The organism is Limnohabitans sp. 2KL-17 (genome assembly GCF_003063415.1).
Lineage (GTDB): Bacteria > Pseudomonadota > Gammaproteobacteria > Burkholderiales > Burkholderiaceae_C > Limnohabitans_A.
The window spans coordinates 1-54,273 of sequence record NZ_NESK01000022.1; the positions used below are offsets into that span (position 1 = coordinate 1).

General features: G+C 58.6%; 59 protein-coding genes, 1 tRNA gene and 1 pseudogene. 47 read left to right on the forward strand and 14 right to left on the reverse strand.

The features are described 5' to 3' along the window. The 26 genes from B9Z45_RS11895 to tatC form a co-directional block, all read left to right on the forward strand. Nucleotides 1–271: transposase (locus B9Z45_RS11895; RefSeq protein ID WP_146180911.1), on the forward strand; the 271-nt coding region annotated here is incomplete at its 5' end. Nucleotides 272–526: 255 nt separating this feature from the next. Further along, on the forward strand, nt 527–1,342 hold the full coding sequence (locus B9Z45_RS11900; RefSeq protein WP_108407442.1) for an ABC transporter ATP-binding protein: 816 nt from the start codon (nt 527–529) through the stop codon (nt 1,340–1,342). Beyond that, entirely contained in the window at nt 1,339–2,127 is a 789-nt protein-coding gene (mlaE, locus tag B9Z45_RS11905; RefSeq protein WP_108407443.1) for a lipid asymmetry maintenance ABC transporter permease subunit MlaE, read from the forward strand. The genes B9Z45_RS11900 and mlaE overlap by 4 nt, the downstream gene beginning before the upstream one ends. 10 nt (nt 2,128–2,137) lie before the next feature. After that, nucleotides 2,138–2,617: an outer membrane lipid asymmetry maintenance protein MlaD gene (mlaD, locus tag B9Z45_RS11910; protein WP_108407444.1), complete on the forward strand. Its 480-nt coding sequence runs from the start codon at nt 2,138–2,140 to the stop codon at nt 2,615–2,617. After that, a complete protein-coding gene (locus tag B9Z45_RS11915) occupies nt 2,614–3,345 on the forward strand; it encodes a VacJ family lipoprotein (protein WP_233252185.1) in 732 nt (243 codons plus the stop codon). The genes mlaD and B9Z45_RS11915 overlap by 4 nt, the downstream gene beginning before the upstream one ends. Nucleotides 3,346–3,423: 78 nt before the next feature. Then, nucleotides 3,424–4,077, forward strand: a complete 654-nt coding sequence (locus tag B9Z45_RS11920) for a phospholipid-binding protein MlaC (protein ID WP_108407445.1) — start codon at nt 3,424–3,426, stop codon at nt 4,075–4,077. A gap of 13 nt (nt 4,078–4,090) precedes the next feature. After that, the gene (locus B9Z45_RS11925) at nt 4,091–4,366 is read left to right on the forward strand and encodes an STAS domain-containing protein (protein ID WP_108407446.1); all 276 of its coding nucleotides are present in this window, start codon (nt 4,091–4,093) and stop codon (nt 4,364–4,366) included. Between the two features lie 84 nt (nt 4,367–4,450). After that, nucleotides 4,451–5,374 carry an ABC transporter ATP-binding protein gene (locus B9Z45_RS11930; RefSeq protein WP_108407447.1) on the forward strand — a complete coding sequence of 308 codons (924 nt, stop codon included), beginning with the start codon at nt 4,451–4,453 and terminating at the stop codon, nt 5,372–5,374. 80 nt (nt 5,375–5,454) lie between these two features. After that, a complete protein-coding gene (locus tag B9Z45_RS11935) occupies nt 5,455–6,210 on the forward strand; it encodes an ABC transporter permease (RefSeq protein WP_108407517.1) in 756 nt (251 codons plus the stop codon). Nucleotides 6,211–6,216: 6 nt separating this feature from the next. After that, nucleotides 6,217–6,459 (forward strand): BolA family protein, encoded by a 243-nt coding sequence (locus tag B9Z45_RS11940; RefSeq protein ID WP_108407448.1) that lies wholly within the window; start codon nt 6,217–6,219, stop codon nt 6,457–6,459. Nucleotides 6,460–6,477: 18 nt separating this feature from the next. Continuing rightward, nucleotides 6,478–7,743: a UDP-N-acetylglucosamine 1-carboxyvinyltransferase gene (murA, locus tag B9Z45_RS11945; protein ID WP_108407449.1), complete on the forward strand. Its 1,266-nt coding sequence runs from the start codon at nt 6,478–6,480 to the stop codon at nt 7,741–7,743. Then, complete coding sequence (gene hisG, locus B9Z45_RS11950) at nt 7,740–8,381, forward strand: ATP phosphoribosyltransferase (RefSeq protein ID WP_108407450.1); 642 nt, start codon at nt 7,740–7,742, stop codon at nt 8,379–8,381. The genes murA and hisG overlap by 4 nt, the downstream gene beginning before the upstream one ends. Before the next feature lie 4 nt (nt 8,382–8,385). After that, nucleotides 8,386–9,729, forward strand: coding sequence for a histidinol dehydrogenase (gene hisD, locus B9Z45_RS11955; protein WP_108407451.1), 1,344 nt, complete (start codon nt 8,386–8,388; stop codon nt 9,727–9,729). Further along, entirely contained in the window at nt 9,726–10,808 is a 1,083-nt protein-coding gene (hisC, locus tag B9Z45_RS11960) for a histidinol-phosphate transaminase (protein ID WP_108407452.1), read from the forward strand. Before hisD ends, hisC begins: the two co-directional genes overlap by 4 nt. Further along, entirely contained in the window at nt 10,805–11,407 is a 603-nt protein-coding gene (gene hisB / locus B9Z45_RS11965) for an imidazoleglycerol-phosphate dehydratase HisB (protein WP_108407453.1), read from the forward strand. Before hisC ends, hisB begins: the two co-directional genes overlap by 4 nt. A gap of 49 nt (nt 11,408–11,456) precedes the next feature. Continuing rightward, a complete protein-coding gene (gene hisH / locus B9Z45_RS11970; RefSeq protein ID WP_108407454.1) occupies nt 11,457–12,113 on the forward strand; it encodes an imidazole glycerol phosphate synthase subunit HisH in 657 nt (218 codons plus the stop codon). Between the two features lie 42 nt (nt 12,114–12,155). Next, complete coding sequence (hisA, locus tag B9Z45_RS11975) at nt 12,156–12,896, forward strand: 1-(5-phosphoribosyl)-5-[(5-phosphoribosylamino)methylideneamino]imidazole-4-carboxamide isomerase (protein WP_108407455.1); 741 nt, start codon at nt 12,156–12,158, stop codon at nt 12,894–12,896. 2 nt (nt 12,897–12,898) lie between these two features. Beyond that, a complete protein-coding gene (locus B9Z45_RS11980; RefSeq protein ID WP_108407456.1) occupies nt 12,899–13,747 on the forward strand; it encodes a D-hexose-6-phosphate mutarotase in 849 nt (282 codons plus the stop codon). Between the two features lie 67 nt (nt 13,748–13,814). Continuing rightward, a complete protein-coding gene (gene hisF, locus B9Z45_RS11985; RefSeq protein WP_108407457.1) occupies nt 13,815–14,615 on the forward strand; it encodes an imidazole glycerol phosphate synthase subunit HisF in 801 nt (266 codons plus the stop codon). Beyond that, a complete protein-coding gene (gene hisI, locus B9Z45_RS11990; protein ID WP_108407458.1) occupies nt 14,609–15,007 on the forward strand; it encodes a phosphoribosyl-AMP cyclohydrolase in 399 nt (132 codons plus the stop codon). Before hisF ends, hisI begins: the two co-directional genes overlap by 7 nt. 5 nt (nt 15,008–15,012) lie before the next feature. Next, nucleotides 15,013–15,405, forward strand: coding sequence for a phosphoribosyl-ATP diphosphatase (locus tag B9Z45_RS11995; protein WP_108407459.1), 393 nt, complete (start codon nt 15,013–15,015; stop codon nt 15,403–15,405). A 3-nt stretch (nt 15,406–15,408) separates the two neighbouring features. Next, nucleotides 15,409–15,786 carry a hypothetical protein gene (locus B9Z45_RS12000; RefSeq protein WP_108407460.1) on the forward strand — a complete coding sequence of 126 codons (378 nt, stop codon included), beginning with the start codon at nt 15,409–15,411 and terminating at the stop codon, nt 15,784–15,786. Between the two features lie 30 nt (nt 15,787–15,816). Continuing rightward, complete coding sequence (locus B9Z45_RS12005; RefSeq protein ID WP_108407461.1) at nt 15,817–16,173, forward strand: histidine triad nucleotide-binding protein; 357 nt, start codon at nt 15,817–15,819, stop codon at nt 16,171–16,173. A gap of 109 nt (nt 16,174–16,282) precedes the next feature. Further along, the gene (gene tatA, locus B9Z45_RS12010; RefSeq protein ID WP_108407462.1) at nt 16,283–16,522 is read left to right on the forward strand and encodes a Sec-independent protein translocase subunit TatA; all 240 of its coding nucleotides are present in this window, start codon (nt 16,283–16,285) and stop codon (nt 16,520–16,522) included. Between the two features lie 25 nt (nt 16,523–16,547). Then, nucleotides 16,548–17,015 (forward strand): Sec-independent protein translocase protein TatB, encoded by a 468-nt coding sequence (gene tatB / locus B9Z45_RS12015; protein ID WP_108407463.1) that lies wholly within the window; start codon nt 16,548–16,550, stop codon nt 17,013–17,015. Nucleotides 17,016–17,056: 41 nt separating this feature from the next. After that, the gene (tatC, locus tag B9Z45_RS12020) at nt 17,057–17,845 is read left to right on the forward strand and encodes a twin-arginine translocase subunit TatC (RefSeq protein WP_108407518.1); all 789 of its coding nucleotides are present in this window, start codon (nt 17,057–17,059) and stop codon (nt 17,843–17,845) included. Between the two features lie 12 nt (nt 17,846–17,857). On the opposite strand, the gene B9Z45_RS12025 is transcribed toward tatC, so the two are convergent. Then, complete coding sequence (locus tag B9Z45_RS12025; protein ID WP_108407464.1) at nt 17,858–19,015, reverse strand: S1C family serine protease; 1,158 nt, start codon at nt 19,013–19,015, stop codon at nt 17,858–17,860. An 81-nt stretch (nt 19,016–19,096) separates the two neighbouring features. On the opposite strand from B9Z45_RS12025, the gene B9Z45_RS12030 reads away from it, so the two are divergent. Together B9Z45_RS12030 and pdxA are read left to right on the forward strand one after the other, a co-directional pair. Continuing rightward, entirely contained in the window at nt 19,097–19,849 is a 753-nt protein-coding gene (locus tag B9Z45_RS12030) for a Nif3-like dinuclear metal center hexameric protein (protein WP_108407465.1), read from the forward strand. 11 nt (nt 19,850–19,860) lie between these two features. Next, nucleotides 19,861–20,937 carry a 4-hydroxythreonine-4-phosphate dehydrogenase PdxA gene (gene pdxA, locus B9Z45_RS12035; protein ID WP_233252186.1) on the forward strand — a complete coding sequence of 359 codons (1,077 nt, stop codon included), beginning with the start codon at nt 19,861–19,863 and terminating at the stop codon, nt 20,935–20,937. A gap of 14 nt (nt 20,938–20,951) precedes the next feature. On the opposite strand, the gene mscL is transcribed toward pdxA, so the two are convergent. Continuing rightward, on the reverse strand, nt 20,952–21,383 hold the full coding sequence (mscL, locus tag B9Z45_RS12040; protein ID WP_108407467.1) for a large conductance mechanosensitive channel protein MscL: 432 nt from the start codon (nt 21,381–21,383) through the stop codon (nt 20,952–20,954). A 139-nt stretch (nt 21,384–21,522) separates the two neighbouring features. Between mscL and petA the strand changes: the two genes are divergently transcribed. The 6 genes from petA (at nt 21,523) to B9Z45_RS12070 (ending at nt 25,632) form a co-directional block, all read left to right on the forward strand. Continuing rightward, entirely contained in the window at nt 21,523–22,119 is a 597-nt protein-coding gene (gene petA / locus B9Z45_RS12045) for a ubiquinol-cytochrome c reductase iron-sulfur subunit (protein WP_108407468.1), read from the forward strand. 11 nt (nt 22,120–22,130) lie between these two features. Next, complete coding sequence (locus tag B9Z45_RS12050) at nt 22,131–23,540, forward strand: cytochrome bc complex cytochrome b subunit (RefSeq protein WP_108407519.1); 1,410 nt, start codon at nt 22,131–22,133, stop codon at nt 23,538–23,540. Nucleotides 23,541–23,560: 20 nt separating this feature from the next. Further along, a complete protein-coding gene (locus B9Z45_RS12055) occupies nt 23,561–24,325 on the forward strand; it encodes a cytochrome c1 (protein ID WP_108407469.1) in 765 nt (254 codons plus the stop codon). 92 nt (nt 24,326–24,417) lie between these two features. Beyond that, complete coding sequence (locus tag B9Z45_RS12060) at nt 24,418–25,029, forward strand: glutathione S-transferase N-terminal domain-containing protein (protein WP_108407470.1); 612 nt, start codon at nt 24,418–24,420, stop codon at nt 25,027–25,029. Between the two features lie 18 nt (nt 25,030–25,047). Beyond that, nucleotides 25,048–25,497, forward strand: coding sequence for a ClpXP protease specificity-enhancing factor (locus tag B9Z45_RS12065; protein ID WP_108407520.1), 450 nt, complete (start codon nt 25,048–25,050; stop codon nt 25,495–25,497). A gap of 59 nt (nt 25,498–25,556) precedes the next feature. Continuing rightward, a tRNA-Thr gene (locus tag B9Z45_RS12070) sits at nt 25,557–25,632 on the forward strand. 78 nt (nt 25,633–25,710) lie between these two features. On the opposite strand, the gene B9Z45_RS12075 is transcribed toward B9Z45_RS12070, so the two are convergent. Continuing rightward, nucleotides 25,711–26,019: a DciA family protein gene (locus B9Z45_RS12075; protein ID WP_108407471.1), complete on the reverse strand. Its 309-nt coding sequence runs from the start codon at nt 26,017–26,019 to the stop codon at nt 25,711–25,713. Between the two features lie 225 nt (nt 26,020–26,244). Between B9Z45_RS12075 and secA the strand changes: the two genes are divergently transcribed. The 4 genes from secA to B9Z45_RS12095 all read left to right on the forward strand — a co-directional run bounded on the left by secA (nt 26,245) and on the right by B9Z45_RS12095 (nt 31,672). Continuing rightward, entirely contained in the window at nt 26,245–28,992 is a 2,748-nt protein-coding gene (secA, locus tag B9Z45_RS12080; RefSeq protein ID WP_108407521.1) for a preprotein translocase subunit SecA, read from the forward strand. A gap of 84 nt (nt 28,993–29,076) precedes the next feature. Next, the gene (gene argJ / locus B9Z45_RS12085; RefSeq protein WP_108407472.1) at nt 29,077–30,306 is read left to right on the forward strand and encodes a bifunctional glutamate N-acetyltransferase/amino-acid acetyltransferase ArgJ; all 1,230 of its coding nucleotides are present in this window, start codon (nt 29,077–29,079) and stop codon (nt 30,304–30,306) included. Continuing rightward, nucleotides 30,303–31,193: an ATP-binding protein gene (locus B9Z45_RS12090; RefSeq protein WP_108407473.1), complete on the forward strand. Its 891-nt coding sequence runs from the start codon at nt 30,303–30,305 to the stop codon at nt 31,191–31,193. Before argJ ends, B9Z45_RS12090 begins: the two co-directional genes overlap by 4 nt. After that, the gene (locus tag B9Z45_RS12095) at nt 31,190–31,672 is read left to right on the forward strand and encodes an NUDIX domain-containing protein (protein ID WP_108407474.1); all 483 of its coding nucleotides are present in this window, start codon (nt 31,190–31,192) and stop codon (nt 31,670–31,672) included. The genes B9Z45_RS12090 and B9Z45_RS12095 overlap by 4 nt, the downstream gene beginning before the upstream one ends. Nucleotides 31,673–31,716: 44 nt before the next feature. On the opposite strand, the gene B9Z45_RS12100 is transcribed toward B9Z45_RS12095, so the two are convergent. The 7 genes and pseudogenes from B9Z45_RS12100 to B9Z45_RS12130 all read right to left on the reverse strand — a co-directional run bounded on the left by B9Z45_RS12100 (nt 31,717) and on the right by B9Z45_RS12130 (nt 37,909). Continuing rightward, on the reverse strand, nt 31,717–31,932 hold the full coding sequence (locus B9Z45_RS12100; RefSeq protein ID WP_108407475.1) for a DNA gyrase inhibitor YacG: 216 nt from the start codon (nt 31,930–31,932) through the stop codon (nt 31,717–31,719). Then, complete coding sequence (zapD, locus tag B9Z45_RS12105) at nt 31,929–32,684, reverse strand: cell division protein ZapD (RefSeq protein ID WP_108407476.1); 756 nt, start codon at nt 32,682–32,684, stop codon at nt 31,929–31,931. The genes B9Z45_RS12100 and zapD overlap by 4 nt, the downstream gene beginning before the upstream one ends. Nucleotides 32,685–32,706: 22 nt before the next feature. Continuing rightward, entirely contained in the window at nt 32,707–33,324 is a 618-nt protein-coding gene (gene coaE / locus B9Z45_RS12110) for a dephospho-CoA kinase (RefSeq protein WP_108407477.1), read from the reverse strand. 2 nt (nt 33,325–33,326) lie between these two features. Continuing rightward, nucleotides 33,327–34,148 carry an A24 family peptidase gene (locus B9Z45_RS12115; RefSeq protein WP_108407478.1) on the reverse strand — a complete coding sequence of 274 codons (822 nt, stop codon included), beginning with the start codon at nt 34,146–34,148 and terminating at the stop codon, nt 33,327–33,329. 1 nt (nt 34,149) lies between these two features. Continuing rightward, entirely contained in the window at nt 34,150–35,364 is a 1,215-nt protein-coding gene (locus B9Z45_RS12120) for a type II secretion system F family protein (RefSeq protein WP_108407479.1), read from the reverse strand. Continuing rightward, nucleotides 35,361–36,539, reverse strand: a pseudogene (locus B9Z45_RS12125) (GspE/PulE family protein); the annotation flags it as partial. The gene B9Z45_RS12120 and the pseudogene B9Z45_RS12125, both read right to left, overlap by 4 nt. A 209-nt stretch (nt 36,540–36,748) precedes the next feature. After that, on the reverse strand, nt 36,749–37,909 hold the full coding sequence (locus tag B9Z45_RS12130) for an ABC transporter ATP-binding protein (RefSeq protein WP_108407481.1): 1,161 nt from the start codon (nt 37,907–37,909) through the stop codon (nt 36,749–36,751). Between the two features lie 154 nt (nt 37,910–38,063). On the opposite strand from B9Z45_RS12130, the gene B9Z45_RS12135 reads away from it, so the two are divergent. Next, nucleotides 38,064–39,698: an iron ABC transporter permease gene (locus B9Z45_RS12135; RefSeq protein WP_108407482.1), complete on the forward strand. Its 1,635-nt coding sequence runs from the start codon at nt 38,064–38,066 to the stop codon at nt 39,696–39,698. A gap of 46 nt (nt 39,699–39,744) precedes the next feature. Here the strand turns inward: B9Z45_RS12135 and B9Z45_RS12140 are convergent, their stop codons facing one another. Further along, nucleotides 39,745–40,683, reverse strand: coding sequence for an ion transporter (locus tag B9Z45_RS12140; protein ID WP_108407483.1), 939 nt, complete (start codon nt 40,681–40,683; stop codon nt 39,745–39,747). Between the two features lie 33 nt (nt 40,684–40,716). Next, the gene (locus tag B9Z45_RS12145; protein ID WP_108407484.1) at nt 40,717–42,231 is read right to left on the reverse strand and encodes an acetyl-CoA hydrolase/transferase family protein; all 1,515 of its coding nucleotides are present in this window, start codon (nt 42,229–42,231) and stop codon (nt 40,717–40,719) included. 167 nt (nt 42,232–42,398) lie between these two features. On the opposite strand from B9Z45_RS12145, the gene B9Z45_RS12150 reads away from it, so the two are divergent. Further along, nucleotides 42,399–43,283: an MBL fold metallo-hydrolase gene (locus B9Z45_RS12150; RefSeq protein ID WP_108407485.1), complete on the forward strand. Its 885-nt coding sequence runs from the start codon at nt 42,399–42,401 to the stop codon at nt 43,281–43,283. A 106-nt stretch (nt 43,284–43,389) separates the two neighbouring features. On the opposite strand, the gene B9Z45_RS12155 is transcribed toward B9Z45_RS12150, so the two are convergent. After that, on the reverse strand, nt 43,390–43,728 hold the full coding sequence (locus tag B9Z45_RS12155) for a metalloregulator ArsR/SmtB family transcription factor (protein WP_108407486.1): 339 nt from the start codon (nt 43,726–43,728) through the stop codon (nt 43,390–43,392). Between the two features lie 102 nt (nt 43,729–43,830). Here B9Z45_RS12155 and B9Z45_RS12160 point away from each other — a divergent pair, with 102 nt between their 5' ends. The 6 genes from B9Z45_RS12160 (at nt 43,831) to B9Z45_RS12185 (ending at nt 52,220) form a co-directional block, all read left to right on the forward strand. Beyond that, nucleotides 43,831–44,886: an efflux RND transporter periplasmic adaptor subunit gene (locus B9Z45_RS12160; protein WP_108407487.1), complete on the forward strand. Its 1,056-nt coding sequence runs from the start codon at nt 43,831–43,833 to the stop codon at nt 44,884–44,886. An 11-nt stretch (nt 44,887–44,897) separates the two neighbouring features. Further along, nucleotides 44,898–48,122 (forward strand): efflux RND transporter permease subunit, encoded by a 3,225-nt coding sequence (locus B9Z45_RS12165; RefSeq protein ID WP_108407488.1) that lies wholly within the window; start codon nt 44,898–44,900, stop codon nt 48,120–48,122. 27 nt (nt 48,123–48,149) lie between these two features. Further along, nucleotides 48,150–48,359, forward strand: a complete 210-nt coding sequence (locus B9Z45_RS12170; protein WP_108407489.1) for a DUF2892 domain-containing protein — start codon at nt 48,150–48,152, stop codon at nt 48,357–48,359. A 20-nt stretch (nt 48,360–48,379) separates the two neighbouring features. Then, on the forward strand, nt 48,380–49,759 hold the full coding sequence (locus B9Z45_RS12175; protein ID WP_233252187.1) for a TolC family outer membrane protein: 1,380 nt from the start codon (nt 48,380–48,382) through the stop codon (nt 49,757–49,759). A gap of 151 nt (nt 49,760–49,910) precedes the next feature. Continuing rightward, nucleotides 49,911–50,864: a cyanophycinase gene (locus tag B9Z45_RS12180; RefSeq protein ID WP_108407490.1), complete on the forward strand. Its 954-nt coding sequence runs from the start codon at nt 49,911–49,913 to the stop codon at nt 50,862–50,864. Nucleotides 50,865–51,005: 141 nt separating this feature from the next. Continuing rightward, entirely contained in the window at nt 51,006–52,220 is a 1,215-nt protein-coding gene (locus B9Z45_RS12185; RefSeq protein WP_108407491.1) for an integrase arm-type DNA-binding domain-containing protein, read from the forward strand. 730 nt (nt 52,221–52,950) lie between these two features. Here the strand turns inward: B9Z45_RS12185 and B9Z45_RS12195 are convergent. Further along, nucleotides 52,951–53,421, reverse strand: coding sequence for a hypothetical protein (locus B9Z45_RS12195; RefSeq protein WP_146180914.1), 471 nt, complete (start codon nt 53,419–53,421; stop codon nt 52,951–52,953). A 158-nt stretch (nt 53,422–53,579) separates the two neighbouring features. Here B9Z45_RS12195 and B9Z45_RS12200 point away from each other — a divergent pair, with 158 nt between their 5' ends. Beyond that, a complete protein-coding gene (locus B9Z45_RS12200; RefSeq protein ID WP_108407494.1) occupies nt 53,580–53,831 on the forward strand; it encodes a hypothetical protein in 252 nt (83 codons plus the stop codon). Nucleotides 53,832–54,273 lie beyond the last annotated feature (442 nt).

Here is a 54,273-nt window from a genome sequence, read left to right on the forward strand (position 1 = left end):
GAAGGCACTGATCGCATCCAAGGCACCACATGCGAACGACTTCACCAACCAGCGGGTGCGCAAGGGAGGTGAGGTTGACCCGGCCCTGCGCTCGAAGAATCGCAACAAGTCCAAGGTACGCGCCCGGGTGGAGCACGTCTTCGCAGTGGTCAAGCGGCTGTGGGGCTTCACCAAGGTGCGCTATCGCGGCCTGGCCAAGAACGCCACGCGCTCGTTCGTGGCCTTGGGTCTGGCCAACATCTACTTAGCGCGTGGACGCCGCATGGCATGAGTGCGTCTTCAGAGCGCGCAATGCGCGTGTCTGGCGTGAAAAGGCCAGAAATACGGGCCGAAATTGGGCCGCTTCGCCCATCACATCTCGCATCATGCAATCAACTAGCAACATATCGCTGAATTCGGTGGCTTGTTCAGCGTAGCCCTAATATGATGCACTTCTAGGTAAAATCCCTAGAAGGACCGGACTGACAGACTGTTGAGCCGGGCGACATAACCACACAAGAGCCGGTCCATCCGGCTTTTGTTTTTCATGAACACCACATCCACGCCACCCCTTGTTGAGCTGCGCGACCTGACTTTCGGGTACGGCGACCGTGTCATCTTGAAGAACCTGAGCTTCAATGTGCCGAGGGGAAAAGTCACGGCCCTGATGGGTGTGTCGGGCGGTGGCAAGACCACGGTGTTGCGGCTCATCGGTGGGCAGATTCGCGCCAGTCAGGGCCAGTTGCTGTTTGATGGCGATGACATCACCACGATGCCCCAGTCCGAGTTGTATGCTGCACGTCGCCGCATGGGCATGCTCTTTCAGTTTGGCGCCTTGTTCACCGACATGAGTGTGTCCGACAATGTGGCCTTTCCCTTGCGGGAGCACACCCGTTTGTCAGAAGACCTGATTCGCGACATCGTGCTGATGAAGCTCGATGCGGTCGGACTGCGCGGTGCGCGAGACCTGCGACCTTCAGAGATATCTGGTGGCATGAGCCGTCGTGTGGCCTTGGCCCGCGCCATTGCCCTAGACCCTGACCTCATCATGTACGACGAGCCCTTTGCCGGCCTTGATCCGATTTCCCTGGGCACGGCAGCGCGCCTGATCCGTCGGCTGAACGACAGTTTGGGCATCACCAGCGTGGTGGTGTCGCACGATGTGACCGAGACTTTCGAGATCGCCGACCATGTGGTCATTTTGGCCAATGGCGGCGTAGCGCAGCAGGGCTCGCCTGCCGAGTTGCGTGCCAGCACCGATCCGTTGATCCACCAGTTTGTGCACGCCCTTAGCGACGGGCCTGTGCCGTTTCATTACCCGGCCCCTTCGGTGGCTGAGGACTATGACTGGAGATCGGCATGAACAAAGCGTTGAATTTATTGGCCGTCTTGGGTGCAACCACCCGGCAGATGATGGCCGACTGGGGCTTTGGCGCGCGCTTGTTCTTGAAGTTGTTGACCCTGTCGGGCGTTGCGCTAAAGCGCTTTGGACTGGTGCGCGATCAGGTGCATTTTTTGGGCAATTACTCGCTGGCCATCATCACTGTCTCGGGTTTGTTTGTGGGCTTTGTGTTGGGCTTGCAGGGCTATTACACACTGCAGCGCTACGGCTCGGCCGAGGCGCTGGGCCTGCTGGTAGCCCTCAGTCTGGTGCGCGAATTGGGGCCTGTGGTGGCGGCTTTGTTGTATGCAGGCCGCGCAGGGGCATCGCTCACGGCAGAGATTGGCCTGATGCGCGCTGGAGAGCAGCTCACGGCTTTGGAAATGATGGCGGTTGATCCGGTTCAGCGCATTTTGGCGCCCCGCTTTTTGGGCGGCATCATTGCTTTGCCCTTGCTGGCGGCGGTCTTCAGTGCGGTGGGTATTTTGGGCGGCTACGTGGTGGGCGTGTTGCTCATCGGTGTGGATTCAGGCTCTTTCTGGAGCCAGATGCAGGGCGGCGTGGATGTGTTCAAGGATGTGGGCAACGGCATCGTCAAAAGCGTGGTGTTTGCCGTCGCTGTGACCTTCATCGCCTTGCTTCAAGGGTATGTGGCCAAACCCACGCCCGAAGGTGTGGCCAATGCCACCACACGCAGTGTGGTGGTTTCTTCATTGTCGGTGTTGGGACTGGATTTCATCCTGACTGCGATGATGTTCAGCATTTGAGGAAGACGGTATGCAACGTTCAAAAAATGATGTTTGGGTCGGCTTTTTCGTTTTGATCGGCGCCATTGCGGTGCTTTTCCTGGCGCTCAAGTCGGCTAATTTATTGACCCTGAATTTCAATTCAGTTTACGAAGTCAGTGCAAAATTTGACAATATCGGCGGCCTCAAGCCTGGCGCCGCCGTCAAGAGCGCAGGTGTGGTGGTCGGACGCGTCAAGAAAATCGAATTTGATGGCGAATCGTTCCAAGCCAAAGTCACCCTGGCCTTGCAGTCGGGCGTGGGGTTTCCACAAGACAGTTCCCTGAAAATCCTGACCAGCGGATTATTGGGTGAGCAATATCTGGACGTTTCGCCAGGTGCGGACGAAAAAAATCTGGTGGCAGGTGACCGCATTGGCTCGACCCAGTCGGCTGTGATCCTTGAAAACCTGATCAGCCAGTTTCTTTACAGCCAAGCCGAGAAGCCCGCGGCAGAAGTTCGGAAACCATGAACCACTTTATGCGAAGAATTTGTGCATTACTGGCCCCCTGCATTGTGCTGGCCTTGCAAGCTTGTGCCAGTGTGCCCAATGCCGACGCGCGTGACCCCTGGGAGTCAATGAATCGGCGCATCTACAGTTTCAACGATGTGTTGGACAACGTGGCCATCAAGCCAGCGGCAGAGGCTTACGTCAACGTCGTGCCGAGCCCGGTTCGCAAAGGCATTCACAACTTTCTGGGAAACCTGGGCGATGTGTGGTCGATGGTGAACAGTGCCCTGCAATTGAAAGGCCAAGCCACAGTGGAAACTTTGATGCGCATCCAGGTCAACACTTTTTTAGGTTTAGGTGGCGTACTCGATGTGGCCACTGAAATGCGACTTGATAAACGCAAAGAAGATTTTGGCCAGACCCTGGGTTATTGGGGTGTCAAGCCGGGCCCTTATGTGGTGTTGCCAGTTTTTGGCCCCTCCACTTTGCGTGACACCTTGGCCATCCCGGTCAATATCAAGGGCGACTTGGTTCAACAGTTCAACGATCCGTCGAGCCGCAATGCCTTGTCCGCGACGCGCGTGATGGATGCTCGCTCAGGCTTGCTTCAGACCTTGGATGTCATCAAGGCGGCGGCCTTGGACCCCTACACTTTTGTGCGTGATGGGTATTTGCAAAAACGTGAAAGCGACGTTTACGATGGCAATCCCCCTGCAATCTTTGACTACACCGAGTCAGAGACGCCCTGATGCATGCCAAATGAATTCAGGCAAGCCTTGGTTATAATTTTTCGTATAAATATTGTCTCCTGACCCTCCATTTCGCCCATGAATCCCACTGCCGCATTGCCCTTTAACCGCCGCGACCTTTTGACCACAGCTGGCGCCTTGGCCTTGTGCACAGCCGCGTCACCCGTGTGGGCGGCAGACGAAGCGCCCGAAGCATTCATTCAGCGCATCACCCAAGAAACGCTGGAAACGATCAAGGCGGATAAATCGCTGCGCAATGGGGACATGGGCAAAATTATCCAGTTGGTTGACGCCAAACTGATGCCGCACGTGAACTTCCGCCGCATGACCGCACTGGCGACCGGTCCCGCCTGGCGAAAGGCCACCCCTGAACAGCAAAAGCGCTTGCAAGATGAATTCAAAATCTTGTTGGTGCGAACTTACTCGGGTGCGCTCAGTCAGGTCAGTGACCAGATGGTGGTGGTCAAACCCTTGCGTGCAGGGCAGGAAGACAAAAACCTGGTGGTCAACACCGAGGTGCGAGGCAAGGGTGACCCGATCCAACTGGATTACCGCCTTGAAAGAACACCCGGTGAAGGGGCTGGCTGGATGATTTTTGACCTGAACGTGCTGGGCGTCTGGTTGATCGAAAATTACCGCACGCAGTTCACCAAGGAAATCAACACTGGCGGCATCGATGCGCTGGTCGCCAGTTTGGCTGCACGCAACAAAACCAACGCCAAAGCGCCCTGATTACCCCTTTGACATGAGTACCTTGAAGTTGCCCAACACCTTGCTGCACGATCAGGCAGATGCCTGTCTGGCCCGGTGGGTGGCGCAATTGCAGCCGGACCCGAAGCCATCCGTGCAGGTCGATGCGTCGGCGCTGCTTGAGTTTGATTCTTCCGCTTTGGCGGTCTTGTTGGGTTTGCGCCGGCTAGTCCTGTCACAAGGCGGTTCAGTGCAAATCACAGGCATGCCCCCGCGTTTGAGTGAATTGGCCAGCCTGTATGGCGTGCTTGACCTGCTCCAGCAGGCCTGAACACCTCGTTTGAAGGTCTTTTTAGCAAGATCACCCTGCATCGTCTCGGGGTGAGCAGGCCAGCACTTAAAATAAGTCCCTCCCATGCCTGCGATTTCATTCCAATCCGTTTCCAAAATTTACCTGGCCAAACAGGCAGGAGCAACTGCGTTCAAAGCGCTCGACCAGGTCAGTTTTGATGTGGAAGAAGGTGAATTCTTTGGCTTGCTGGGTCCCAATGGCGCAGGCAAGACCACCTTGATCAGCACCCTCGCTGGCCTGAGTCGTCCCTCAGAGGGTCGTGTGCTGGTCCACGGCCGCGATGTTCAGACCGATTACGCCATCACCCGCCGCTTGCTGGGTGTCGTGCCTCAAGAACTGGTTTTTGACCCGTTTTTCACCGTGCGCGAATCCTTGCTCATCCAGTCCGGCTATTTTGGCGTCAAGAAAAACGATGCCTGGATCGATGAATTGCTGGACAGCCTGGGCTTGGCCGACAAGGCGGGCTCCAACATGCGTCAGTTGTCAGGCGGCATGAAGCGAAGGGTGTTGGTGGCGCAGGCCCTTGTGCACAAACCGCGTGTGATTGTGCTCGATGAGCCCACGGCGGGTGTCGATGTCGAATTGCGCCAGACGATTTGGCAGTTCATCGCCAAGCTCAACAAGCAAGGCCACACGGTCTTGCTGACCACCCACTACCTCGAAGAAGCCGAAGCCCTTTGCGGGCGCATCGCCATGCTCAAACGCGGCCAGGTGGTGGCTTTGGAACGCACCTCGGATTTGTTGCGCGCAGCCACCAGTCAGGTCTTGCGATTCAAGCTGGACGGCGAGTTGCCACCCAATGTGGCTGCCATCGCCCGCGTCACGGGCCGAATTGTCCAATTGCCAGTGCACAACGCCCTGGAAATCGAAAACCACCTTGCCACAATCCGTTCGGCCGGCTTGGTGGCTGAAGATGTTGAAATTCGCCAAGCCGATCTGGAAGACGTGTTCCTGGAAGTCATGAATCGAAAAGGGCTTGCCGCATGAGCAACACAGAGTCTCCTCCTGTCACCAAGCCCTCTGGATTGGACCGTGAGCCACTTGCCGTGATGGCGCGAAGCGGGTTCTTGTTGGGTTGGCAAACCCTGCTCTACAAGGAAGTGCTGCGCTTTTGGAAAGTGGCGTTCCAGACGGTGGCCGCGCCTGTGTTGACATCGGTGCTGTACATGCTCATCTTTGGCCATGTGTTGGCAGACCACGTCAAGGTCTACGACCAGGTGCCCTACACCTCTTTTCTGCTTCCCGGTCTGATCATGATGGGTGTGTTGCAAAACGCTTTTGCCAACAGCTCATCGAGCTTGGTGCAAAGCAAGATCATGGGCAGCTTGGTCTTTTTGTTGCTGACGCCTCTTTCACATCGCAGCTGGTTTGTCGCCTACGTGGGCTCCTCGGTGGTGCGTGGACTGGCTGTGGGCTTGGGCGTCTTTGTCATCACTGGCTGGATGGTGAACATCAGTTTTGTTTACCCGCTGTGGATTTTGGCCTTCGCCTTCATGGGCGCCGCGATGATGGGGGCACTGGGTGTGATCGCCGGGTTGTGGGCCGAAAAGTTTGACCAGATGGCCGCGTTTCAGAACTTCATCATCATGCCCATGACGTTTTTGTCAGGGGTTTTTTACTCCATCCATTCACTGCCGCCATTCTGGCAAAAGTTCAGCCATCTGAACCCGTTCTTCTACATGATCGATGGTTTTCGTTACGGCTTTTTTGGCCAAAGCGATGTCTCGCCCTGGATCAGCTTGGCCGTGGTCGCCACGGCATTGGCCTTGGTCGGCAGCCTCACCCTTTACCTTTTGCGCACCGGCTACAAAATCCGGAGCTGATACACCATGAACTCAGAACAACTTCAAGCCATCATTGCCGCAGGGCTGGTCTGCACCCACCTCGAAGTGGATGGCGATGGCCGCCACTGGAGCGCCGTGGTCGTGTCCGAAGCCTTTGCCGGCATGCGCCCCATCGCACGCCACCAACGTGTCTATGCCACCTTGGGCCAAAAAATGCACACCGACGAAGTGCACGCCTTGTCAATGAAAACCTACACGCCTGCCGAGTGGGCAGCCCAAGCGCACTGAACGCATAAGAACGTACACATGGACAAACTGATCATTCGCGGCGGCAAGCGCCTGCAAGGCGCGCTGGAAGTGGCTGGCGCCAAAAACGCGGCCTTGCCGGAGTTGTGCGCGGCATTGCTGAGCGCCGAGCCTGTCACGCTGGCCAATGTGCCACGCCTGCTGGATGTGTCGACCATGCTCAAGCTGATCCGCAACATGGGCGTGAGCGCTGAGCACCATGAAGATGGCCGCGTTACCCTCGATGCGGGCGGTTTGAACAAGCCTGAAGCGCCCTACGAGTTGGTCAAAACCATGCGTGCTTCGGTGCTGGCGCTGGGGCCCTTGTTGGCGCGTTTTGGTCACGCCAAAGTGTCCTTGCCGGGTGGCTGCGCCATCGGCTCGCGCCCGGTGGACCAGCACATCAAGGGCCTGCAGGCGATGGGCGCAGAGATCACGGTGGACCACGGCTACATGCTCGCCAGCCTGGCTGCTGGCCGCACCCGATTGAAGGGCGCGCACATTACCACCGACATGGTCACCGTGACCGGCACCGAAAATTTCATGATGGCAGCGGCATTGGCCGAAGGCGAGACCATTCTTGAAAATGCGGCTCAGGAACCTGAAATACCTGACTTGGCCGAGATGCTCATCAAGATGGGCGCAAAGATCGAAGGCCATGGTACACGCCGCATTCGCATCCAAGGGGTGGAGCGCTTGCAGGGCTGCGAGCATCAGGTGGTGGCAGACCGCATTGAAGCGGGCACCTTTTTGTGCGCTGTGGCCGCGACCGGTGGCGATGTGGTCTTGCGCCATGGGCGCGCCGATCACTTGGAAGTCGTGATCGAAAAATTACGCGATGCCGGCGCGACCATCGAGGTGGGTGAGGGTTTTATTCGGGTCAGGTCTGAAGGCCGTTTGAAAGCCCAGAGCTTTCGTACCACCGAATACCCCGGCTTTCCGACCGATATGCAGGCCCAGTTCATGGCGCTTAACTGCATTTCTCAAGGGGCCAGCAAAGTGACAGAAACCATTTTTGAAAATCGGTTCATGCACGTCAACGAGCTGGTTCGCCTAGGCGCACACATTCAAATCGACGGCAAGGTGTCGGTGCTTGAGGGCGTTGAAAAGCTGTCGGGCGCCACCGTGATGGCCACCGATTTGCGGGCCTCTGCCAGCCTGGTCATTGCGGGCTTGGTAGCCGATGGCGAAACGACCATCGAGCGGATTTACCACCTGGACCGTGGCTACGACCGGATGGAGTTGAAACTGCGCGGCCTGGGTGCCGACATTGAAAGAGTGAAATGATCACCCTCGCCCTGTCCAAAGGACGCATCTTTGACGAAACCCTGCCGTTGCTGCAGGCCGCTGGCATCGAGGTGCTCGAAGACCCCGAGAAGTCCCGCAAGCTCATCTTGCCGACCAACCAGCCCCATGTGCGTGTGGTGCTGGTGCGTGCAACCGATGTTCCCACCTATGTGGAATACGGGGGTGCCGACCTGGGCGTGACCGGTCTGGACACGCTGATTGAGCACGGCGGTCAGGGCCTGTACCAGCCGCTGGACCTGAACATCGCCAAATGCCGCATGAGTGTGGCTGTGCGTGCCGACTGCGATTACGCCAGTGCAATGCGCACCGGCTCTCGCCTCAAAGTGGCCACCAAATACACCACCATTGCCCGTGAATTTTTCGCCACCAAGGGCGTGCACGTGGACCTGATCAAGCTTTACGGCAGCATGGAGCTGGCACCGTTGACGGGGCTGGCCGATGCCATCGTAGATCTGGTCTCCACCGGCAGCACGCTCAAAGCCAACCACTTGGTGGAGGTTGAACGCATCATGGACATCAGCTCTCGCCTGGTGGTCAACCAGGCGGCGCTCAAACTCAAGCAGGCGCCCATCCGCGCGATCATCAACGCCTTTGCCGGTGCGGTGAAGAAAGACTGAAAACATGGGTCTGCAAGCCAAACCATTGCAACTGAGTACGGCCGACGCCGGTTTTGAAGCGGCCTTTGCGGCACGCCTGCATTGGTCTGCCGACACCGATGCCGCCATCGAGCATCGCGTGGCCGACATCCTGGCGGATGTGCAGCAGCGTGGGGATGCGGCGGTGCTGCTATACACTCAGCGCTTTGACGGCTTGCAGGCCACTGACGTGTCTGCATTGGAGATCACCCAGGCCCAATTGCAAGCCGCTTTGGACAGTTTGCCCGCAGCACAGCGCGATGCTTTGATCGCGGCTGCAGCCCGGGTGCGCACTTACCATGAAGCACAAAAAAAAGCGTCTGGTGAGAGTTGGTCATACCACGACGAAGACGGCACCTTGCTCGGTCAAAAGGTCACACCATTGGACCGCGTGGGCATCTACGTGCCCGGCGGCAAGGCGGCTTACCCCTCGTCGGTCCTGATGAACGCCATTCCTGCCCATGTGGCGGGTGTGCAAGAGATCATCATGGTTGTGCCCACCCCTCAGGGCGTGCGCAACCCGCTGGTGCTGGCAGCCGCTTGTGTGGCTGGGGTGAGCCGAGCCTTCACCATAGGCGGCGCCCAAGCAGTGGGCGCATTGGCCTACGGCACAGCCACCGTTCCCAAAGTGGACAAGATCACCGGCCCCGGCAATGCCTATGTGGCCAGTGCCAAAAAGCGCGTGTTTGGCACTGTGGGCATCGACATGATCGCTGGCCCCAGCGAAATTTTGGTGCTGGCAGATGGCACAACGCCCGCCGAATGGGTGGCGATGGACTTGTTCAGTCAGGCCGAACACGACGAGTTGGCGCAGAGTATTTTGCTGTGTCCCGATGCAGCCTATATCGATCAGGTGCAAGCTGCGATAGACCGTTTGCTGCCCACCATGCCGCGCGCCGCCATCATTGCGAAGTCGCTCAACGGCAGGGGCGTCCTGATCCACACGCGAAACATGCAAGAGGCTTGCGCCATCAGCAACCGCATTGCGCCTGAACACCTCGAAGTCTCCAGCCGCGACCCGCACCAGTGGGAGCCGTTATTGCGACATGCCGGGGCGATCTTTTTGGGGGCATTCACCAGCGAGTCCCTGGGCGACTACTGCGCCGGGCCAAACCATGTGTTGCCCACCAGCGGCACTGCGCGCTTTTCCTCACCATTGGGGGTGTATGACTTTCAAAAGCGTTCCAGCCTGATCGAAGTGAGCGAGACAGGTGCCCAGTCGCTGGGGCGAATTGCTGCCGAACTGGCCTATGGAGAAGGCTTGCAAGCCCATGCCCGGGCTGCAGAATTGCGCCTCAACCCTGTGCCCCCCATGAGAGAAGCCAAATGACCGTCAGACCGAAATTGATGCAACGCATTCGCCAAGACGTGCAGTCCATGCACTCCTACGCCATCCAGGACTCGGCGGGCATGGTCAAGCTCGATGCGATGGAAAACCCATACCGCTTGCCGGCCGACTTGCAAGCAGCCTTGGGCAAACGTCTGGGTGCTTTGGCTTTGAACCGTTACCCCGATGGCCGTGTCAACGACTTGCGCCACGCGCTGGCCAAGTATGCGGCCATGCCCGAAGGCTTTGACATCATGCTGGGCAATGGCTCGGACGAATTGATCTCGATGCTGGCGCTGGCTTGTGATGTGCCTGGCGCTGCCATTGTGGCGCCCTTGCCGGGTTTCGTGATGTATGCGATGAGCGCCCAGTTGCAAGGTGTGGCCTTTCACGGTGTGCCGCTCACGGCCGACTTTGAACTCGATGAAGCCGCTATGCTGGCTGCCATAGACACGCACAAGCCGTCCATCGTTTACCTGGCCTACCCGAACAACCCCACGGGTAACCTGTGGAATGACGAGGTGATTGAAAAAATCATTCTGGCTCAGGGCGCACAAGGTGGCCTGGTGGTGATGGACGAGGCCTACCAGCCTTTTGCCAGCAAAAGCTACGCAGGCCGCATCACACGCCACGCCCACGTCCTGCTGATGCGCACGCTCAGCAAGTTTGGCTTGGCCGGTGTGCGCCTCGGTTACATGATCGGCCCCAAGGCCTTGGTGGCCGAGATTGACAAGGTCCGTCCGCCTTACAACATCAGCGTGCTCGATTACGAATGCGCCTTGTTTGCCTTGGAGCATGCCGAAGTGTTCGCCGCCCAAGCCAAAGACCTGCGTGAGCAGCGTGCGCGCTTGCAAAAAGAGCTGGCAACTTTGGCTGGTGTGAAAGCCTTTCCCAGCGAAGCCAATATGATTTTGGTGCGCGTGCCCGATGCGGCCAAAAGCTTTGACGGTCTGAAGGCACACGGTGTGCTGATCAAGAACGTTTCTAAAATGCACCCATTGCTGTCCAACTGCCTGCGTCTGACCGTGGGTACGGCGCAAGAAAACGACCAATTGCTGGCCGCCTTGAAAGATTCTCTATGAACCGCCCCGCTGACCGAACTGCCGATGTTTCCCGCCAAACGGCCGAAACGCAAATCCGTGTTGCCCTGAATCTGGACGGCTCAGGGCAGTCCAAACTGGCCACCGGGATCGGTTTTCTGGACCACATGCTGGACCAGATTGCACGCCACGGGCTGATCGATCTGGACATCTCTTGCCAGGGTGACCTGCACATTGATGGCCACCACACTGTGGAGGACATCGGCATCACCCTTGGGCAGGCTTTTGCACAGGCCATCGGTGACAAAAAAGGCATTCGACGATATGGCCACGCTTACGTGCCGCTCGATGAGGCCTTGAGCCGCGTGGTGGTGGACTTTTCGGGCCGCCCCAGTTTGCACATGGATGTGAAGTTCACGTCGGGTTCTCTGGGCGCTCTTGACACCCAGCTGGTGTATGAGTTTTTTCAAGGCTTCGTGAACCACGCACTGGTCACGCTGCACATTGACAACCTCAAAGGCGTCAATGCACACCACCAGTGCGAGACCATCTTCAAGGCTTTTGCCCGCGCTGTGCGCGCCGCACTCGAACTCGACCCGCGTTCGGTAGGCGTGATTCCGTCGACCAAAGGCAGTTTGTAATGCCCCCACGCTCAGCACTCATTTGGGGTGAACCGGCTGAAGGGCTGGCATGACCGCCAACCGCGTGGCCGTGGTGGACTATGGCATGGGTAACCTGCGATCGGTGGCGCAGGCGGTGATCCATGCCGCGTCCAGCGTAGACCACGCTGAAGTCACGGTTACCTCAGACCCCCAGGTGGTGCGGGACGCACACCGTGTGGTCTTGCCAGGGCAGGGCGCCATGCCCGACTGCATGCGCGAGTTGCGCGAGTCGGGTTTGATGGAGGCCGTACTCGAAGCCGCTGCCAGCAAGCCCTTGTTTGGTGTGTGCGTGGGCATGCAGATGCTGCTCGATCACAGCGACGAGGGCAACACCCCTGGCCTGGGTCTGATCCCTGGCAAGGTCGTCAAGTTCGAGCTGGCAGGGCAAATCCAACCCGATGGCACCCGTTACAAAGTGCCGCAAATGGGCTGGAACCAGGTCTGGCAAGCAAGGCCTGCACACCCCCTCTGGCAGGGCATTGAGGACGGCAGCTGGTATTATTTTGTGCACAGCTTTTATGCCCAGGTTGCCAACCCGGCGCACAGTGCCGCTGAAACCGATTACGGTGGCCGCTTTGCCAGTGCAATTGCGCGTGATAATATTTTTGCCACCCAGTTTCACCCCGAAAAAAGCGCGTCCCAAGGTTTGGCCTTGTTCCGCAATTTCCTCCACTGGCAGCCTTGAGTGGTTTTCACTGCCGTTTCTTTCACTTGCTGTTAATTTGCCATGATTCTGATCCCCGCCATTGACCTCAAAGACGGCCACTGCGTTCGCCTCAAGCAAGGCGATATGGACCAAGCCACGACTTTTGGGGAAGACCCCGCTGCCATGGCCCGCACTTGGCTCGAAAAAGGCGCTCGCCGCTTGCACCTGGTCGATCTGAACGGCGCATTCGCTGGCAAGCCGCAAAATTTCAGCGCCATCAAATCCATCCTCAAGGCGGTCGGCGACGATATCCCCGTGCAACTGGGCGGCGGCATACGCGACCTGGACACGATTGAAAAATACATCGACAGTGGCTTGCGCTACGTCATCATTGGCACGGCAGCCGTGAAAAACCCAGGCTTTTTGAAAGATGCCTGCACCGCGTTTGGCGGTCACATCATCGTCGGCCTGGACGCCAAGGATGGCAAGGTCGCCACCGATGGCTGGAGCAAACTGACGGGTCATGAAGTGGTGGACTTGGCCAAGAAGTTCGAGGACTGGGGTGTTGAGTCCATCATTTACACCGACATCGGCCGTGACGGCATGCTCAGCGGCATCAACATCGACGCCACCGTCAAACTGGCGCAAGCCCTCACCATCCCCGTGATTGCGTCTGGCGGGCTTTCCAACATGGCCGACATCGAGCAACTGTGCGCCGTGCAAGACGAAGGCGTGGAAGGCGTGATCTGTGGTCGTGCCGTGTATTCGGGCGACCTTGACTTTGCGCTGGCCCAGCAGCGCGCCGATGAACTTAACGGCTGAACATGAGCACTGGCGCCACCAGCCGCGAGCTTGACTTTGCAGGACTGCCCGCCACCGAATTGCAACTGCCTTGTGGTGACCGTGTGGTCGTGGCCCACCATGGTGCCCATGTGTTGTCCTGGGTGGCTGGGGGGCGTGAGCGCCTGTACCTGAGCCCCCAAAGTGTGATGGACGGCCATGCCGCCATCCGGGGTGGTATTCCAGTTTGCTTTCCCCAATTCAACCAGCGCGGTGACCTGCCCAAGCACGGCTTTGCACGCCATCTTTCCTGGACGGCCAAGCCCGTTCGGCTGGCTGCCGACAAGGCGCACCTGGCGCTGCATTTGACCGACAGCGCCGCCACGCGTCAGTGGTGGGATCAGGCCTTTGAAGCCCTTTTGTTGGTTGAGTTGACACCGGGCGCCTTGCAGGTGCAACTGGTGGTACGGAACACCGACAGCAAGCCGCTGAGCTTTACGGGTGCATTGCATATCTATTTCGCCGTCAGCGATGTTGCCCAGGCCCGATTGCTGGGGCTAGGTGGCCGAGCCGAATGGGATGCGGTGACTGACCATCACGACTCAGGGGCGCCCGAACTGCATTTTGTGGGTGAATTTGACCGTGTCTATGCTGCCTCCGATGCAGGATATACATTGCAGGATGGCCCGCACAGGCTTTCCATTGAACAAGACCTGGATTGGGCCCAGACCGTGGTCTGGAATCCGGGGGCTGCCAAATGTGCAACGCTTGCTGACATGCCTGCACAGGCTTGGCAGCACATGCTGTGCGTCGAAGCCGCGCAGGTGTTCGAGCCTGTTCAGGTGCCAGCAGGTGATTTCTGGCAGGGCGCACAGCGCCTAGCCGTGGTGTAAGGTCCATGCTTGTCGCGTTTGCGTTCAGCGCACCGTGGCCCCATTTTTAACGCAAAACGAATCCCTCATGCTTGCCAAACGCATCATTCCTTGCCTTGACGTGACCGGCGGTCGCGTGGTCAAGGGCGTCAACTTTGTCGAACTGCGCGATGCCGGAGACCCGGTCGAAATCGCTGCCCGCTACAACGAACAGGGCGCTGACGAATTGACATTTCTGGACATCACCGCGACCAGCGATGGCCGCGATGTCATCTTGCACATCATCGAAGCCGTGGCCAGCCAGGTCTTCATCCCGCTCACCGTCGGCGGCGGGGTGCGCACCGTCGAAGATGTGCGCCGTCTGCTCAATGCCGGGGCTGACAAAACCAGCTTCAATTCGGCGGCCATTGCCAACCCGCAGGTCATACGCGATGCCTCGGCCAAATACGGCGCGCAATGCATCGTGGTGGCCATCGATGCCAAACGCCGCACCCCCGAAGACGAGCAACGCATTAGCGCTCATGGGTTGCCCATGGGCCCTGGCTGGGACGTTTACAGCCACGGTGGCCGCCAAAACGTCGGCTTGGACGCTGTGGCCTGGGCTACGCAAATGGCTGAGCATGGTGCCGGTGAAATTTTGCTGACCAGCATGGACCGCGACGGCACCAAAAGCGGCTTTGACCTGCAATTGACCCGCGCTGTGAGCGATGCGGTCAGCGTGCCGGTGATCGCCTCCGGCGGCGTGGGCAACCTCGACCACCTGGCAGACGGCGTGAGCTTGGGCGGCGCCGATGCCGTGCTGGCCGCCAGCATCTTCCATTACGGTGAATACACCGTGCAACAAGCCAAAGAGCGCATGCGCGAACGTGGCATACCGGTGCGATTGTGAACACGAACTGGCTCGACACAATCAAATGGGACGACAAGGGCCTGGTGCCGGTCATTGCCCAGGAAAAAGACACCGGCGATGTGCTGATGTTTGCCTGGATGAACCGTGAGGCGCTGCAAAAGACGGCCGAGCTCAAACGTGCGGTGTATTTCAGCCGCTCGCGTAACAAGCTCTGGTTCAAGGGCGAGGAGTCGGGCCATGTGCAGACGGTGCACGACATCCGCATCGATTGCGACAACGATGTGGTGCTGCTCAAGGTGACGCAACTTGGCCATGAGCCTGGCATTGCCTGTCACACGGGCCGCCACAGTTGCTTTTTCCAGAGCCTGCAGCCTGAGGGCTGGCAAGCGACTGAACCGGTCCTGAAGGACCCCGAAACCATTTACAAGTGAACGTCATGAGCCCTACTCCCAACCTGGCACCGAGCACAGACGACACGCTGGCGCGCCTTGCGGCCATCATCGAGAGCCGCAAAGTGGCCAATGGCGGCGACCCGGAGAAAAGTTATGTGGCGCGCCTGCTGCACAAAGGCCCTGATGCGTTTTTGAAAAAAATCGGCGAGGAAGCGACCGAAACCGTGATGGCTGCCAAAGATGTGGACCACGGTGGTGATGCCGCCAAGCTGGTCTATGAAGTGGCCGACTTGTGGTTTCACAGCATGATCGCCTTGGCGCACTATGGCCTTACACCGGCTGATGTGGTCAATGAACTGGCCCGCCGCGAAGGTTTGAGCGGACTCGAAGAAAAAGCCCTGCGCAAAGCCACCGAACGCGAACGGCTGGGCGAATAAGCCATGAACGAACAGCCCACTAACGGTCAACCCCAGGATGACAGCACCCACACCATCAGTTGGGTGAGCTACATACTGCATCTGCTGGTGGCCGTCAGTGCCATCGTGCCGGGTGCGCAAATCGGCCCGGCGTTGCTGCTGGTGGCGCTGGTCATTGATCTGGTCAAAAAAGGCGATGCGCACGGCTGGGAGGCCACGCATTTCAGTTTTCGCATCCGTACCGTGCTGTGGGCGGGCTTGCTGTATCTGCTGACTTTGCCCTTGTGGTTTTTCTTTGTGTTTCCAGGTTGGCTGGCCTGGGTGGCCATCTCCATCTGGTTTTTGTACCGCATCGTGTTGGGCATGGTGCGTCTGAACGGGCAACGCCCCGTGACGGACTGAAGCCTGCTGATTTTTTTACCCCATCTCACCATGACCGACGACCACTGTATTTTTTGCAAAATCATTGCGGGCAAGATCCCATCGCGCAAAGTGCATGAAGACGAACATGTGTTCGCTTTCCATGACATTGCCCCTTGGGCACCGGTCCATTTCCTGATCATTCCCAAATTGCACATCCCGTCCATGGCGCAATTGGCGCCGGAGCATGCGGGCTTGATGGGGCACATGATGACTTTGGCCCCCAAACTGGCCTTGCAAGCAGGCTGCAAGCCTTACCCTGAGGGGGGCTTTCGCATCGTGGTCAACAACGGCGCTGAAGGGGGGCAAGAGGTACACCACCTGCACATGCACGTCATGGGTGGACCACGGCCCTGGCTCAGGGCTTGATGCAAGCTTGAAAACAAGGCCGTCGGCCTCAATTCCTTGTTGGATCAAGGCAGATCGGGTTCGGGGGGCGTGAACCCTTAGAATCCAGCAACTACGTTAGGAGATTTCCATGGGTTCATTTTCTATTTGGCACTGGCTGATCGTGTTGTTGATCGTGGTCATGGTGTTCGGCACCAAGAAGCTCAAAAACATGGGCTCAGACCTGGGTGGTGCAGTCAAAGGTTTCAAAGACGGCATGAAAGAAGGCGGCACCAAGCCTGAAGAGGGGGCGCCTGTCGCGGGTCAAGTGGCCTCTTCAGTTCAGTCTGAAAAAACCACCATCGACGTTGAAGCCAAGACCAAGTCTTGATGCCTGACCGCCTGATCGTTGCCTTGTGCTGGATTTAAGTTTTTCCAAAATGGCCCTGATCGGCGTGGTGGCGCTGGTCGTCATCGGCCCCGAAAAGTTGCCCAAAGTGGCTCGCACGCTGGGTGCTTTGCTGGGCAAAGCCCAGCGCTATGTGGCCGATGTGAAGGCCGAGGTCAACCGGTCCATGGACCTCGAAGAGCTCAAGAAAATGAAAGAGACCATGGAGACGGCGGCCCGCGATGTCGAGCAGTCGGCCCAGACCACGGCGTCAGACTTTGAAAAAGACTGGGCCGACACCACGGCGGGTTTGGCACAAGACTTGCCCGAACTTGAGACGCCGCCACCCAGCTACAAGCATCCGGAAAAAAATTGGCGCCTCAAAAGAGGTGCGATGCCCCAGTGGTACAAAGCCCGTTCCGGGGTGCGTACCAAAGCACTTTCAGGCGCGGCACGCGTGGCCCGTTACCGGCCCAAGTCCCTCAATTCTGTGTGATGCCAGCGCACCCCGGTGCGCGCCGTCCAACCGACCTCTTCATGTCCGATACCCCATCCCAGCCCGACGACGAACTCAAAGGTTCCGAGCAACCTTTCGTGGCGCACCTGATCGAACTGCGCGATCGCCTGATCTGGGCCGTGGCTGCCGTGGCGGTGGCGGCTGCAGTGCTGGCCATATTCCCTGGGCCCGGTAATTTGTACGACATTTTGGCTGCGCCCTTGGTGGTGCATTTGCCCAAAGGGGCAACGCTGATCGCCACCTCCGTCATTTCGCCATTCATGGTGCCCCTCAAAATTTTGCTGATGGCAGCCTTTTTGATTGCATTGCCCGTGGTGCTTTACCAGGTGTGGGCCTTCGTGGCGCCAGGCCTTTATGCTCACGAGAAGAAACTGGTGATGCCCCTGGTGGTGTCCAGCACCTTGCTGTTTTTCATTGGCGTGGCGTTCTGTTACTTTTTTGTGTTCGGTCAGGTGTTCAGCTTCATCCAGAGCTTTGCGCCCAAAAGCATCACCGCTGCGCCTGATATCGAGGCGTATTTGAGCTTTGTGCTGTCCATGTTCCTGGCCTTTGGCCTGGCTTTTGAGGTGCCTGTGGCGGTGGTGGTGCTGGCCCGGATGGGCGTTGTCACCGTTCAAAAGCTCAAGGATTTCCGGGGCTACTTCGTGGTGCTGGCTTTTGTGATTGCCGCTGTGGTCACCCCCCCCGACGTGGTGTCTCAACTGGCATTGGCCATCCCGATGTGTTTACTCTACGAGTTGGGCATCTGGGCTGCACAAATTTTCATCAAGCACACACAGCCGCCAGCAGAGCCCGAAGGGACCGCCTGATCTGCAGGCTTTCTAGCGCCGGGGCTTGTTGGCAGCGGGTCGTTCACCTGGGGTCAGGCTCAGATTCACTTCACCTTGTCGACGCCAGATGTTCACCTGGGCGGGTTCACCCGGCTTCAGGCTGGCTACCTGGGTCAACAACTCGGCCACATTGCGCACGGGTTGCCCAGCCACTTTGACGATCACGTCGCCAGGGCGGATGCCCGCATTGGAAGCGGGCCCGTTTTTGAGCACACCGGTGATCACGACGCCAGCCGGCAAGGCCTGGCCCGTCTTGGGCAATTGAAAGCTTTCAGCCAATTCGGGCGACATGTCCTGGGGCTCGACCCCTATCCAACCCCGGATGACTTTGCCGTTTTTCAGCAAATCCTGCATGACTTGTTTGGCCGTGGAGATCGGAATGGCAAAGCCGATGCCCATGTTGCCGCCAGAACGCGAATAAATCGCGGTGTTGATGCCCATCAGGTTGCCATTCACATCGACGAGCGCACCGCCCGAGTTGCCCGGGTTGATCGCGGCATCGGTCTGGATGAAATTTTCGAAGGTGTTGATGCCCAACTGACTGCGGCCCAAAGCGCTGACAATGCCCGATGTCACGGTTTGACCCACACCAAATGGGTTGCCAATCGCCAGCACAACATCCCCAACTTCGAGGTCTTGGGTTTGACCTAAAACGATGACAGGCAATTTGTCGAGCTGGATTTTGAGCAGGGCCAAGTCGGTGTCGGGGTCTGTGCCAATGACTTTGGCCGCAGCGCGCCTGCCATCTGCCAGCACGACCTCGATGTCGTCTGCGTCTTCGATCACATGGTTGTTGGTCAGAATATGGCCTTCGGGGCTGACGATGACGCCACTGCCCAAGCCTGCGGGGTTTTGTTCTTCTTGCTCACCATAGAAAAATTTGAACCAGGGATCCTGGCTTTGGGGGTTCTGGGTTTTGGCTTTGCTGGTGTTGATGCTGACAACGGCAGGAGAAGCCATGCGGGCGGGGGCGCTCAGACTGCCTGCAGGGCGGTTCAGGGGCGAACCTGCCGGTGCCTGCAGCAAGGTCATGCCATCGGCAGATCGCTGCGCGCCGCGCAGCCATGAGGGCTGGAGGGTGGCGACCACAAACCAGACCGCCAGCAGGACGGTCACCCATTGGGAAAATAAAAGCCAGTAACGTTTCATGGTTACACATTCTCCTTGATTCACAGTCATGCTCAGGTGCCTTGCGCCACAATACCTGTCCAAGCCCCTAAACACGCCGCCATGACCAATGCCAAAACTCTGGGCCAGGCCTTTGATGTCCTGCTCCAACCCGATAAATTCCGCGATTACGGACCCAATGGCCTGCAGGTCGAGGGCGACCGCGAGGTGAAGTTGCTGGTCAGCGGTGTGACCGCCAGTCGGGCCCTGATTGAAGCCGCCATTGAAGCCCAAGCCGATGCCATTTTTGTGCACCACGGCTTGTTCTGGCGAGGCCAGGATGGGCGCATCGTCGGCTGGATGCGCGAACGCCTTCGCTTGTTGCTGACCCATGGCATCCATCTGTTTGCCTACCATTTGCCACTGGATGCCCACCCTGAATTGGGCAACAACGCCCAATTGGGTCGCCTGCTGGGTTGGCAAGCCGATGGTCGATTCGGTGATCAAGACCTGGGTTTTTTGGGCGTCAGCACACAGCCCTGGTCGAGGCCGCAGGCCCTGGCCGATCACGTGTCGGCTGTTCTTTCGCGCCCGGTGACCTGCGTTGGCGACATGGGTCAACAGGTTCGTCGCGTGGCATGGTGCACTGGCGGTGCACAAGGCTACTTTGAAGCGGCCATTGCCCAAGGTGTGGACGCTTTCATCACCGGTGAAATTTCAGAACCCCAAGCCCATTTGGCCAGAGAAACCGGCGTGGCCTTCCTCGCTTGCGGTCACCATGCCACCGAGCGCTACGGCGCACCTGCCGTTGCAGCCAGAGTGGCGCAAGACTTGGGTTTGCAACACCGCTTTATTGACATTGACAACCCTGCGTGAATCGCTCCGGCATGACTTCTGAACCCGATCTGTTAATGGCCCGAATTGAGCGACCCATCGCCATCACGCCAGGCGATCCCTGCGGCATCGGCCCTGAAATCATTGCCCGTGCATGGTGTTGTGCGCCGAAATCGACCCAGGGCTGTTTTGTGGCGGGCGATGTAGGCCTGATGCGCCGGGCCATGGCCTTGGTGCAGACCGTGCCGGCGTTTCCTGTTTGTGAAATCCAGACCCCTGCAGAGGCCATGCATGTACCGCCTCGCTGCTTGCCCGTGTTGCAAGTGGTGCCTGAGGCCCCCGCTTTGTCCTGGGGTAGGGTTGATGCACGTGCCGGGCAATTGGCGGGCGATGCGGTTTTGTGGGCCACGCGCGCGGCTTTGCGGGGTGAGGTTGCCGCGTTGGTCACGGCGCCTTTGCACAAAGAAGCGCTGCATGCTGCAGGGGCACCTTACGACCAATACCCGGGCCACACCGAGTTGCTGCAGGCCGAGGCGGCCCGGCATATGGGTGTGCCCTTGGCGCAAATGCCCGTGCGCATGATGCTCGCCAACGACGAATTGCGCACTGTGCTGGTGAGCATTCATGTGTCCTTGCGCGACGCCTTGGAGGCCATCACAGTCGAGCGGGTCTTGCAAACCTTGCGCATCACCGACGCGTCATTGGGGGTGATCTTGGGCCGGAAACCGCGCATTGCTGTGGCTGGCGTCAACCCGCACGCAGGGGAGGGTGGCTTGTTCGGGCAGGAAGAAATCGAGGTTTTGCAGCCCTGCCTGGCCATTGCCAGGAAAGAAGGGCTGGATGTTCACGGCCCCTATGCACCGGATACGGTTTTCATGCGCGCGCGCCAGCAGTCCGATGGTCGGCGTGAATTTGATGTGGTCATTGCCATGTACCACGACCAAGGCTTGATACCGGTCAAGTACCTGGGGGTGGAGCAAGGGGTGAATGTGACCCTGGGGTTGCCCTTGGTCAGAACCAGCCCCGACCACGGCACGGCGATGGACCTGGCAGGCAAAGGCCTGGCCGATGCCCGCAGCATGGTCCAGGCCATTCGCATGGCCCGCCAAATGATCCAGAGCGTCGGCTGACCGGAAGGGCTGCTTCAGCCTTTGTTTTTCAGGCTGTCTCGAATCTCACGCAGCAATAAAACATCTTCGGGTGTGATCGGCGCAGCCTCAGGGGCTGCAGCTTGGGGTGCGGATGCACTCAACCGGTTCATCTGGCGGATCATCAAAAAGATGATGAAGGCCAGGATGGTGAAGTTCAAGGCCACCGTGACGAAACTGCCATACGCAAACACGGCCCCCAGTTTTTTGGCTTCGAGCAAAGACAAGCCTGCGGTTTGCCCTGCCAGTGCCAGGTAATAGTTTGAAAAATCCAGCCCCCCAAAGGCCTTGCTGACCAGCGGCATGATCAGGTCACCCACCACAGAGTCAACGATTTTGCCAAAAGCGCCGCCAATGATCACGCCGACAGCCAGATCGATGACATTTCCTTTTACGGCAAAAGATTTGAATTCTTGAATAAATGACATATCAGTGACTCCAAAAAATGAATACATTGCGCTAATTGTGAGGCATCAGTGTCACAGCAGAGTTCTTGTAAGTCAGTGGGTTGTTTCACTCCGCTACAATCCAAGGCTGACCCTGATAACGACCCGCTAGAGGATTCCCATGAGTGACACCCCAGTCGACAACAGCAAACGGACCTGGCTGATTGCTTCCGGTTGCGCAGGTGCCGTAGGCGCTGGCTTTGTGGCCACCCCCTTCGTCAGCAGCTTCCAACCTTCTGAACGAGCCAAAGCGGCCGGTGCGGCCGTCGAAGTTGATATTTCCGCCTTGAACCCGGGCGAAAAGTTGACCGTCGAATGGCGCGGCAAACCTGTATGGATCATGAAGCGGACTCCCGAGCAGCTGGAGTCCCTCAATAAAATCGAGGGTCAATTGGCCGATCCGGCTTCTGCACGCACGGCATACCCCACACCCGATTACGCCAAGAATGGCCACCGCTCGATCAAGCCCGAGATCATGGTGGCTGTGGGCATTTGCACCCACTTGGGCTGTTCGCCCGGTGACAGGTTCGCCACAGGATCGCAGCCCTCATTGCCCGATGACTGGACTGGCGGCTTTTTGTGCGCTTGCCATGGCTCGACATTTGATCTGGCAGGCCGCGTGTTCAAGAACAAGCCGGCACCTGACAACCTCGAAGTGCCACCGCACATGTACTTGTCTGACACCAAATTGATCATTGGCGAAGACAAGAAAGCTTGATGGAGACTGACATGGCTCAATTCAAAGAAATTTCTCCGAACGCCCCCGCAGGCGAAAAGCTGCTCAACTGGGTGGACAACCGTTTCCCGGCTTCCAAGCTGTACAAGGACCATTTGTCCGAGTACTACGCATCCAAAAATCTGAATTTTTGGTACGTGTTTGGCGCGCTTTCGCTTTTGGTCCTGGTGATTCAGATCGTGACCGGTATTTTCCTGGTCATGCACTACAAGCCGGACGCAGCGCTGGCCTTTGCCTCGGTCGAATACATCATGCGCGACGTGCCTTGGGGCTGGCTGATCCGCTACATGCACTCCACGGGCGCTTCTGCCTTCTTCATTGTGGTGTACCTGCACATGTTCCGTGGCCTGATTTATGGCAGTTACCGCAAACCCCGCGAGCTGGTCTGGATTTTTGGTTGCGCGATTTTCTTGTGCCTGATGGCTGAAGCCTTCATGGGTTATCTGTTGCCCTGGGGCCAGATGTCCTATTGGGGTGCTCAGGTGATCGTGAACCTGTTCTCCGCCATTCCTTTTATCGGCCCTGATCTGGCCTTGCTGATCCGTGGTGACTTCGTGGTGGGCGATGCCACGTTGAACCGATTCTTCAGCTTCCACGTGATCGCAGTGCCGCTGGTTTTGTTGGGTCTTGTGGTGGCCCACATCATTGCTCTGCACGAAGTCGGCTCCAATAACCCAGATGGTGTCGAGATCAAAGCACCCGGTGCGCCTAAAGATGCCCAAGGCCACCCCCTTGACGGCATTCCTTTCCACCCTTACTACACTGTGCACGATATTTTGTCGGTCAGTGTATTTTTGATGGCGTTCACTGCGATTGTGTTTTTCGCCCCTGAGTTCGGTGGTTATTTCCTCGAATACAACAACTTCATCCCGGCCGATCCGCTGACCACGCCATTGCACATCGCCCCTGTCTGGTACTTCACGCCGTTCTATTCGATGCTGCGCGCCATCACCAGCGAAATGATGTACGTGCTGATCGCTTGTGTCGTGATCGGCGCTGTGCTGGCTGTTGCCAAAGGCAAGTTGCCCACCCTCTTCAAGAGTGCCGTGATCGGTTCGGCAGTCGCGTTGGCCGCCATGATGCTGGCCATTGATGCCAAGTTCTGGGGCGTGGTGGTGATGGGTGGTGCGGTCATCATCCTGTTCTTCCTGCCTTGGCTGGACAACAGCCCGGTCAAGTCGATCCGATACCGTCCTGACTGGCACAAGTACTTGTATGCTGTCTTTGTGATCAACTTCTTGATCCTGGGCTACCTGGGGGTCCAGCCGCCATCACCAATCGGTGAGCGCGTTTCCCAAGTCGGCTCTCTGTTTTATTTCGGCTTCTTTCTGTTGATGCCTTGGTGGAGCAAGCTGGGTACGCCCAAGCAGGTTCCTGACCGCGTGGTCTTCACGCCTCACTGAGATCACGGAGATTCAAGAACATGAGAAACCTCAAGAAACTCGCACTGGGCTTTGTGATAGCCCTGGGTCTGATGGCCAATGCCCACGCCGCTGGTGGTGGCCTTGCATGGGACAAAGCCCCCAATAAAACAAACGATCTGGGCGCATTGCAAAACGGTGCCAAGCTGTTTGTCAATTACTGCCTGAACTGCCACTCGGCTGCTTTCATGCGTTACAACCGATTGAAAGACATCGGTTTGACCGAGCAGCAAATCAAGGACAACTTGCTGTTTGCCACCGACCGCGTTGGTGACAACATGAAAGTGGCACTGGACCCTGTGTTGGCGAAGGACTGGTTCGGCAAGAACCCACCTGATTTGACCTTGATGGCCCGTTCCCGCTCGGGCCATGGCGGTACAGGTGCCGACTATCTGTACACCTACTTGCGCACTTATTACCGGGATTCGACCAAGCCCACCGGCTGGAACAACTTGGCCTTGCCCAACGTGGGCATGCCTAACCCATTGTGGGAGTTGCAAGGTGAGCGCGAGCCTATTTTTGAAGACAAGGAAGAGCATGGTCATAAAGTCCAGATCTTCAAAGGCTGGAAACAAACCAAGCCCGGAACAATGACACCCCTGCAATACGACCAGGCCATCGGTGACCTGGTGGGTTACATGCAGTGGATGGCCGAGCCAGCCCAAAATACCCGTGTTCGCATTGGTGTCTGGGTCCTGATTTTCTTGTCAGTATTCACCTTTATCGCTTGGCGTTTGAATGCCGCGTATTGGAAAGACATCAAGTAATTGATCTTCCACCCGGCAGTATTGTCGGGTCTTGTGGAGTGGTAGGTCTTAGCGGCCTCCCACTCTTTTTGATTTTTTGAGGAGCCTCCGCCATGATGGTGCTTTATTCCGGAACCACTTGTCCTTTTTCCCATCGTTGCCGCTTTGTGCTGTTTGAAAAAGGCATGGACTTCGAGATCCGTGACGTGGACCTTTACAACAAGCCCGAAGACATCAATGTGATGAATCCGTACGGCCAGGTGCCGATTCTGGTGGAGCGTGATTTGATTCTGTACGAGTCGAACATCATCAATGAGTACATCGATGAGCGTTTCCCGCACCCCCAATTGATGCCCGGTGACCCGGTTGACCGTGCTCGCGTGCGCCTGTTCTTGCTGAATTTCGAGAAAGAGCTGTTTGTACATGTGCTGACCCTTGAAAACCGAGCCCTCAAAGGTAACGACAAAGCCCTGGAAAAAGCCCGCGCGCACATTCGCGATCGCTTGACCCAACTGGCCCCGGTGTTCCTGAAAAACAAGTTCATGCTGGGCGACAATTTCTCGATGCTTGACGTCGCGATCGCACCCTTGCTCTGGCGTCTCGATTACTACGGCATTGAACTCAGCAAGAACGCTGCGCCTTTGCTCAAATACGCCGAGCGCATCTTTTCGCGTCCTGCCTACATTGAGGCATTGACTCCTTCTGAAAAGGTCATGCGCAAGTAATCTCGGTTGGAGCCAATGATGATCAGTGCCACCGAATTGCCTTCCACCCGACCTTATTTGATCCGGGCTCTGTACGATTGGTGCTCCGAAAACGGCTTCACGCCTTATGTGGCTGTCAAGGTGGACAACTCGGTTCAGGTGCCCCGTGAATATGTTCAGGGTGGCGAAATCGTTTTGAACGTCAGCATGGACGCCACCAGTTCGCTCAAACTGGGCAATGAATTCATTGAGTTCAAAGCCCGTTTTGGGGGCAAGCCACGCGACATCATGGTGCCCATCCAACGGGTCATGGCCATTTATGCGCGCGAAAATGGCCAAGGCATGGCTTTCCCCGTCAGCGATGACGATGCTTCTTCGTCCACAGCCACGTTGTCTGCCGTGAATGTTCAAGAATCCGCTGTGGATGAGGGCGATGAACCAATGCCGCCAACATCCCCTGCTCGTCCCACCTTGAAGCGGATCAAATGAAAAAATTAAAAGCCGCTGGCCCCAGAGACGGTCTCTGGGCAAGTTAGAATCTATCCCGTGCCGCTTTAGCTCAGTTGGTAGAGCACCCGCCTTGTAAGCGGTAGGTCGTCAGTTCGAATCCGACAAGCGGCACCACAAACCTGAAAAGGCCCTGATTAAAAACCAGGGCCTTTTTTATGGATTGCGCGCAAGTGAGCCACCTAAAAGAGGCGGCTAACCCGCTCGGTTTTGGACCTTGATGCGGATTGAGGTGACATGCAGATCCTTTTGCGCCAAATGGGCCTGCAAGGCGGGCACCAGTTGGCGCAGTTTGGCGGCCACCGCATTGGAACTGACGAGGAGGCACCAGCAACCATCTTCGATCGGCCCAGCCTGAACACTGGCCCGCAGCGGCGCTGGCAGCAGGTTTGAAATGGCTTTCAAGCGCGTAGATGAAGCCCGGACAAGGTCGGCCAGCCGTGCAAAAGTTGGTGACTCTTGAGCGGCTTGGTGCAAGGGAATGGCTTGGTGGCGTCTTTGCATGGCTGTAAATTGGTTCAAGCATTATCCGGCAGCGAACAGGGCTTGAAACCTGACCCCCAAAACAGGCTGTTCCAGAGGCTAAAATCATCCAGTTAGGCTGGCGCCTGTGGCGGCCAGCTGGGGGCGGTGTTTAACACCCCGCTGGCCCGGTTTTCCGTGAACCCTTTAACTTGACAGGACAGACGGTCTGTTTTCGGCCTGAGGCTGAGGATGGATCTTGCAGACATGGCCATCCCATTCCTCACTAAAATTTTTGGCAGCCGAAACGACCGCCTGCTCAAGCAATACCGCAAAACGGTGGAGCGTATCAATTCACTGGAAGCCGGACTGGAGTCGTTGAGCGACGATGAATTGCGAGCCAAGACCCAGAGTTTCCGGGATCGGTTTGCTGCCGGTGAAACACTCGATGCCCTGCTGCCCGAAGCCTTTGCCGTTGTTCGTGAAGGCTCCAAGCGGGTCATGAAGATGCGGCACTTCGATGTCCAGCTGTCTGGTGGCATTGCCTTGCACAACGGCAAGATTGCCGAAATGCGAACAGGCGAGGGCAAAACCCTGACCTCCACATTGCCCGCTTACCTGAATGCATTGGCTGGTAAGGGCCTGCACGTCGTCACCGTGAACGATTACCTGGCCAGCCGCGATGCCCGCTGGATGGGCAAGCTTTTCAACTTCCTGGGCATGTCTGTCGGCATCAACCTCGCGCAAATGTCGCGTGAAGAAAAGCAGGCGGCTTACAACTCGGACATCACCTACGGCACGAACAACGAATTCGGTTTCGACTACCTGCGCGACAACATGGTCTACGAAGCCCATGACCGTGTGCAGCGCCCCTTGAATTACGCCATCATCGATGAGGTCGACTCGATCCTGATCGACGAAGCCCGTACCCCTTTGATCATCAGCGGCCAGGCCGAAGACCACACGGCCACCTACTTGTCGATGAAGCAGGTTGTGCCTTTGCTCACACGTCAAGAAGGCGAAGCTGATCCGCGTACCGGTGAAGGCATCATCACCCCTGGGGACTTTACGCTGGATGAAAAATCACACCAGATTTTCCTGACCGAGCAAGGCCACGAAAAGGCTGAAGCAGTGCTGGCACAAATGGGCCTGATTCCTGAAGGCGCCAGCCTCTATGACCCTGCCAACATCTCGCTGATGCACCACCTGAACGCTGCTTTGAAAGCGCAGCATCTGTACCACCGGGACCAGCACTACGTGGTTCAGGAGGGCGAGATCGTCATTGTGGATGAGTTCACAGGGCGCTTGATGACCGGTCGCCGCTGGAGCGATGGCCTGCACCAAGCGGTGGAAGCCAAAGAGGGTGTGCAAATCCAGGCAGAGAACCAGACGCTGGCGTCGATCACCTTTCAAAATTACTTCCGCTTGTACAACAAGATGGGCGGCATGACGGGGACTGCCGACACCGAGGCGTATGAGTTTCAGGAAATTTACGGTCTGGAAACCGTGGTCGTTCCGCCGCACCGTAAAAGCCAGCGTGAAGACCAGCTTGATCGTGTCTACAAGACATCGCAAGAGCGCTATGCGGCCGCCATTGCGGATATTCGGGAATGCCACGAGCGCAAACAACCCGTGCTGGTGGGCACCACGTCGATTGAAAACTCCGAGTTGATTTCGCAGTTGCTCACGCAAGCCAATTTGCCGCACCAGGTCCTCAACGCCAAGCAACATGCCCGCGAGGCAGACATCGTGGCACAAGCGGGCAGCCCCGGCATGATCACGATTGCGACCAACATGGCGGGTCGCGGCACCGACATTGTGTTGGGTGGCAACATCGAAAAAGATATCCAGGCGGTTGAAGCCGATGAAAGCTTGCCTGAAGATGCGCGACAGACCCGCGTGGCGGAACTGCGTGAGCAATGGAAAGTTGTGCACGAGCAGGTCAAGTCTTTGGGCGGCCTGCGGATCATTGCCACCGAGCGGCACGAGTCACGACGCATCGACAACCAGTTGCGTGGTCGGTCCGGTCGTCAGGGTGACCCCGGTTCATCGCGCTTTTACCTGAGTCTGGACGACCCGCTCATGCGCATTTTTGCGGGTGATCGCGTGCGCGCCATCATGGATCGACTGAAGATGCCCGAAGGCGAGGCCATCGAAGCAGGCATCGTGACGCGCAGCATCGAAAGCGCCCAGCGCAAAGTGGAGTCGCGCAATTTCGATGTCCGAAAACAATTGCTGGAATATGACGACGTGTCGAACGACCAGCGCAAGGTGATCTACCAGCAGCGCAATGACATTCTGGATGCAAAGGAGCTGAACAGTCAGATCGCAGCCCTGCGTGAAGGGTGTTTCACAGACCTGGTTCGCCAGTATGTCCCCGCTGAATCGGTCGAGGAGCAATGGGACCTGACCAGCCTCGAGAAGGTGCTGGCTGAAGAGTGGTTGCTTGACCTGCCTTTGAGCGAAAAAGTGCAAGCTGCCAGCGCGATCACCGACGAAGAAATCCTGGAACTGGTGGTGGCCGCAGCCAACACCCATTTCCAGGCGAAGCTCGATGGCGTGGGTGCTGAAAGCTTCACATCGTTTGAACGCATGGTGTTGCTGCAAAGCATCGACACGCATTGGCGGGAACACCTGAGCGCGCTTGATTACCTGCGTCAGGGCATCCATTTGCGTGGATATGCCCAAAAGCAGCCCAAGCAGGAATACAAGCGCGAGGCCTTTGAGTTGTTTGGCCAGTTGCTTGATGCCGTCAAAAATGAGGTCACCCGCACCCTGATGACGGTGCGCATCGACTCGGGTGATCAGATTGAACAGGCGGCCCAGGACATCGAAGAGCGCGCAGAGCACATCAGCAACGTGACCTACAGCGCCCCTGATGAGTCGGGTCAGCCGCAAACGGTATCCGCTGATTTGGCCGGCCTGCAGAAAGCTTGGGGGCCTGTGGGGCGCAATGAGCCGTGCCCTTGCGGCAGTGGTAAAAAATTCAAACAATGCCACGGCAAACTTGCCTGAGTTTGTTGCACGCATGAAACGGGCTTCGGCCCGTTTTGTTTGTCGATGGCCTGAATCGATTTTCTGTTTTTCCGAAGGACCGCCATGCCTGTGAATTTGCCACCACTGGACCCCGCACAATTGCGCCCGATCGCGGGTGTACGGATCGGCATCGCCGAGGCCGGCGTGCGCAAAGCCAACCGCAAGGACTTGACGGTTTTTTTGCTGGACCCGGGTACCAGTGTGGCGGGCGTGTTCACCCGCAACCGATTTTGTGCTGCGCCCGTTCAGGTGTGCCGACAGCACCTGGCCGCAGGCCACGCTGTGCGTGCCTTGGTCATCAACACCGGCAACGCCAACGCGGGCACCGGCGCGCCAGGCATGGCCCATGCGAACCAGACCTGTGCGGCACTGGCCAGCTTGCTGCACTGCACGGCCGAGCAGATCCTGCCGTTTTCGACGGGCGTGATCATGGAGCCGCTGCCAGTTGACCGCATCGTGGCCGGATTGCCTGCGGCGTTGTCCGATGCGCAAGTCGCCCACTGGGCCAAGGCCGCCGAGGGCATCATGACCACCGACACCGTGCCCAAAGCGGCCAGCGTGCAGGTGCAATTGGGGGATCGAACGGTCAGCATCACCGGCATCAGCAAGGGTGCTGGCATGATCCGCCCGAACATGGCCACCATGCTGGGTTTTATAGCCACTGATGCGTGCATCGATCCTGCTTTGTTGCCTGAACTGGCCAGAAAGTTGGCCGATGGGTCGTTCAACCGCATCACCATCGATGGCGACACCTCGACCAACGACTCGTTCATCTTGATCGCCACGCACCAGGCGGGTCACAGCCCCATCACATCGCTGGACAGTGCAGACGGAAAAATGCTGGTCAATGGCTTGATGCAAGTGGCTCGCCAACTGGCCCATGCCATCGTGCGCGATGGCGAAGGTGCCACCAAGTTCATCACCGTTCAGGTGGAAGGCGGTCGCACAGTCGAGGAGTGTCTGCAGGTCGCGTATGCGATTGCCCATTCGCCTTTGGTGAAAACCGCCTTTTTTGCCAGCGATCCCAATTTGGGGCGCATTTTGGCGGCGGTGGGTTATGCGGGCATTGACGACCTTGACCAGGGCCTGATCGAGTTGCTCCTGGACGATGTGCATGTGGTGTCCAAGGGCGGACGCCGCGCCGAATACCGCGAAGAAGACGGTCAGCGCGTCATGAAAGGCAGCGAGATCACCGTGCGTGTGGGCCTGGGCCGTGGTGCAGCCAGCGACACTGTTTGGACCTGCGACCTGAGCCACGAATACGTCACCATCAACGCGGATTACCGTTCATGACACCCTCTTCCAGTTCAGCCCTCGATCAATTGCTGGCCAAAGTCAGCCAATTGGTGGACCGCATCGAGTCGGTCCTGCCTCAACCCCTGTCAGCACCCGATTGGTCTCAGGCGATTGCCTGGCGCTACCGCAAGCGCTCATCTGGCCATGGCGTGCTGGAGCCAGTGCGCCACGTGGCGCCCATGGCACTGGATGACCTGAAGGAAATTGACGACCAAAAAGAAAAACTGCAACGTAACACCGAGCAATTTGTGCACGGTCGCTCGGCCAATAACGTCCTGTTGACGGGCGCTCGCGGTACCGGCAAGTCCTCCCTCATCAAGGCCTGCCTGAACACCTATGCCCCACAGGGCCTGCGCCTGATTGAAGTGGACAAGGAAGACCTGATCGACTTGCCCGACATCATCGAGGTGGTGGCCGGGCGCGATGAGAAGTTCATTGTGTATTGCGACGACCTGAGCTTTGATGACGGTGAGCCAGGCTACAAGGCCCTCAAGTCCATTCTGGATGGCACTGTGGCGGCATCGACCCCCAATGTGCTGGTCTATGCCACCAGCAACCGACGCCATCTTTTGCCCCAATACATGAGCGAAAACCTCACCTACAAGCACACCGACGATGGTGAGGTGCACCCGGGTGAAGGGGTGGAGGAAAAAATCTCGCTGTCCGAGCGCTTTGGCCTCTGGATCAGCTTCTACCCTTTCTCGCAAGACGAGTACCTGCAAATTGCCAGCCAGTGGCTCAGCGCCATGGGTGCCACGCCCGCGCAAATTGCTGCAGCCCGCCCTGACGCCTTGTTGTGGGCTCTGGAGCGTGGTTCGCGCAGCGGTCGGGTCGCCTACCAGTTTGCACGCGACATGATGGGACGCGAATCGGGCCTTGCATGAGTGCAGGTCTGTTGGTGGCCGACGGCGATCGCCAGCGCGAAGCACTGAGCCCAGGCCAGGCCGAACGTGCTGTGGTCGATGTGGCGGTCGGGGTATTGCTGCAAGCCGATGGGCAGTTTTTGCTGACTTCTCGCCCTGAGGGCAAGGTCTACGCAGGCTATTGGGAATTTCCGGGTGGCAAACTCGAAGTGGGTGAGTCGGTCGAGCAAGCCTTGCGCCGGGAATTGCATGAAGAGTTAGGTATCACGATCGGCCAGGCGCAGGTCTGGAAAACCCAGATGGTCGATTACCCGCACGCTCTGGTGCGTTTGCACTTTTGCAAAGTGTGCGATTGGCAAGGTACTTTACAAATGCGCGAGGGCCAATCACACGCATGGCAGACTTTGCCCGTCGCGGTGGTGCCTGTTTTGCCCGGCACGATTCCGGTGCTGGCTTGGTTGGCCGAGGAGCAGGATTTCACGGGTGCCACGCACGCCTGAAACCCGAAAGATGAAGGCCTGTTGCAGTGGCCTGTTGCAAGGGCCTATTGAAGGCGCGGATCGCCAAAAGGCTCATCCGGGGGCGTTTCGTCGGGCAGTTTGAATTCTTCGCTGGCCCAGGCGCCCAGGTCGACGCCTTTGCAACGGGCGCTGCAAAATGGGCGATAAGGGTTGTGGCGGCTGTAAAGACTCAGGCCCGCGCAGGCTGGGCATCGCACTTTGCGGGGTTTGAAGGCTTCAGGCTGGTTGGCGTCGCTCATGCGCACAAAGACATCTCGAAGGGCACATCACCGGTGGTCGCCACCAATTTGCCATCGCTTTGCTGGCGCATCATCCGGATGACCACCAACAGTCGGTTGCAGCTGATTTCGGGGGTGATGCCCAGGGCTGGATCAATCTTCAGGCGCAGCAGCTGAAACGTACGTCCCTGGGGCAGGTTTTGTTGCAGTTGCCCGGCTGTGGCCATGACTTTTTGGCTGCTGCCGGATTCACGCAGCATTTGCAGCAGCAACTGAATGGCTTTGGCCAAAGGCGCAAAAGGTGCGACCCACTGCGCCAAGTCGTTGGCTCGGCTGCTTGCCTCGTGGTGCTGCCAGGCGTAATAGGCGGGCAGATCAAATTCACAAGTGCCGCCAGGGATGACAGCGCGGCTGCGCAAGGCCATCAGGAAGTCGTTGTCATTGAGGCTTTGGCCAATTTTCCCGCTGACCTGGTTGAGCGACTCAAAGTGCCCATCCAGTTGGGCGATCAGTCCGTCGAGGGCTTTTTCGGAGATGGCCGGGTTGCCGCGGTAGCCGTTGTACAGCTGCTTTTGGCGTTCCAGGTCTTTCAGGACGTCCGACTTAAGCTCTGAGCGCGATGCCACTTCGATGATTTCGAACAAAGTGGTCAGCGCGAAATGATGGTCGACCGCCTCAGAACGGGCCATCAACAGGCCCAGGCGGTTGAACAGTTGTTGCAAGCGCAGGTAGGTGCGGATGCGTTCGTTAAAAGGGTATTCGTACAGTATCACGCGGCTTCTTCCAAGTCCGCCATCATAGCCCGAAGTCAGAGGCCACTTGAGCCACTTGGGCCTCTAATTCGGCCAGACGCAAGCCTTGGTTGTAGATCACCACATCGGCACAGGCCAGTCGTTGGGTTCTGCTGGCTTGTAAAGCGATGATGCGGTCAATTTCCTCTGGCGCCAAACCACTGCGGGCCATGACCCTTTGTTTTTGCGTAGGGGCATCACAGTCGACCACAACCACCCGGTCAAGCTGCCTGCGCCAGCGCTCGCCCGACTCCACCAGCAGTGGCACATCAAACACCAGGCAGTTCTGACCGCTTTGCAGTGCTGCCTGCGCTTGTTCAGCGGTGATCAGGCTGACCAGGGGGTGAATGATGGCTTCGAGCTGTTTTTTGGCATCCGCATTGTTGACGATCAGCGCGCGCATGGCTTGCCGATCCATGGCGCCATCAGCATCGACCATGTGCGATCCAAAGACCTGGCTTATCTGGGCAGTGGCACGCCCGCCCGGGGCGGTCAAGTTGCGCGAAATCGCGTCAGCGTCGATCACTGCAGCGCCGCGGGCTGCCAGCATGCCTGCCACGGTGCTTTTGCCGCTGCCTATGCCACCGGTCAGGCCGATGCGCCAAATACGCTGAGAGTTCATGGTTAAAAAGGCATCCAGGGCAGGTGGCCAAAGGCCATCACCCACAAACCGGCCAAGGCCAAAAAGGGGCCAAACGGAATATAGCCGTCTTCAGGCATGCGCTGACGCATGCGCAGCCAGAGTCCACCGGCAATGCCAGTGAGGGATGCGATCAGAACCAGTGACAGCAGTGCAGGCCAGCCCAGCCAAGCCCCCATTGCCGCCAGCAGTTTGAAGTCGCCTTGGCCCATGCCCTCTTTGCCTGTGACCCCCTTGAACAGCCAATAGACAGACCACAAAAACAGGTAGCCCGCTACGGCACCCCAAATGGCCGTGCTCAAACTGATGTGACTCAGCCCCAAGGTAGCCGCCAACAAACCCGACCACACCAAAGGTTGAGTGATGGCATCGGGCAGCAAACGGGTGTCCGCATCAATGGCTGCGAGCGTCACCAAGGCTGCCGCAAAGCCTGCCCAGGCCAAGGCGGTGCCGCTCAGGCCGTATCGGTAAAAGCTCCAGGCAAACAAGACTGCGGTGAACAGCTCGATGGCGGGGTAACGCCAGCCAATCGGGGCCTGACATTGTCGGCAACGGCCTTTGAGCCCTAGGTAGCTGAACACGGGAATATTTTCAACCCATGACAGGGTATGACCGCAATGTGGGCAGTGAGACCTGGGAACGGCGATGTTGTAAGGCTTGGGTGGCGGCAGGCCGGCGCCGGACTCTGCATCGGCCCATTGCGCCTCCAGCATGCGTGGCAGGCGGTGAATGACCACGTTCAGAAAACTGCCCACCACCAAACCCAGGGCCACCACCCCACTCCACATGATTGAATCGTTGACCATTTCAGAAAACCTGACCCAGGCGAAAAATTGGTAAATACATGGCCACAAGAATACCGCCAATCAGGCCGCCCAGCACAACAATGATCAAGGGCTCGAGCAAACTCGACAAGCCATTCACCCGATCGTCCAGTTCGGTTTCCATCAAGCCACCAGCCCGCGCCAGCAAATTGTCCAGGGCGCCAGTCTCTTCCCCGGTGGCACACAGCTGCACGATCATGGATGGGAATCGCCCACTTTGGACCATGCTCTCGCTCAAACGACTGCCCTGTGCCACCTGCCTTTGCAATTGCAGGGTCACACGCTCGAAAATCGCGTGATCGCAGGCTTGTGACACAGGCCCCAAGGCCTCTGCCAAGGGCACACCTGCTGCCAGCAATGCCGACAAGGTCTGGGCCCAGCGCGCCACCACAGCCGTGCCGATGAGCGGCCCCAGCAAGGGCAGTTTGAGCAGCCAACGGTCCTTCATTGTTTTGAACTTGGCCTGGGCAGCCTGGGGGCGTTGCCAAAACCAGATCCCCAGCACAAGGCCCGCCATCACCAGTGGCCCTGACGCACTCAATCCGTTGCTCAAGGCCACCACCATTTGCGTGGCCCATGGCAAGTCGGCCCCAAATGACTTGAACACATCCTCGAACACCGGCACGACAAACACCAAAATCAGCACCAACACAGCGGTGGCGACACCCAGCACCGCACTGGGGTACATCAGGGCAGAACGCAATCGTGAGCGCAGGCCCTCGTTTTTCTCCAAGGTGTGGGCCAAGCGCTCCATCATGCTGTCCAGAATGCCAGCTGACTCGCCCGCTTGCACCATGCTGGTATACAGCCCGGTGAAGTGGGTTGGATGGCGCGTCAAAGCCTCGTGCAAGGCCATGCCGGAAGCCACATCGTTTTGTACCGCCTGGACGATCTCGACGAGAGCCCCCAAAGGCAGGCTGCGTGTCAGCATGTCCAGCGCTTGCAACAGGGGCACGCCGGCACGCAGCAGTGCAGCCAACTGCCGGGTCATGAGGGACAGTTCGCGGGGTCTAACTTGTAGCGGAAGTTCCCACCACAAGCGCTGCAGTCGCACATATTGCACGCCCTGCCTGCGCAATTGGGCGCGGGCCAGCCCGGCATCAAGGGCATTCAGGCGCCCTTGCACAGGGCGGCCTTGTTCATCGCGGCCCTGCCATCTAAAAGCAGGGCTTGGGTTTTGTAGGTCGGGCTTGTTCATGCGCCGTACCGGGTCGAGGCCAAGACTTCATCGAGTGAGGTGATGCCTTTCAGCACTTTACGCAGACCCGCCAGCCGCAAAGTGCCCACACCTTCTCGTTGGGCTTGTTGTGTCAATTCCAGATTGCCTGCCTCACGCAGAATCAGGTGCTGCATGTCTGTGCTCACGGGCATGACCTGAAAAATACCGGTGCGTCCAGAAAACCCCTTGTGGCAATGCGAACAGCCCACAGGGCTGAAAGCCTCGACCGTGTCTGCCGTGATGCAGTCGGGAGGCAGGCCCGCCTTCAGCAAAACATCGGAAGGCAAAGCCACACGCTTTTTGCAATGCGGACACAGGCAGCGCACCAAGCGTTGGGCGGTGACCAGTGTCACGCTGGCTGCAATGTTGTAAGCGGCTGTTCCCATGTTGCGCAAACGCACCAGGGTGCTGGGCGCATCGTTGGTGTGCAGGGTGGACAACACCAGATGGCCAGTCTGTGCAGCCTGAATGGCGATGTTCGCTGTTTCCAGGTCGCGCACCTCGCCGACCATCAGGATGTCCGGGTCTTGGCGTAAAAAAGCACGCAAAGCGATGGCAAATGTCAGGCCGGGTTTGTCTTGCACATTCACCTGGTTGATGCCTTGCAGCTGGATTTCGCAGGGGTCTTCCACCGTGGCGATGTTCACTTCTGCCGTGTTGAGCAGGTTCAGGCAGGCATAAAGCGATTGTGTTTTGCCCGACCCGGTGGGACCTGTCACCAGCACCATGCCATGGGGACGGTGAATGGCCTCGACCAGGCGAGCCAGGTCTTCAGGCTCATAACCCAGTTGGGTCAAGTCGAGCTGTGCTTGCGCTGAATCGAGAACCCGAATCACGAGTTTTTCGCCAAACAAGGTGGGCAAAGTACTCACACGCAAGTCCAGCTCACGGCCACTGAGCAATTTCAGCTTCATGCGACCGTCTTGTGGCAAACGCTTTTCGGCAATGTCCAGCCTGGAGAGGACCTTGATGCGCGAGGACAGTCTGTCTTTCAGTGCCATGGGCGGGGTGGCCACATCGCGCAGTTCACCGTCGACGCGCATGCGCACCCTGTAATGTTTTTCATAGGGCTCAAAGTGCAAATCAGAGGCTTTGAGTTCCACGGCCTGCTCCAGGAGCTGCTGCACAAGATGAACGACGGGTGCGTCATCGATGGCACCGGGCCTGGACTGGGGACCAAGGGAGTTTTGCATAGGCCTCCATGAGCTATTTGGTTTTCTTTTTTTGAAAACACATCATGAGCCGAAATTGCCCCTTTGTAAATGCAGAGCAGGGGCCAAGGGTCCCGGGGGCGCCGTGACCAGGCCTCGGCTGGGGGCTTTGGGGTCGCCACCTCGAATGCCGCGCAAGCAATGGCCTGGTTTTAAATGAACTTGACCGGTTGGTATTTCGGGTCGGCGTGCTCGCAGGCTTCGGCCTTGGCGCAGGGCATCTGGCAAAGCGCCCGTTGGTTCAGGGCGCAGGCTCGGTTGAAGGTGACCACATGGTCCACCTCGGCGCGGATACCTATCCATTCACCCAGCTTGTGGTCGTGGTGGCTGGGCACATGGGCCATCAGCAACTCACCACTGGCCAGCCGCAGGGTGTACAAAAACTCCGAGCCGCGAAAGGCTTTGCGGATGATCTCGGCCTTCACGGGGGCATGGTCGTCGTGCACGATGTCGTCGGCGCGCAGCAGCACATCGCATTCGCCGCCTTCAAACGCACAGGGCAATGGGCATTCGGCCACATCGGTCAGCTCGCCAACGGCCGTACTCACCAAAATGTGCCCATTTACTTCCCGCAAAGTGGCTGGGGTGAAGACACCATGCCCGATGAAGTCGGCCACAAAACGGGTGGCCGGGCGGTGGTAGAGGCTGTAGGCATCGTCCCACTGGTGCAACTGGCCTTCGTTCATCACGCCGATCACATCGCCAATGGCAAAAGCTTCAAGCTGGTCGTGTGTGACCAGCAGGGCGGTGGCGTTGGCCGCTTTGAGGATGCTGCGCACCTCTTGAGCCAGGCGTTCGCGCAAGTCGATGTCCAGGTTGGAGAAAGGCTCGTCGAGCAGCAGCAAATCAGGCTTCGGCGCCAGGGCACGGGCCAGTGCCACGCGTTGCTGCTGGCCCCCCGAGAGCTCATGCGGGTAGCGGTTTTCGGCACCCCCCAAACCCACCAGCGCCAGCACGTCTTGTACGCGTTGGCGCTGTTCGTTCTTTGGCAGGTGTGCCAAGCCAAAACCCACATTGCGCCCGACGTCCATGTGCGGAAACAGCGCATAGTCCTGAAACACCATGCCAATGCGACGGCTTTCTGCAGGTTCGGTGTGCCCCACTTCGCTCACCACGCGGTTGGACAGCAAAATTTTGCCGCCGGTCACGGGCTCCAACCCGGCCACGGCACGCAGCAAGGTGGTTTTTCCGCAGCCAGACGGGCCGATCAAAACGCCAATGTCACCCGCACTCAACCCCAGGTTGACCCCGCGCACAGCGGGCGAGGGATTGCCAGGGTATTGGACGTCCAGTTGGCTCAACTCTAAAAACATGGTTCTGATTGTAGGCAGGTTGCCCAAGCCCCGATGAGCCGCTTTTTTGCAAGCCTGTGCTTTGGTGCGTGATTTATGGCGACCATGGTGTGCAAAGGTTCAGGCCCAGGGGCGGGCTCCTACAATAAGCGCTTCATTCAGAGGTCTGCTTTTGATGCTGCGCACTTTGACCCGACCTTTGTCGCGTCTTTCCTCACTGGTTTACGCCTTGTTGGCTTTGGCATTGGCCTTGCCGGTTCTGGCTGTGCTGGGCTCATGGCTGCAGTGGAGCGGCCAAAGCGCAGACATCTTGCAGGAAATGGGCCACACCGTGCTGCCCGATTACGCCCTGACCACGCTGGGTTTGTGCCTCATGGTGGCGGTTGGCGTGACGGTCTTGGGCTTGGCCACTGCCGTGCTGGTCACGTTGTTTGATTTTCCGGGGCGAGGCATTTTTGAGTGGCTGCTGCTTTTGCCACTGGCCATGCCGGCTTATGTGGTGGCCTATGCCTACACCGATTTTTTGCAGTTCAGCGGGCCCTTGCAGGTGGCTTTGCGCGAAGGGCTGGGCTTGCAAGGTCGCTTGTGGCCGGATGTGCGCAGTGTCTGGGGGGCGGCGCTGGTGTTCACCCTGTCGCTCTACCCCTATGTGTATTTGCTGGCCCGAACCGCTTTGGTGGAAAGGGCAGCTGGCCTGATGGAGGCAGCCCGGCTGTTGGGCGCACCGCTTTCCCGCCGCATTCGAGAAATCGCCTTGCCACTGGCCCGCCCGGCTGTTGCGGCTGGCGTGGCTTTGGCGCTGATGGAAACACTGGCCGACTTTGGTGTGTCCAGTTATTTCGGCATCCAGACTTTCACGGCGGGCATTTACAAAGCCTGGCTGTCCATGGATAACCGCATCGCTGCGGCTCAACTCGCCACGGTTTTGCTGGCTGTCGTGGTGGTGTTGCTTCAGCTGGAGCAGCGCGCGCAAAAGCGCCTGCGCTTCAATCAAAGTCGTGGTTCGCGCCAAAGCTCTGCCGAGGCACAACCCGTAGCGTTGCGTGGCGCTCACCGCTGGATGGCATGGGGTGTTTGCAGTGTGCCCGTGCTGCTGGGTTTTGTGCTGCCGGTGCTCATCATGTTGCGGGCTTTGGCAGGCGAGACCACCGAGCTGCCCTGGGAGCGCTTTGGACAATGGGCCTTCACCAGCTTGCGCCTTGGGGCGGTGACCGCTTTGCTGGCTGTGGGGGTGGCGCTGGCGCTGGCCTTCAGCGTGCGTACCCGGGACGACCGCATCAGCCAGGGTGCCATCCAACTGGTGGGTCTGGGTTACGCCATTCCTGGCGCGGTGGTGGTGGTGGGCTTGTTGTTGCCTGTCGGCTGGATTCAGCAGACTTGGCCAGAATCATCTGCAGGGGCTTGGATCACAGCCACTTCATTGGGACTGGTCTGGGCCTATTTGGTGCGATTTTGCGCTGTGGCGTTGCAGTCCGTTCAAAGCGGCTATGCCCGCATTCCGGTCAGTCTGGACGATTCCGCCCGCATGCTGGGCGTTACCGGTTGGGGCCTGATGCGCCGTGTGCACGCCCCCTTGCTCCAGCGCACCACCCTGGCCGCCATGCTGCTGGTGTTTGTCGACGTGATGAAAGAGTTGCCCGCCACGATGGTGCTGCGCCCATTCAACAGCGACACACTGGCGGTGGTGGCCTACCAACTGGCGCGCGACGAGCGACTGGGGGAGGCGGCTTTGCCATCACTGGCCTTGGTGCTGGTGGGCTTGATCCCGGTGATTTTGCTCAGCCGGACCTTGCGTCAACCGGCATCCTGAAAGCCCGCCCTGGTGGCAGGGGACAGACAAGATAGGGGGCGCGGATTCAGTCTGGCTTTTTGTCGTACAGAGATTGCTCTTCGATGATCTGCCGAACGATGGCTTGTGCGTGGTCTTCGGTTAGGCTGAATTCCCGGCGCAAGTGTTCGATGGTTCGCTGCTCCTGGGCGCGCATGCGCCCGTCTTTGAGGACTTCTTCCACCTCGGTGGTGAATTCAATTTCCTGGGTCCGCACGCGCGTGGCAAAGGCCGATGCCACGATACCGGTCAGCAAAGCCACCGTGAAAACCCCCGACAGTGCGGTGACGGCCCCGATCACTTTTCCCCAGGCCGAGATGGGCGTGACATCGCCGTAGCCCACTGTGGTGATGGTGATGATGGCCCACCACATGGCATCAGGGATGGTGCCGAATTTTTCGGGCTGCAAGTCGTGTTCTGCGAAATACATCAGGCATGAGGTGATGAGGATCGACAAAGCCAGCAGGTAAAGCGCCGAGATGAAAGCGTCTCTTTCTGCATAGATGGAGGCAATCAGATCCTCCAGCGCTGTCGAGTAATGCGACAACTTCAAAATGCGCATGACCCGGATGACACGCAAAAAGCGCAAATCCAGTCCGGGTACCAAGGACTGCAAAAAGAAGGGCAAGATCGCCAGCAAGTCCACCAAGCCGTGAAAGCTCAACATGTAGCCCAGGCGGCGGCGATTCGCACTGGACTGCGCGCTTTTTTTCATTTCGGCTGCCGTCCAGATGCGCAGCAGGTATTCCACACTGAAAAACAACACCGAAAACGAATCAAACAGTGCCAAAGCCCGGCCGTATTGCTGCTCGATCGAGGGCACCGATTCCAGAACCACAGCCACGATGTTGAGCAAGACCACCAAGGTCAGAACCCATGAAAAAACCCAAGCGGTTTTCTTGTCTTTGTGGCTTTTGAGTTCGAGGATCAGGAACAGCCTGTGTCTCAGTGGATGGTGCGCATTCATGTGCGCATCTTAGACAGGAATGGTGGGCAGCTTTTACATTTTTCCGGTCTTGAGGTAGCGGCTGTGCCAGCTCAATGACTCGTCCAGCAGGTGCGGCGTGTGTTTGCCCGCACCGCTTTGCCAGGCTCGTTCCATGTAGTCCAGCAATTGCGGGCGAAACGAAGGGTGAGCGCAACGCGCTACGATTTGCCTGGCCCGTTGTGTCGGAGCCAAACCGCGCAGGTCGGCCAAGCCTTGCTCAGTCACGATGACCTGCACATCGTGCTCGGTGTGGTCGTGGTGCGACACCATGGGCACGATGCACGAGATCTTGCCGCCCTTGGCCACTGAGGGACTCATGAAAAAAGACAGGTAGGCATTGCGCGCAAAGTCGCCCGATCCGCCGATGCCGTTCATGATGCTGGAGCCCATGATGTGGGTGGAGTTCACGTTGCCGTACAGGTCGGCTTCGATCATGGCGTTCATGGCAATCACGCCCAAGCGACGAACCAGCTCAGGGTGGTTGCTGATCTCTTGGGGCCGCAGCAAAATGCGCTGCCGATAAAAATCGATGTTGCCGTTGAACTCGGCCGAAGCCTCGGGGCTGAGCGACAGAGCGGTGGCCGATGCAAAAGCCAGCTTGCCCGAGCGCAGCATCTCCAGCATGCCGTCTTGCAAAACTTCGGTGTATGCGGTCAGATTTTCAAACGGTCCCTGGCTGATCCCGGCCAGCACAGCGTTGGCCGTGTTGCCCACACCCGATTGGAGCGGCAGCAATGCCTTAGGCAGTCTGCCGGCTTTTACTTCGTGCGTCAGAAAGTCCAGGATGTGCGCCGCGATTTTGGCCGACACCTCGCTGGGCGCGTCAAACGCCGAATTGCGGTCAGGCTGGTCGGTGACGACCACTGCGATCACTTTGGTGGGGTCGCACTTGAGGTAGGGCGAACCGATGCGGTCACTGGCCCTGACCAGCGGGATGGGCAGTCGGTGCGGCGGCAAATGGGTGCCCTCGTAGATGTCGTGCATGCCTTCAAGCGCGGGGTTTTGGTGCAGGTTGACTTCCAGAATGATCTTGTCGGCCTGGTCCAGCCATGTCTTGTTGTTGCCCACCGAGGTGGAAGGAATCAATCGGCCATCGGGCAAGATGCCCACCACCTCGACCACGGCCACATCCAGTTTGCCCAGAAAGCCAAACCACGCCGCCTGTGCCACATGCGACAAGTGCATGTCGGTGTAGAGCATTTGCCCGGCGTTGATCAGCTTGCGGCAGGTGGGGTCTGACTGGTAGGGCAGCCGCATCTCGATGCCCCGTGCCTGGGCCAGAGCACCGTCCAGCTCGGGTGCGGTGGAGGCGCCGGTCCACAAACCAATGCGCGCATCCGTTTGACCTGCTGCGTGCAGGGCGGCCAGCCTGGCTGCCAGGGCTTGTGGCACCGCTTTGGGGTAACCGGCCCCGGTAAAACCGCTCATGCCCACGTTGGCGCCCACCGGAATCAACTCGGCGGCCTGTTCTGCGGTCATCACCTTGGCATGCAATGTGGCGTTCTGGATGCGGGCGGCGAGTGGCATGGGGGATTTTCAGGGAGAAAACCGATCAATATGCCCCGCTGAATTGATCTTGTCTTTGCGCCAAGACAGCCCGGGGCATTAATTTTCACAGACCAACTTCATCAGCGTTTTCTAATATATTGGGGTTCAGGCCCAACCAGTTCAACGCATTCACAAGGACGGTTTTCATGCACAAGCCCGACCCAACACCTGTCAAGCCCGTGGTTCATGGCATTTTTGACCCCGGCACCTGGACGGTGACCTATGTGGTCCATGCCCAAGAGGGCACCGCCTGCGCCATCATCGATTCGGTGCTCGACTACGACCCCAAGTCGGGCCGCACTTGCACATCCTGCGCAGACAAAGTGGTGGACTATGTGCTTGCTCATGGTCTGCAGGTGGCCTGGATTTTGGAAACCCACGCCCACGCCGACCACCTGAGCGCGGCCCCCTACCTGAAAGCCCGCTTGGGTGGCAAAACGGCCATTGGTGCCAACATCACGGCAGTGCAAAAAGTCTTTAAGGGCATCTTCAATCTGGCGCCTGACTTTGCGGTCGATGGCCGCCAGTTTGACCATTTGATCGCCGATGGTGAAAGCCTGGATTTGGGCAACTTGCGCATCCAGACTTTGTCGGTGCCTGGTCATACCCCGGCCTGCATGGCCTACCAGGTGGGTGACGCGGTGTTTGTGGGTGATACCTTATTCATGCCCGATGTCGGCTCGGCGCGTTGCGATTTTCCGGGCGGTGATGCAAAAACCTTGTATGCCTCGGTGCACAAAATTTTGAGCCTGCCACCCGAAACCCGCTTGTACATGTGTCACGACTACCCGCCTGAGGGCCGCGCTGTCCAGTTTGAAAGCACGGTCGCCGAGCAGCGCACTGCCAATATTCACCTGAAAGACGGCATCGGCGAAGCCGATTTTGTGAGCATGCGCTCCACCCGGGATGCGACTTTGGCCATGCCTGTGCTGATCTTGCCCGCAGTGCAGATCAACATCAGAGCAGGCGAGTTGCCACCGCCTGAGGCCAATGGCGTGTCTTACCTCAAGATTCCCCTGAATATGCTCTAAGCAAACCCGTGTGCGGATAACCGCAAACAGCGAAAACTAACCATGACCCAAGGTCTGGTGGTTCAGCGCACCGACCTGCTGCCCCCCTCAAATTAGGCTGACACGCTCAAGGCAGTGTTTTGAAAGCAGCGCGGCGTTCGGCGGACTTTTCCATCTGGCGGGCGATGTTGCCGCAGACCAGGTCGCACAGCTCAAAGATCGAAGGGTCGGCGATGCGGAAGTAAGCGCTGGTGCCACGGCTTTCCCGCTCGACCAGCCCGTGCTGGGTCATCAAGGCCAGGTGCCGGGACACGTTGGCCGCGGTGAAGCCGCACAGCTGGGCCAGCTCGCCCACATTACGTTCGCCGGATCGCAGGATGTTGAGTATTTGCAGTCGCGTGGGTTCGGCCAGTGCCTGGAAATAGGAAGCGACCTCTGCCAATGCTTCATCGGGTAATTGTTTCATGGGGGTCCTGTCTTTTCGGCTGTTCGACTGTTTTCATTGTATCATTCGTTAATTTATCAATCAGTTAAATAAGCAAATAACGATGTTAGGCAAAAAATGACAATGCGAATTACCCTGCTGACCCTGGCCACTTTGGCATCACTTTGCTTTCATGCCACTGCTTTGGCTGCTGATGCGGCACCTTTGAAGGTGATCACAGTGCAGCTTGGGGGCATGGTTCAGGGTGAAACCAGCCTGGACGGCGTGGTGGAGGCTGTTCGCCAAACCACCTTGTCCACCCAAGTGGCCGGTGCGGTGGTGGCTTTGCATGTCAAAGCGGGTGATCGCGTCAAGGCAGGGCAAGAACTCTTGCGCATCGATGCCCGCGCGGCACAGCAAAACGTGGTCGGCTCGAGTGCACAGGTCGATGCAGCGCAAGCCAACCTGGTGGTGGCCGGCAAGGAGTTGGAGCGTCAAAAACAATTGCTGCAAAAGCAATACATCAGCCAGGCCGCCTTCGACCGTGCACAAGCCCAATGGGATGCCGCCCAGTCTCAGGTGAAGGCTTTGCAAGCGCAAACCCAGGTGGCACAAACACAATCGGGTTTTTTTGTGGTGAATGCACCCTACGCCGGTGTGGTGAGCGATTTGCAGGTGACATTGGGCGACATGGCCATGCCTGGCCGAGCCTTGTTGACCATGCACGACCCATCCGCACTGCGTGTGACGGCTGCAGTTCCCCAGGCACTGCTGGCCACGGTCACTTCACAGCAAAAGTCGATTCGTTATGAACTCCCGGGTGTGGCGGGTCACACGAGCCCACATGAACCCAAACAGGTGCAGGTGTTGCCCGCGGTGGACCCGGTGACCCATACCGGCCAGATCCGTCTGAGCCTGCCCACAGGCATTGAAGGGCTGGCACCAGGCTTGTTTGCAAGGGTATGGCTGCAAGGTGTGATGTCGGGCAAGGCAGGTGTGGAGCGTGTGTATTTGCCCAGCACTGCCATCGTCCGACGCGCAGAGATGACAGGTGTTTACGTCCTCAATGCCCAGGGCAAGCCCGGTTTGCGCCAGGTGCGCCTGGGCCAAACCTTGGGCGATCGGGTCGAGGTGTTGAGTGGTCTGCGCAATGGCGACCAGGTGGCTGCTGAGCCGCAATTGGCTGGCGCTGCACGCTGAAGGATCCGTTAATGTCTGAATCAAAATCCTTGAGCATTTCGGGGCGCATTGCGGCCCTTTTTCAAAGCGCGCAGATCACGCCACTGTTGGCCTTGGTGGCATTGCTACTGGGTGTTTTTGCGGTGATGGTGACGCCCCGAGAGGAAGAGCCTCAGATCAATGTGACCATGGCCAATGTGCTGGTGCCGTTTCCAGGTGCTGCCGTGCGCGATGTGGAGCAGATGGTGGCCATTCCGGCCGAGCAGGTGTTGTCGAAGATCACGGGCGTGGAACACGTTATGTCGGTTTCTCGCCCCGGCATGGCCATCCTGACGGTTCAGTTCAAGGTCGGTGTGCCACGAACCGAGGCCTTGGTGCGTTTGCACGACACCCTCCGAAACAACGCCGACTGGCTGCCCAAAGGGCTGGGTGTGATGGAGCCCTTGATCAAACCCAGGGGAGTGGACGATGTGCCCATCGTCACGCTGACACTGTTCAGCAAGAACGAGGACAGCAGTGCCTACAACCTGGAGCGCGTGGCGCACAGCATGGAGGTTGACATCAAGCGCGTCAAAGGCACGCAGGATGTGCAGACCATCGGTGGCCCGGATCGCGCCGTGCTGGTGCAGATTGATCCCGAGCGCATGGCCGGTTTTGGCGTCACGGTGCAAGACATGCGCATGGCCTTGCAGTCCGCCAACATGGGCTTGCCAGTGGGCGAGTTGATTGTGGGCAACAAGAGCGTTGCCATAGAGGCTGGCCCGTTTTTGTCGCAAGCCAGTGATGTGGCAGATCTGGTACTGGGCGTGCGCGAAGGCCGCCCGGTGTTCGTTAAAGATGTGGCCAAGGTCGAAGAGGGCCCTTTGCCTGCCGCACGCTACGTGACGCACGGATTGGGCAAAAAGGCGGGTGGTGGTGAATACCCCGCCGTGACTTTGACCATCACCAAAAAGCCCGGCGAAAACGCCATCGATGTGGCCAACGCCGTGATGGCGCGCGTGGCGGCATTGCGTGGCACGGTGATTCCCGACGACGTCGAAGTGGCCGAGACCCGCAACTACGGCGCCACGGCCAACGACAAGGCACAAAAGCTGATTCAAAAATTGTTGTTTGCCACGGCGTCTGTCGTGGCGTTGGTGTTCATTGCCTTGGGCAAACGCGAAGCCGCCATTGTGGGCACGGCCGTCATCCTGACTTTGACCGTCACGCTTTTTGCGTCCTGGGCCTGGGGTTTTACACTCAACCGCGTATCGCTTTTTGCACTGATTTTTTCCATTGGTATTTTGGTGGACGATGCGATTGTGGTGGTGGAAAACATCCACCGCCACCAGCAGTTGTATCCAGAAAAAACGCTCACTGAAATCATTCCTGGTGCTGTCGATGAAATCGGTGGCCCCACGATTTTGGCCACACTCACTGTGATCGCGGCACTCTTGCCGATGGCCTTTGTGAGCGGTTTGATGGGCCCTTACATGAGCCCTATTCCGATCAACGCCAGCATGGGCATGTTGCTGTCGCTGGCGATTGCCCTGGTGGTCACACCTTGGCTGGCGCGTGCCTGGATGAAGCCATCGCAGGGTCATGCGTCTGCTGCACACGCCACGCCCAAAGGCTTGACCGCAAAACTGGGTCCCTTGTTTGAGCGGGTGTTTGAGCCGCTGCTGCACAACCAATGCGGCGGCCGAAACCGCAAATTGTTGGGCCTGGGAATTGCTGGTTTGATCGCCATCTCGCTGGTCTTGCCTGCGACCGGCTTGGTCCTCTTGAAAATGCTGCCATTCGACAATAAATCAGAGTTCCAGGTGATGGTGGACATGCCTGTGGGCACGCCCGTTGAAGACACTGCGGCTGTCCTGCGCGAACTGGGTGCGCACCTGGCCCAGCAAGCCGAGGTGACCGATTACCAGTCGTATGCCGGTACGTCCTCGCCCATCAACTTCAACGGCTTGGTGCGTCAGTACTACCTTCGCGCTGGCGGCGAGGTGGGTGACATCCAGGTCAAGTTGGTGGAAAAGGACCAGCGCAAAGCGCAAAGTCACGCCATTGCCACACGGTTGCGCCCTGAACTGCAGGCCATTGGTCAGCGCTGGGGTGCCAACGTCAAAGTGGTGGAGATGCCGCCTGGCCCACCGGTTCTGGCGCCCATCGTGGCTGAAATTTATGGCCCTGATGCCGAAGGCAGGCGCAGCGTGGCCAAGGCCGTGCGCGCCGTCTTTGAAAAGACCGACAGCGTGGTGGACGTCGATGACAGCAGCATTGCGACTGCACCGCGCATGCTGTTGCTGGTGGACCGTCGCAAGGCGGCTGCCTTGGGTATTTCCCAGCAGGCCATCGTGACCACTTTGCGTGCGGGGCTGGCCGGTGAAGCCGCAACCTATTTGCACGATGGCAGCAAATACCCTGCAGCTGCTTTGATCCAGTTGCCCGCTGAGCGGCATGGTGATTTGTCGGCCTTGCTGCAACTGACCGTGCGTGGCGCTTCGGGCAAATTGGTGCCGATCCGCGAGCTGGTCACAATCACCGACAGTGAGCGCGAGCAGCCCGTGATCCACAAGGATTTGCTGGCCGTGAACTTTGTCACCGCCGACATGGCGGGCAAGCTGGACAGCCCGTTGTACGGCATGTTCCAGATGCGCAGCGCCATTGCAAAAATCCAGACACCCGATGGCAAGGCCTTGGGTGAGTATTTCATTGCCCAGCCTGCCGACGCTTGGCGCGGTTACGCCATCAAGTGGGATGGTGAATGGCAGATCACCTACGAGACTTTCCGCGATATGGGGGCTGCCTATGCGGTGGGTCTGGTGCTGATTTACCTGCTGGTGGTGGCCCAGTTTGGCTCTTACCTCACGCCACTGATCATCATGGCGCCGATACCATTGACCATCATCGGCGTCATGCCTGGCCACGCCTTGTTGCAGTCGCAGTACACCGCAACCAGCATGATCGGGATGATTGCATTGGCCGGCATCATCGTGCGCAATTCCATCTTGTTGGTGGACTTCATCAACCTGCAGGTCAAAGCCGGCATGCCGTTCAAGCAAGCCATCGTGCAGTCGGCCATCACACGCGCCCAGCCCATCATGCTGACCGGTGGCGCGGCCATGCTGGGCGCCTTCTTCATCCTTGATGACCCGATCTTCAATGGACTGGCCATTTCGCTGATCTTTGGCATCTTTGTATCGACCATCCTCACACTGGTCGTGATCCCCACGCTCTACTACGCGGCTTACCGCCGCAAGTTCGAGCCTGCGCAATAAGTTTTATCAACCCTCAGGAGAAATAGCATGAAAACATGGCAAATCGTTCGTTTGGTAGCAGGCACCTTTATCCTTGTATCGCTGGCGTTGGGCGTCCAGGGCAGCCCCATTTTTGTCAGTCAATGGTGGCTGGCGTTCACTGCTTTTGTGGGTGCCAACCTGTTGCAAAGCGCGCTGACCAACTGGTGCTTGATGGAGTCCATCTTGCGCAAATTGGGCGTGCAGCCTGGCGCCTGATTCAGCCACAGCAGTTTGGGATGAACATGATGATTTCACGCATGCTGCTTGCCGGCACTGTACTGGCCATCTGCGCGACGGCCGCCAGTGCCACTGACCTGCTGCAAGTCTGGGAGGCTGCTCGCCAGCATGACCCGCAAGGGGCCGTCAACCAGGCCAGCCGAGCGGCAGGGGCCACTCGGCATGAACAGGCCGCTGCCTTGTGGCGACCGAACCTGGGCCTGAGCGCCACTGGCGGTTGGTCCAATGCGCAAAGCCAGATGAATGGCGCGCAATTTGCGATGCCGGGTTCTGCGCCGGTCAGTGGTGCTTCTTTCGGCACTTCAATCCACGGTGGCAACGCCACCCGCTGGGCCCTGAATGCCAAACAGGCGCTGTACAACCCGGAGCGCCGCGCCCAAAGCGCCCAGCTTGGCATGGCGGCGCAGGCCAGCGAGCACGAATGGCAACTGGCGCAGCAAGACTGGATGCTGCTGACCACAAAGCGCTACTTTGACGTGGTGCAGGCCGAACGCCGGCTGGTGCTGTTGCTGCAACAGCAGCAAGCGGTCGACAAAGCCCTGACCGAGGCGAAAGACCGATTTGCTTTGGGAGACGCGCCGGTAACGGACACCCACGAGGCCCAGGCGCGCGCGCAGGCCCTGGGGGCTCAGGCTATTGCAGCGGGCAACGATCTGGACATGGCCCGTCAAGTGTTGGCCGAAGTGACCGGCTTGCCAATTCAGATGTTGACGCTGCAAGCGCCCAGTCGCCCGGGTGTGGCCATGGCTGCAGAGCCTGTCGCCATCTGGCTGCAACGGGCCGAACAAAACAACCCCATGCTCAAGCTGCAGCAAGCCCAGGCCACAGCCGCGCAGTTTGAAATTGACAAACACCGTGCATCCGCTTCGCCCACGCTTGACTTGGTGGCGCAAGCCTCGCGAGATCGGCTCAGCGGTTCGGGTGATTTTGGTGTGGCCAGCAACACGCAAAGCCAGCAGATGGTGGACGTGATGCTGAATGTGCCGCTTTATTCCGGCGGGATGCGCAGTGCCAGGTTGCAAGAGGCCATGCACCTGCATGACAAAGCCCTCGCTGAATTGGCGCGGAGTCGTCAGCAGGTCAGCCAGATGACACGCGCCGCCTGGCTGGCCGTGCACAGTGGCCAGGCCCGCTTGGCCGCGCTGAATGCGGCCCGAACGGCCAGCCAGGCCCGCTTGGCATCGACCCAGCTGGGCCGTCAGGTGGGGGACCGCACCACGCTCGATTTGCTGAACGCTCAAAACGATGCCAGTGCCGCCGAATGGTCGTGGCTGCAGGCGCAGATCGACACCTTGATGGCGCAATTGCGTCTGGATGCAATGGCTGGGCAGCTGGGGCTGCAGCAACTCGAAGCGGTCAATGCCGCACTAAAAAATTGACCCCAACGCAAAATCTTTCATGCTGATCCAGAGAGCCATGGCCCTGGCCATGGGTTTCGCGGCAGACCTGTAACAGCGTACAAGCGGCATTTCAAACAGCTGAACGAGTTCCTTCACCGCACCAGTTCGGCTCATGGCGTAGAGTTAAACCATGAAACGAAGACATTTTTTAGAAGGCATGGCAGTAACTGTGGGGGCTGGCATCGGCTTGGCAGTCGCCACAATGGGTTTGCCTGTCTTGGCTCAAAGCCGCAAGATATCCCGCTTGGTGATCGTTGGTGGTGCAGAAGACCGATTACAGGATCGCATCATTTTGCGCAAGTTCGTCGATTACTGTGGAGGCAGTCAGGCCCGAATCCGTGTCATCACCGCCGCCAGCGGTGACACGCAGGGTGTCTGGAAAAGTTACCAACAGGTTTTCAAATCGCTGGGTGTCGAAGATGTTGAGCGGCTTGCACTCGATGACCGCGACAGTGCCTACGCGCAGCCATTGCAGTCCGATATCTTGCAAGCCGATGGTATTTTCATGAGCGGCGGTGACCAGTCCAAATTGATGGACGCCTTGTGGGATACCCCTGCGTACCAATCGCTGCACCAGTCTTTTTATCTGAACCGCTGCTGCATTGGTGGCACCAGTGCAGGTGCAGCGGTCATGTCCCGGCACATGATCGCCCAAGGACCGGCGGTGCTCAGGCCGAGCAAGGAAGCCGTGGAGACCGATATCGGTCTGGGTTTGCTGTCGCAGGCGGTCGTGGATCAGCACTTTTCAGAGCGAAGACGTCTGTCTCGCCTTTTGTCGACTTTGGCGATTCGACCTGATTTGCTGGGAGTCGGCATCGATGAAGACACCGCGTTGGTCGTCGAGAAGGGCGAAGCCTTTGAAGTGATCGGAAAAGGCACCGTGACCTTGATTGACCCATCGGACATGCGATCGAATGTGAACGAATTGGACCCCCTGGAGCAGATTGAAATGCTTGGCGTGCAATTGCACGTGCTGCCTGCGGGCCATCGCTACAGTGTTAACTCTGTTGGCCTGAGATCAAGTTCGGCAGCATTGCGTCGCGCCATCCAGCGCCTGGTGGCCGAGGGGCCGATGCGGGGATGAGCCAAGCGAGTAAGAAACGATCAGCTGGTGCCCCGACAGTCCTCGAATTTAGTCCGCTAACCCACATGGAATAAGGGTTTGTTTTTCGCTGTGGTCAAATGTGCCCCCAAATGTGCCCCCACACTGCGAAGGATACCCCCCATGAAACTGACCGATGCGAAGCTACGGACCCTGACCCAGCCGGGCAAACATGCTGACGGTGCAGGGCTTTACCTGGAACTGACCCCAGCGGGCGGCAAGTACTGGCGCATGAAGTACCGGCACGGCGGCAAAGAAAAGCGCCTGGCCTTTGGGGTGTACCCGGCTGTAAGCCTGAAAGATGCCCGGGAAAAAGCCGAAGCGGCCCGCAAGCTGCGGCAAGCCGGTGACGATCCCGGCGAAACCAAAAAGGCCGCGAAGGCGCAAACCGTTTTTGAAACGGCCAACACCTTGCAGGCGGTGGCCGCTGACTGGATGGCTCACCAGTCAACCCGCTGGGAGCCTGCAACCAAGGCCCGGGTTTTGGCTTCGCTTGAAACCGACATATTCCCCGCGCTGGGTGCCCGCCCGCTCGCCAGCATTCGCCCGAGCGAGGTTATGAAGGCGGTTCAAAAGATCGAGGCCCGGGGCGCTGGCGATCAAGCGGCCCGGGTGCTGCAACGGATCAAACAGGTTTACCGATGGGCCGTGACCCATGAGCGAATCGAGGCTAACCCCATGCTCGACCTGATGCCCGGCGAGATACTCAAACCCCGCGAAGTGAAGCACAGGGCCGCGCTGTCTGACCGTGACCTGTCCGGGTTCCTGGTGAAGCTGAACGCCTACCAAGGCGACACCAACACGGTGCAAGCCCTGCGCCTGCTGCTGCTGACCACCACCCGCCCGGGTGAAGTGCGGGGCGCACGTTGGAGCGAGTTTCACCCAGCCGAATCCCTTTGGATCATCCCCGCCGACCGAATGAAAATGCGCGAAGAACACAGGGTTCCGCTGTCACGCCAAGCCCTGCAAGTGCTGGAAACAATGCGCCCGATCAGCGGTGACAGGGAATTGGTTTTCCCTTCGCCCTTCTACCCTTCAAAGCCCCTGAGTGAAAACACGTTCAATTCAGCATTGGCCCGCATGGGTTACAAAAACACGGCCACGGCGCACGGGTTCCGGGCGCTGTTTTCCACGGTGATGAACGAGCATGATCGAAGCCTGCGCGATGTGATCGAGCGCCAGCTAGCCCACAAAGAACGCGATCAGGTGCGGGCGGCTTACCACCGATCCACCTACATGAAAGACCGGGCCGACTTGCTGCAATGGTGGGCTGACTACCTGGACCAAAGGGCAAAGGGGGCCGAAGTGATCGACCTGGCCACGCACAGGGCCGCATGATCTGACCCAGCCCGGCCCCGCGCTTTGCGAGACACCCCCAGCGGAAACCGCCCACCGAGGCGGTTTTTTTGCGCCCGGGCGGTGTGTTTGGCGCTTTTTGGCGGCTGCTATTTTGAAAAAGTGCGGGGACAGCGGGGACAAATTGGAAGAACTGAGGATTTATGCGGGTTTGCAGCCGTTTGAGGTGCGGGGACAAAGCGGGGACAAAACGGGGACAAAGCGGGGACAAAGCGGGGACAGTATCAGTATGTGAAAAAAATTACTCATTCACATACATTCAGAACCTTCAAACGTTCGTTTTTGCCCCATGCCTTGCCCTGTGCTGTGCCCTTCGCCCCGGCTTTTGTCGGTGGCCTGACTGACCCCGGCCCCGGTGCCCTTTGCCTGGTGCCCGGTGTTGCACGGCCCCGGCTTGCAATGGATACCCCCGGAAAAGGCCGCGAAAAGGGTTCCCCCATGGCCCCACCTTTGGCGGCGCTGCTGTCCGGCCTGATGGCCTGCTGACCTGGTGCGGCTGCTACCGGCCACGGCCTGCCCGGTGGCGTGATCGAGTGCAGGCGGTGCCCTGCGCCAGCGATGGCCGGGCGGGTTGCTTGCTGGTGCTGGCGCTGCTGTGCGGTGCGGTGGCAAAGGTGGCACGGCCACGGCCACGGGCAAGGCAAGGGCACAGGCACAGGCAAGGGCGGGCAAGACCCCGGCCCGGATCAGGCGGGCGCTGTGTGGTGTTGACCTAGTGCGGTTCGCTGGTGGCCAAGGCCCGCCCGGTGGCGTGATCGAGTGCGGGCGATGCTCTGCGCCAGCGATGGCCGGGCGGGTTGCTTGCTGGTGCTGGCGCTGCTGTGCGGTGCGGTGCGGTGCGGTGGCAAAGGGGCACGGCCACGCCCAAGGCCAAGGGCAAGGGCAAGGGCAAGGGCAAGACCCGGCCCCGGATCAGGCGGGCGCTATGTGGTGTTGATCTGGTGCGGCTGCTGGTGGCCACGGCCTGCCCGGCGGCGTGATCGAGTGCAGCCGATGCCCTGCGCCAGCGATGCCCGGGCGGGTTGCTTGCTGCGATGCCTTCGCCTGTCCTGATGCCTGCGACACCTACGCCCCAGCCCGTGCAATAATTCGCCCAACCCCTGACCGGGGCCGGTGCTTCAAAACACCTTTGAAACAAGCGGTGCAACGCCCCCGATAGTGGCGTTTTGTCACGTCTGAACATGCCCACGCCACGGCGGCGAGGGCTTTGGTTTTCGGGCGGGATGGCCGAAGCGGCAACGCCCGGCGCACGACTTGTTTCGTGTTTTGAACATCCCGCCCACCCGCTGCGCTTCAAAACGTGGCGAGTGGCTTTCAAGTCTCAACAAGGAGCATGAAGCCATGACACCCAACGTCATTCACCTGACCCGCCGACCCAGCACGGCAACACCCACCAACACCCTGCACGATCTGGCCACGATGGCAGCGCACCAAGAGGCAGAAAACGCCCTGGCCATGGCGCTGCACTACCTGCGATCCAGTGCGGGCAACATCCCCGGCGCTACCCGTAAAGCGGTGCAGGCATTGGGAGCATTGAACCGCCTGAACAAGCCCACCAACACGCCCGCACCTGCTGGCGCTGCTGTCCGATAAGGCGACACGGGCAGGCACGGCCCCGGCCCCGGATCAGGCGGCGCTGTGGTGTTGACCTGGTGCGGCTGTTGTTGGCCACGGCCCGGCCTGTGGCGTGATCGAGTGCAGCCCGATGCCCTGCGCCAGCGATGGCCGGGCGGGTTGCTTGCTGCGATGCCTTCGCCCGCCCTTATGGCCAGACCTAGCGCCAACACCACCCCCACTTGATGCGGTGCATTGGTGCGCCCTTTGCCTGTGTGCTTTGGCTACACCATGCGTTATGACCTGTTCGATTGAGTGCAGAAAAGACACAGAAAGTCCGAGGAGGGCGAAGATTTTTTTTCACGTTCAAGCGGCAATGGATACCGACCATTTTTCAGAGTGAAGGGCACGGATTAAGACATGTGCAAGGCTGTAAAGGTGTTTTCAGAAGTGTTCGTATGACGTGCAGAAATTCCAGCCG

Excerpts from the sequence above, each read along its gene's own strand:
- B9Z45_RS11900 (WP_108407442.1), top strand. The coding sequence starts at position 527 with ATGAACACCACATCCACGCCACCCCTTGTTGAGCTGCGCGACCTGACT.
- mlaE (WP_108407443.1), top strand. The coding sequence starts at position 1,339 with ATGAACAAAGCGTTGAATTTATTGGCCGTCTTGGGTGCAACCACCCGG.
- mlaD (WP_108407444.1), top strand. The coding sequence starts at position 2,138 with ATGCAACGTTCAAAAAATGATGTTTGGGTCGGCTTTTTCGTTTTGATC.
- B9Z45_RS11915 (WP_233252185.1), top strand. The coding sequence starts at position 2,614 with ATGAACCACTTTATGCGAAGAATTTGTGCATTACTGGCCCCCTGCATT.
- B9Z45_RS11920 (WP_108407445.1), top strand. The coding sequence starts at position 3,424 with ATGAATCCCACTGCCGCATTGCCCTTTAACCGCCGCGACCTTTTGACC.
- B9Z45_RS11925 (WP_108407446.1), top strand. The coding sequence starts at position 4,091 with ATGAGTACCTTGAAGTTGCCCAACACCTTGCTGCACGATCAGGCAGAT.
- B9Z45_RS11930 (WP_108407447.1), top strand. The coding sequence starts at position 4,451 with ATGCCTGCGATTTCATTCCAATCCGTTTCCAAAATTTACCTGGCCAAA.
- B9Z45_RS11940 (WP_108407448.1), top strand. The coding sequence starts at position 6,217 with ATGAACTCAGAACAACTTCAAGCCATCATTGCCGCAGGGCTGGTCTGC.
- murA (WP_108407449.1), top strand. The coding sequence starts at position 6,478 with ATGGACAAACTGATCATTCGCGGCGGCAAGCGCCTGCAAGGCGCGCTG.
- hisG (WP_108407450.1), top strand. The coding sequence starts at position 7,740 with ATGATCACCCTCGCCCTGTCCAAAGGACGCATCTTTGACGAAACCCTG.
- hisD (WP_108407451.1), top strand. The coding sequence starts at position 8,386 with ATGGGTCTGCAAGCCAAACCATTGCAACTGAGTACGGCCGACGCCGGT.
- hisC (WP_108407452.1), top strand. The coding sequence starts at position 9,726 with ATGACCGTCAGACCGAAATTGATGCAACGCATTCGCCAAGACGTGCAG.
- hisB (WP_108407453.1), top strand. The coding sequence starts at position 10,805 with ATGAACCGCCCCGCTGACCGAACTGCCGATGTTTCCCGCCAAACGGCC.
- hisH (WP_108407454.1), top strand. The coding sequence starts at position 11,457 with ATGACCGCCAACCGCGTGGCCGTGGTGGACTATGGCATGGGTAACCTG.
- hisA (WP_108407455.1), top strand. The coding sequence starts at position 12,156 with ATGATTCTGATCCCCGCCATTGACCTCAAAGACGGCCACTGCGTTCGC.
- B9Z45_RS11980 (WP_108407456.1), top strand. The coding sequence starts at position 12,899 with ATGAGCACTGGCGCCACCAGCCGCGAGCTTGACTTTGCAGGACTGCCC.
- hisF (WP_108407457.1), top strand. The coding sequence starts at position 13,815 with ATGCTTGCCAAACGCATCATTCCTTGCCTTGACGTGACCGGCGGTCGC.
- B9Z45_RS11995 (WP_108407459.1), top strand. The coding sequence starts at position 15,013 with ATGAGCCCTACTCCCAACCTGGCACCGAGCACAGACGACACGCTGGCG.
- B9Z45_RS12000 (WP_108407460.1), top strand. The coding sequence starts at position 15,409 with ATGAACGAACAGCCCACTAACGGTCAACCCCAGGATGACAGCACCCAC.
- B9Z45_RS12005 (WP_108407461.1), top strand. The coding sequence starts at position 15,817 with ATGACCGACGACCACTGTATTTTTTGCAAAATCATTGCGGGCAAGATC.
- tatA (WP_108407462.1), top strand. The coding sequence starts at position 16,283 with ATGGGTTCATTTTCTATTTGGCACTGGCTGATCGTGTTGTTGATCGTG.
- tatC (WP_108407518.1), top strand. The coding sequence starts at position 17,057 with ATGTCCGATACCCCATCCCAGCCCGACGACGAACTCAAAGGTTCCGAG.
- B9Z45_RS12025 (WP_108407464.1), bottom strand. The coding sequence starts at position 19,015 with ATGAAACGTTACTGGCTTTTATTTTCCCAATGGGTGACCGTCCTGCTG.
- B9Z45_RS12030 (WP_108407465.1), top strand. The coding sequence starts at position 19,097 with ATGACCAATGCCAAAACTCTGGGCCAGGCCTTTGATGTCCTGCTCCAA.
- pdxA (WP_233252186.1), top strand. The coding sequence starts at position 19,861 with ATGACTTCTGAACCCGATCTGTTAATGGCCCGAATTGAGCGACCCATC.
- mscL (WP_108407467.1), bottom strand. The coding sequence starts at position 21,383 with ATGTCATTTATTCAAGAATTCAAATCTTTTGCCGTAAAAGGAAATGTC.
- petA (WP_108407468.1), top strand. The coding sequence starts at position 21,523 with ATGAGTGACACCCCAGTCGACAACAGCAAACGGACCTGGCTGATTGCT.
- B9Z45_RS12050 (WP_108407519.1), top strand. The coding sequence starts at position 22,131 with ATGGCTCAATTCAAAGAAATTTCTCCGAACGCCCCCGCAGGCGAAAAG.
- B9Z45_RS12055 (WP_108407469.1), top strand. The coding sequence starts at position 23,561 with ATGAGAAACCTCAAGAAACTCGCACTGGGCTTTGTGATAGCCCTGGGT.
- B9Z45_RS12060 (WP_108407470.1), top strand. The coding sequence starts at position 24,418 with ATGATGGTGCTTTATTCCGGAACCACTTGTCCTTTTTCCCATCGTTGC.
- B9Z45_RS12065 (WP_108407520.1), top strand. The coding sequence starts at position 25,048 with ATGATCAGTGCCACCGAATTGCCTTCCACCCGACCTTATTTGATCCGG.
- B9Z45_RS12075 (WP_108407471.1), bottom strand. The coding sequence starts at position 26,019 with ATGCAAAGACGCCACCAAGCCATTCCCTTGCACCAAGCCGCTCAAGAG.
- secA (WP_108407521.1), top strand. The coding sequence starts at position 26,245 with ATGGCCATCCCATTCCTCACTAAAATTTTTGGCAGCCGAAACGACCGC.
- argJ (WP_108407472.1), top strand. The coding sequence starts at position 29,077 with ATGCCTGTGAATTTGCCACCACTGGACCCCGCACAATTGCGCCCGATC.
- B9Z45_RS12090 (WP_108407473.1), top strand. The coding sequence starts at position 30,303 with ATGACACCCTCTTCCAGTTCAGCCCTCGATCAATTGCTGGCCAAAGTC.
- B9Z45_RS12095 (WP_108407474.1), top strand. The coding sequence starts at position 31,190 with ATGAGTGCAGGTCTGTTGGTGGCCGACGGCGATCGCCAGCGCGAAGCA.
- B9Z45_RS12100 (WP_108407475.1), bottom strand. The coding sequence starts at position 31,932 with ATGAGCGACGCCAACCAGCCTGAAGCCTTCAAACCCCGCAAAGTGCGA.
- coaE (WP_108407477.1), bottom strand. The coding sequence starts at position 33,324 with ATGAACTCTCAGCGTATTTGGCGCATCGGCCTGACCGGTGGCATAGGC.
- B9Z45_RS12115 (WP_108407478.1), bottom strand. The coding sequence starts at position 34,148 with ATGGTCAACGATTCAATCATGTGGAGTGGGGTGGTGGCCCTGGGTTTG.
- B9Z45_RS12120 (WP_108407479.1), bottom strand. The coding sequence starts at position 35,364 with ATGAACAAGCCCGACCTACAAAACCCAAGCCCTGCTTTTAGATGGCAG.
- B9Z45_RS12130 (WP_108407481.1), bottom strand. The coding sequence starts at position 37,909 with ATGTTTTTAGAGTTGAGCCAACTGGACGTCCAATACCCTGGCAATCCC.
- B9Z45_RS12135 (WP_108407482.1), top strand. The coding sequence starts at position 38,064 with ATGCTGCGCACTTTGACCCGACCTTTGTCGCGTCTTTCCTCACTGGTT.
- B9Z45_RS12140 (WP_108407483.1), bottom strand. The coding sequence starts at position 40,683 with ATGAATGCGCACCATCCACTGAGACACAGGCTGTTCCTGATCCTCGAA.
- B9Z45_RS12145 (WP_108407484.1), bottom strand. The coding sequence starts at position 42,231 with ATGCCACTCGCCGCCCGCATCCAGAACGCCACATTGCATGCCAAGGTG.
- B9Z45_RS12150 (WP_108407485.1), top strand. The coding sequence starts at position 42,399 with ATGCACAAGCCCGACCCAACACCTGTCAAGCCCGTGGTTCATGGCATT.
- B9Z45_RS12155 (WP_108407486.1), bottom strand. The coding sequence starts at position 43,728 with ATGAAACAATTACCCGATGAAGCATTGGCAGAGGTCGCTTCCTATTTC.
- B9Z45_RS12160 (WP_108407487.1), top strand. The coding sequence starts at position 43,831 with ATGCGAATTACCCTGCTGACCCTGGCCACTTTGGCATCACTTTGCTTT.
- B9Z45_RS12165 (WP_108407488.1), top strand. The coding sequence starts at position 44,898 with ATGTCTGAATCAAAATCCTTGAGCATTTCGGGGCGCATTGCGGCCCTT.
- B9Z45_RS12170 (WP_108407489.1), top strand. The coding sequence starts at position 48,150 with ATGAAAACATGGCAAATCGTTCGTTTGGTAGCAGGCACCTTTATCCTT.
- B9Z45_RS12175 (WP_233252187.1), top strand. The coding sequence starts at position 48,380 with ATGAACATGATGATTTCACGCATGCTGCTTGCCGGCACTGTACTGGCC.
- B9Z45_RS12180 (WP_108407490.1), top strand. The coding sequence starts at position 49,911 with ATGAAACGAAGACATTTTTTAGAAGGCATGGCAGTAACTGTGGGGGCT.
- B9Z45_RS12185 (WP_108407491.1), top strand. The coding sequence starts at position 51,006 with ATGAAACTGACCGATGCGAAGCTACGGACCCTGACCCAGCCGGGCAAA.
- B9Z45_RS12195 (WP_146180914.1), bottom strand. The coding sequence starts at position 53,421 with ATGTTCAGACGTGACAAAACGCCACTATCGGGGGCGTTGCACCGCTTG.
- B9Z45_RS12200 (WP_108407494.1), top strand. The coding sequence starts at position 53,580 with ATGACACCCAACGTCATTCACCTGACCCGCCGACCCAGCACGGCAACA.